Source organism: Enterobacter chinensis, assembly GCF_034008295.1.
GTDB classification, from domain to species: Bacteria; Pseudomonadota; Gammaproteobacteria; order Enterobacterales; family Enterobacteriaceae; genus Enterobacter; species Enterobacter chinensis.
This window is the reverse complement of the sequence record NZ_JARDVI010000003.1, coordinates 115,343-171,802: the sequence shown is the minus strand read 5'-3', so window position 1 is coordinate 171,802 and position 56,460 is coordinate 115,343. Positions and strand designations below refer to the sequence as shown.

Annotated in this window: 58 protein-coding genes and 1 other RNA gene (2 of these 59 only partly in view); 34 read left to right on the top strand and 25 right to left on the bottom strand. The window is 55.9% G+C overall.

Going from position 1 to position 56,460, the window contains the following annotated elements:
* The 3 genes from PYW49_RS10135 to sstT form a co-directional block, all read left to right on the top strand.
* Positions 1-152, top strand: partial view of a Gfo/Idh/MocA family protein gene (locus tag PYW49_RS10135; protein WP_134347484.1) — the 3' portion only. The gene continues 847 nt to the left of window position 1, outside the view; 152 of the gene's 999 nt are visible here — the last part of the coding sequence; its start codon lies beyond the left edge, outside the window; the stop codon is at positions 150-152.
* Between the two features lie 251 nt (positions 153-403).
* Positions 404-1,369, top strand: a complete 966-nt coding sequence (locus PYW49_RS10130; protein WP_134347483.1) for a TerC family protein — start codon at positions 404-406, stop codon at positions 1,367-1,369.
* A gap of 210 nt (positions 1,370-1,579) precedes the next feature.
* Positions 1,580-2,821, top strand: a complete 1,242-nt coding sequence (sstT, locus tag PYW49_RS10125) for a serine/threonine transporter SstT (protein WP_134347461.1) — start codon at positions 1,580-1,582, stop codon at positions 2,819-2,821.
* A gap of 86 nt (positions 2,822-2,907) precedes the next feature.
* On the opposite strand, the gene PYW49_RS10120 is transcribed toward sstT, so the two are convergent.
* Both PYW49_RS10120 and uxaC read right to left on the bottom strand, forming a co-directional pair.
* On the bottom strand, positions 2,908-4,395 hold the full coding sequence (locus tag PYW49_RS10120; RefSeq protein ID WP_320386353.1) for a UxaA family hydrolase: 1,488 nt from the start codon (positions 4,393-4,395) through the stop codon (positions 2,908-2,910).
* A gap of 17 nt (positions 4,396-4,412) precedes the next feature.
* Positions 4,413-5,825, bottom strand: a complete 1,413-nt coding sequence (uxaC, locus tag PYW49_RS10115) for a glucuronate isomerase (protein WP_320386352.1) — start codon at positions 5,823-5,825, stop codon at positions 4,413-4,415.
* A 476-nt stretch (positions 5,826-6,301) separates the two neighbouring features.
* Here uxaC and PYW49_RS10110 point away from each other — a divergent pair, with 476 nt between their 5' ends.
* From PYW49_RS10110 to PYW49_RS10060, 11 genes are all read left to right on the top strand, one after another.
* Entirely contained in the window at positions 6,302-7,600 is a 1,299-nt protein-coding gene (locus PYW49_RS10110) for an MFS transporter (RefSeq protein WP_134347458.1), read from the top strand.
* A gap of 204 nt (positions 7,601-7,804) precedes the next feature.
* Positions 7,805-8,581, top strand: a complete 777-nt coding sequence (gene exuR, locus PYW49_RS10105) for a transcriptional regulator ExuR (RefSeq protein ID WP_134347457.1) — start codon at positions 7,805-7,807, stop codon at positions 8,579-8,581.
* 344 nt (positions 8,582-8,925) lie between these two features.
* Positions 8,926-9,588, top strand: coding sequence for a DedA family general envelope maintenance protein YqjA (yqjA, locus tag PYW49_RS10100; RefSeq protein WP_134347456.1), 663 nt, complete (start codon positions 8,926-8,928; stop codon positions 9,586-9,588).
* Positions 9,589-9,590: 2 nt separating this feature from the next.
* Complete coding sequence (mzrA, locus tag PYW49_RS10095; protein ID WP_134347455.1) at positions 9,591-9,974, top strand: EnvZ/OmpR regulon moderator MzrA; 384 nt, start codon at positions 9,591-9,593, stop codon at positions 9,972-9,974.
* A gap of 143 nt (positions 9,975-10,117) precedes the next feature.
* On the top strand, positions 10,118-10,486 hold the full coding sequence (locus PYW49_RS10090; protein ID WP_134347454.1) for a DUF1090 domain-containing protein: 369 nt from the start codon (positions 10,118-10,120) through the stop codon (positions 10,484-10,486).
* Positions 10,487-10,515: 29 nt separating this feature from the next.
* Complete coding sequence (locus tag PYW49_RS10085; protein WP_008503141.1) at positions 10,516-10,821, top strand: DUF883 family protein; 306 nt, start codon at positions 10,516-10,518, stop codon at positions 10,819-10,821.
* Position 10,822: 1 nt separating this feature from the next.
* The gene (locus PYW49_RS10080; protein ID WP_023333540.1) at positions 10,823-11,215 is read left to right on the top strand and encodes a phage holin family protein; all 393 of its coding nucleotides are present in this window, start codon (positions 10,823-10,825) and stop codon (positions 11,213-11,215) included.
* 2 nt (positions 11,216-11,217) lie between these two features.
* Complete coding sequence (locus PYW49_RS10075; RefSeq protein WP_047347747.1) at positions 11,218-11,514, top strand: YqjK-like family protein; 297 nt, start codon at positions 11,218-11,220, stop codon at positions 11,512-11,514.
* Positions 11,515-11,762: 248 nt separating this feature from the next.
* Positions 11,763-12,155, top strand: coding sequence for a DoxX family protein (locus PYW49_RS10070; RefSeq protein ID WP_023309292.1), 393 nt, complete (start codon positions 11,763-11,765; stop codon positions 12,153-12,155).
* 71 nt (positions 12,156-12,226) lie between these two features.
* Entirely contained in the window at positions 12,227-13,213 is a 987-nt protein-coding gene (locus PYW49_RS10065; RefSeq protein WP_320386351.1) for a glutathione S-transferase family protein, read from the top strand.
* Positions 13,214-13,319: 106 nt separating this feature from the next.
* The gene (locus tag PYW49_RS10060) at positions 13,320-13,685 is read left to right on the top strand and encodes a DUF805 domain-containing protein (protein WP_059312204.1); all 366 of its coding nucleotides are present in this window, start codon (positions 13,320-13,322) and stop codon (positions 13,683-13,685) included.
* A 39-nt stretch (positions 13,686-13,724) separates the two neighbouring features.
* Here PYW49_RS10060 and yhaJ read toward each other — a convergent pair whose 3' ends face one another.
* Positions 13,725-14,627, bottom strand: coding sequence for a DNA-binding transcriptional regulator YhaJ (yhaJ, locus tag PYW49_RS10055; protein WP_008503135.1), 903 nt, complete (start codon positions 14,625-14,627; stop codon positions 13,725-13,727).
* A gap of 104 nt (positions 14,628-14,731) precedes the next feature.
* Between yhaJ and PYW49_RS10050 the strand changes: the two genes are divergently transcribed.
* Positions 14,732-15,433 (top strand): pirin family protein, encoded by a 702-nt coding sequence (locus PYW49_RS10050; RefSeq protein WP_134347451.1) that lies wholly within the window; start codon positions 14,732-14,734, stop codon positions 15,431-15,433.
* Positions 15,434-15,522: 89 nt separating this feature from the next.
* Here the strand turns inward: PYW49_RS10050 and PYW49_RS10045 are convergent, their stop codons facing one another.
* From PYW49_RS10045 to garL, 9 genes are all read right to left on the bottom strand, one after another.
* A complete protein-coding gene (locus PYW49_RS10045) occupies positions 15,523-15,933 on the bottom strand; it encodes a Spy/CpxP family protein refolding chaperone (RefSeq protein ID WP_320386350.1) in 411 nt (136 codons plus the stop codon).
* A gap of 152 nt (positions 15,934-16,085) precedes the next feature.
* Entirely contained in the window at positions 16,086-18,380 is a 2,295-nt protein-coding gene (gene pflB / locus PYW49_RS10040; RefSeq protein ID WP_320386349.1) for a formate C-acetyltransferase, read from the bottom strand.
* Positions 18,381-18,395: 15 nt separating this feature from the next.
* Positions 18,396-19,604, bottom strand: a complete 1,209-nt coding sequence (gene tdcD, locus PYW49_RS10035) for a propionate kinase (RefSeq protein WP_320386594.1) — start codon at positions 19,602-19,604, stop codon at positions 18,396-18,398.
* Positions 19,605-19,633: 29 nt separating this feature from the next.
* Entirely contained in the window at positions 19,634-20,965 is a 1,332-nt protein-coding gene (gene tdcC, locus PYW49_RS10030; protein WP_320386348.1) for a threonine/serine transporter TdcC, read from the bottom strand.
* Between the two features lie 9 nt (positions 20,966-20,974).
* Positions 20,975-21,964, bottom strand: coding sequence for a bifunctional threonine ammonia-lyase/L-serine ammonia-lyase TdcB (gene tdcB / locus PYW49_RS10025; protein ID WP_134347445.1), 990 nt, complete (start codon positions 21,962-21,964; stop codon positions 20,975-20,977).
* A gap of 101 nt (positions 21,965-22,065) precedes the next feature.
* A complete protein-coding gene (gene tdcA, locus PYW49_RS10020) occupies positions 22,066-22,986 on the bottom strand; it encodes a transcriptional regulator TdcA (RefSeq protein ID WP_134347444.1) in 921 nt (306 codons plus the stop codon).
* A gap of 688 nt (positions 22,987-23,674) precedes the next feature.
* Positions 23,675-24,051: RNase P RNA component class A (gene rnpB, locus PYW49_RS10015), an RNA gene on the bottom strand.
* Between the two features lie 59 nt (positions 24,052-24,110).
* A complete protein-coding gene (garR, locus tag PYW49_RS10010; RefSeq protein ID WP_320386347.1) occupies positions 24,111-25,001 on the bottom strand; it encodes a 2-hydroxy-3-oxopropionate reductase in 891 nt (296 codons plus the stop codon).
* A 20-nt stretch (positions 25,002-25,021) separates the two neighbouring features.
* Positions 25,022-25,792: a 2-dehydro-3-deoxyglucarate aldolase gene (gene garL, locus PYW49_RS10005; RefSeq protein WP_320386346.1), complete on the bottom strand. Its 771-nt coding sequence runs from the start codon at positions 25,790-25,792 to the stop codon at positions 25,022-25,024.
* Between the two features lie 374 nt (positions 25,793-26,166).
* On the opposite strand from garL, the gene garD reads away from it, so the two are divergent.
* Positions 26,167-27,738: a galactarate dehydratase gene (gene garD, locus PYW49_RS10000; RefSeq protein WP_320386345.1), complete on the top strand. Its 1,572-nt coding sequence runs from the start codon at positions 26,167-26,169 to the stop codon at positions 27,736-27,738.
* A gap of 72 nt (positions 27,739-27,810) precedes the next feature.
* Here the strand turns inward: garD and PYW49_RS09995 are convergent, their stop codons facing one another.
* Entirely contained in the window at positions 27,811-28,614 is an 804-nt protein-coding gene (locus PYW49_RS09995) for a DeoR family transcriptional regulator (protein WP_134347440.1), read from the bottom strand.
* A gap of 239 nt (positions 28,615-28,853) precedes the next feature.
* Between PYW49_RS09995 and kbaZ the strand changes: the two genes are divergently transcribed.
* The 9 genes from kbaZ (at position 28,854) to PYW49_RS09950 (ending at position 38,082) form a co-directional block, all read left to right on the top strand.
* The gene (kbaZ, locus tag PYW49_RS09990) at positions 28,854-30,161 is read left to right on the top strand and encodes a tagatose-bisphosphate aldolase subunit KbaZ (protein ID WP_134347466.1); all 1,308 of its coding nucleotides are present in this window, start codon (positions 28,854-28,856) and stop codon (positions 30,159-30,161) included.
* Between the two features lie 18 nt (positions 30,162-30,179).
* Complete coding sequence (gene agaV, locus PYW49_RS09985; protein WP_134347439.1) at positions 30,180-30,653, top strand: PTS N-acetylgalactosamine transporter subunit IIB; 474 nt, start codon at positions 30,180-30,182, stop codon at positions 30,651-30,653.
* Positions 30,654-30,663: 10 nt separating this feature from the next.
* Complete coding sequence (gene agaW, locus PYW49_RS09980) at positions 30,664-31,443, top strand: PTS N-acetylgalactosamine transporter subunit IIC (protein ID WP_059312192.1); 780 nt, start codon at positions 30,664-30,666, stop codon at positions 31,441-31,443.
* On the top strand, positions 31,433-32,311 hold the full coding sequence (agaE, locus tag PYW49_RS09975; protein ID WP_134347438.1) for a PTS N-acetylgalactosamine transporter subunit IID: 879 nt from the start codon (positions 31,433-31,435) through the stop codon (positions 32,309-32,311). Before agaW ends, agaE begins: the two co-directional genes overlap by 11 nt.
* A 16-nt stretch (positions 32,312-32,327) precedes the next feature.
* On the top strand, positions 32,328-32,762 hold the full coding sequence (agaF, locus tag PYW49_RS09970; protein ID WP_047347731.1) for a PTS galactosamine/N-acetylgalactosamine transporter subunit IIA: 435 nt from the start codon (positions 32,328-32,330) through the stop codon (positions 32,760-32,762).
* Positions 32,759-33,892 (top strand): N-acetylglucosamine-6-phosphate deacetylase, encoded by a 1,134-nt coding sequence (gene nagA / locus PYW49_RS09965; RefSeq protein ID WP_320386344.1) that lies wholly within the window; start codon positions 32,759-32,761, stop codon positions 33,890-33,892. Before agaF ends, nagA begins: the two co-directional genes overlap by 4 nt.
* 246 nt (positions 33,893-34,138) lie before the next feature.
* Positions 34,139-35,287 carry an SIS domain-containing protein gene (locus PYW49_RS09960; RefSeq protein WP_134347436.1) on the top strand — a complete coding sequence of 383 codons (1,149 nt, stop codon included), beginning with the start codon at positions 34,139-34,141 and terminating at the stop codon, positions 35,285-35,287.
* A gap of 12 nt (positions 35,288-35,299) precedes the next feature.
* Entirely contained in the window at positions 35,300-36,172 is an 873-nt protein-coding gene (gene kbaY, locus PYW49_RS09955; RefSeq protein ID WP_013098894.1) for a tagatose-bisphosphate aldolase subunit KbaY, read from the top strand.
* 20 nt (positions 36,173-36,192) lie between these two features.
* Positions 36,193-38,082 (top strand): alpha-galactosidase, encoded by a 1,890-nt coding sequence (locus tag PYW49_RS09950; protein WP_134347435.1) that lies wholly within the window; start codon positions 36,193-36,195, stop codon positions 38,080-38,082.
* Positions 38,083-38,100: 18 nt separating this feature from the next.
* Here PYW49_RS09950 and PYW49_RS09945 read toward each other — a convergent pair whose 3' ends face one another.
* Positions 38,101-39,081: a Fic family protein gene (locus PYW49_RS09945; protein WP_134347434.1), complete on the bottom strand. Its 981-nt coding sequence runs from the start codon at positions 39,079-39,081 to the stop codon at positions 38,101-38,103.
* Positions 39,082-39,086: 5 nt separating this feature from the next.
* Entirely contained in the window at positions 39,087-39,950 is an 864-nt protein-coding gene (rsmI, locus tag PYW49_RS09940; RefSeq protein ID WP_029739643.1) for a 16S rRNA (cytidine(1402)-2'-O)-methyltransferase, read from the bottom strand.
* Between the two features lie 62 nt (positions 39,951-40,012).
* On the opposite strand from rsmI, the gene PYW49_RS09935 reads away from it, so the two are divergent.
* From PYW49_RS09935 to dolP, 4 genes are read left to right on the top strand one after another with little or no spacing between them, the layout of a single operon-like run.
* Positions 40,013-42,178: a penicillin-binding protein activator gene (locus PYW49_RS09935; RefSeq protein WP_320386343.1), complete on the top strand. Its 2,166-nt coding sequence runs from the start codon at positions 40,013-40,015 to the stop codon at positions 42,176-42,178.
* Positions 42,136-42,531, top strand: a complete 396-nt coding sequence (locus tag PYW49_RS09930; protein ID WP_023333573.1) for a YraN family protein — start codon at positions 42,136-42,138, stop codon at positions 42,529-42,531. The genes PYW49_RS09935 and PYW49_RS09930 overlap by 43 nt, the downstream gene beginning before the upstream one ends.
* A gap of 21 nt (positions 42,532-42,552) precedes the next feature.
* Positions 42,553-43,143, top strand: coding sequence for a DnaA initiator-associating protein DiaA (gene diaA / locus PYW49_RS09925; protein WP_003861754.1), 591 nt, complete (start codon positions 42,553-42,555; stop codon positions 43,141-43,143).
* Positions 43,144-43,152: 9 nt separating this feature from the next.
* Positions 43,153-43,728 carry a division/outer membrane stress-associated lipid-binding lipoprotein gene (gene dolP / locus PYW49_RS09920; RefSeq protein ID WP_008501489.1) on the top strand — a complete coding sequence of 192 codons (576 nt, stop codon included), beginning with the start codon at positions 43,153-43,155 and terminating at the stop codon, positions 43,726-43,728.
* Between the two features lie 50 nt (positions 43,729-43,778).
* On the opposite strand, the gene PYW49_RS09915 is transcribed toward dolP, so the two are convergent.
* Both PYW49_RS09915 and PYW49_RS09910 read right to left on the bottom strand, forming a co-directional pair.
* Positions 43,779-44,816, bottom strand: a complete 1,038-nt coding sequence (locus PYW49_RS09915; protein WP_320386342.1) for a permease — start codon at positions 44,814-44,816, stop codon at positions 43,779-43,781.
* A 40-nt stretch (positions 44,817-44,856) separates the two neighbouring features.
* Positions 44,857-45,501, bottom strand: a complete 645-nt coding sequence (locus PYW49_RS09910) for an NAD(P)H-binding protein (protein ID WP_134347431.1) — start codon at positions 45,499-45,501, stop codon at positions 44,857-44,859.
* 253 nt (positions 45,502-45,754) lie between these two features.
* On the opposite strand from PYW49_RS09910, the gene PYW49_RS09905 reads away from it, so the two are divergent.
* Positions 45,755-46,273 (top strand): type 1 glutamine amidotransferase domain-containing protein, encoded by a 519-nt coding sequence (locus PYW49_RS09905; protein ID WP_008501486.1) that lies wholly within the window; start codon positions 45,755-45,757, stop codon positions 46,271-46,273.
* On the opposite strand, the gene PYW49_RS09900 is transcribed toward PYW49_RS09905, so the two are convergent.
* Positions 46,253-46,687, bottom strand: a complete 435-nt coding sequence (locus tag PYW49_RS09900; RefSeq protein WP_223561660.1) for a YhbP family protein — start codon at positions 46,685-46,687, stop codon at positions 46,253-46,255. The genes PYW49_RS09905 and PYW49_RS09900 overlap by 21 nt on opposite strands.
* 14 nt (positions 46,688-46,701) lie before the next feature.
* Here PYW49_RS09900 and PYW49_RS09895 point away from each other — a divergent pair, with 14 nt between their 5' ends.
* Positions 46,702-47,031 (top strand): GIY-YIG nuclease family protein, encoded by a 330-nt coding sequence (locus PYW49_RS09895; protein ID WP_320386341.1) that lies wholly within the window; start codon positions 46,702-46,704, stop codon positions 47,029-47,031.
* On the opposite strand, the gene PYW49_RS09890 is transcribed toward PYW49_RS09895, so the two are convergent.
* Positions 47,018-47,521 (bottom strand): GNAT family N-acetyltransferase, encoded by a 504-nt coding sequence (locus tag PYW49_RS09890; protein WP_320386340.1) that lies wholly within the window; start codon positions 47,519-47,521, stop codon positions 47,018-47,020. The two genes, PYW49_RS09895 and PYW49_RS09890, sit on opposite strands and share 14 nt — an antisense overlap.
* Positions 47,515-48,039 (bottom strand): ubiquinone anaerobic biosynthesis accessory factor UbiT, encoded by a 525-nt coding sequence (gene ubiT, locus PYW49_RS09885; RefSeq protein WP_029739636.1) that lies wholly within the window; start codon positions 48,037-48,039, stop codon positions 47,515-47,517. Before ubiT ends, PYW49_RS09890 begins: the two co-directional genes overlap by 7 nt.
* A 211-nt stretch (positions 48,040-48,250) precedes the next feature.
* Between ubiT and ubiU the strand changes: the two genes are divergently transcribed.
* The 3 genes from ubiU (at position 48,251) to PYW49_RS09870 (ending at position 51,218) form a co-directional block, all read left to right on the top strand.
* On the top strand, positions 48,251-49,246 hold the full coding sequence (gene ubiU, locus PYW49_RS09880) for a ubiquinone anaerobic biosynthesis protein UbiU (RefSeq protein ID WP_134347429.1): 996 nt from the start codon (positions 48,251-48,253) through the stop codon (positions 49,244-49,246).
* Positions 49,247-49,253: 7 nt separating this feature from the next.
* Positions 49,254-50,132 (top strand): U32 family peptidase, encoded by an 879-nt coding sequence (locus PYW49_RS09875; protein ID WP_320386339.1) that lies wholly within the window; start codon positions 49,254-49,256, stop codon positions 50,130-50,132.
* Between the two features lie 78 nt (positions 50,133-50,210).
* Positions 50,211-51,218, top strand: coding sequence for a luciferase-like monooxygenase (locus PYW49_RS09870; RefSeq protein ID WP_134347427.1), 1,008 nt, complete (start codon positions 50,211-50,213; stop codon positions 51,216-51,218).
* 85 nt (positions 51,219-51,303) lie between these two features.
* On the opposite strand, the gene mtr is transcribed toward PYW49_RS09870, so the two are convergent.
* The 5 genes from mtr to pnp all read right to left on the bottom strand — a co-directional run.
* Positions 51,304-52,548 carry a tryptophan permease gene (gene mtr / locus PYW49_RS09865; RefSeq protein WP_134347426.1) on the bottom strand — a complete coding sequence of 415 codons (1,245 nt, stop codon included), beginning with the start codon at positions 52,546-52,548 and terminating at the stop codon, positions 51,304-51,306.
* A 142-nt stretch (positions 52,549-52,690) separates the two neighbouring features.
* Positions 52,691-54,589: a DEAD/DEAH family ATP-dependent RNA helicase gene (locus PYW49_RS09860; protein WP_134347425.1), complete on the bottom strand. Its 1,899-nt coding sequence runs from the start codon at positions 54,587-54,589 to the stop codon at positions 52,691-52,693.
* Complete coding sequence (yrbN, locus tag PYW49_RS09855; protein WP_097397692.1) at positions 54,582-54,662, bottom strand: protein YrbN; 81 nt, start codon at positions 54,660-54,662, stop codon at positions 54,582-54,584. Before yrbN ends, PYW49_RS09860 begins: the two co-directional genes overlap by 8 nt.
* A 107-nt stretch (positions 54,663-54,769) precedes the next feature.
* Entirely contained in the window at positions 54,770-55,654 is an 885-nt protein-coding gene (gene nlpI / locus PYW49_RS09850) for a lipoprotein NlpI (protein WP_061096959.1), read from the bottom strand.
* Between the two features lie 108 nt (positions 55,655-55,762).
* A protein-coding gene (gene pnp / locus PYW49_RS09845; protein ID WP_134347424.1) for a polyribonucleotide nucleotidyltransferase crosses the window boundary here: on the bottom strand, positions 55,763-56,460 show its 3' portion. 1,441 nt of this gene lie beyond the right edge of the window; only the last 698 of its 2,139 coding nucleotides appear in the window; its start codon lies off the right edge, out of view — the gene reads right to left on this strand; it ends in the stop codon at positions 55,763-55,765.

Below are 56,460 nucleotides of genomic sequence, written 5' to 3'. Positions count from 1 at the left end.
CAGAGGTCTTTGCCCGTCTGGTGGAAGACAACGAAGTGAATCACCCGGGTCTCGCGGTGAGCCGCACCACGGCGAAGCTGCAAACGGAGATCCGCCGTCAGACCGGCGTGGTGTTCCCGGCAGACGGCGTGAACGCGGAAGCCATCGCGTAAAGCTGTGTAATGAAACGGCGCAGACCATTGACGAAACCAATGGTCTGACATATTTTGTTACCTGCAAAGGGGAGTAACTTCTTCGTCGGTGGATCGTCATTACGATGCGTGTAATACCGCATCCGGTCGCCGGGCAACCCTCGTGGTTGTAAGTGAGACCTTGCCGGAAGGCGAGGTCTATGCATAAAAAGCTAACGGCTATCGTCTTCTGACCATGGCCGTTTTTGTTTTTTATGTGTAAGGAAAATAGTATGCATTCTGTCGGCACTCCAATGTTGTGGGGCGGATTCGCGGTTGTCGTGCTCATCATGCTGGCGATCGACCTCTTTTTGCAGGGGCGTCGCGGCGCACACGGCATGACCATGAAGCAGGCCGCCGCCTGGTCTCTGGTGTGGGTTACCCTTTCCCTGCTGTTCTGTGCTGCCTTCTGGTGGTATCTGGCCTCGACCGAAGGCCGGGCGGTGGCCGATCCTCAGGCGCTCGCCTTCCTCACCGGCTATCTGATTGAAAAAGCCCTGGCGGTGGATAACGTCTTCGTCTGGCTGATGCTGTTCAGCTACTTTGCCGTGCCTGCTGCCCTGCAGCGCCGCGTGCTGGTCTACGGCGTGCTGGGTGCCATTGTTCTGCGTACCATTATGATCTTCGCCGGCAGCTGGCTGATCACCCAGTTCGAATGGCTACTGTACGTCTTCGGCGCGTTCCTGCTGTTCACCGGGATCAAAATGGCGCTGGCGAAAGAGGACGGCTCCGCGATTGGCGATCGTCCGCTGGTGAAGTGGATCCGTGGACATCTGCGCATGACCGACAAGATTGAGAGCGAGCACTTCTTCGTGCGCAAGAACGGTCTGCTGTTTGCCACCCCGCTGCTGCTGGTGCTGATTCTGGTTGAGCTGAGCGACGTGATTTTTGCCGTAGACAGCATCCCGGCTATTTTCGCGGTGACCACCGACCCGTTCATCGTCCTGACCTCAAACCTGTTCGCGATACTCGGTCTGCGTGCCATGTACTTCCTGCTGGCTGGCGCGGCAGAGCGCTTCTCGATGCTGAAGTACGGCCTGTCGGTGATTCTGGTGTTTATCGGTATCAAGATGCTGATTGTCGATTTCTACCACATCCCAATCGCCATTTCGCTCGGCGTGGTGTTTGGCATTCTGATCGTGACGCTGATTATCAATACCTGGGTTAACCGCCAGCACGATAAGAAGCAGCAGGTTTAGTGCGTTTTGCCCGGTGGCGCTGCGCTTACCGGGCAATTTCGTTAATCAATGGTTAAAAAACATGACGCAACACGTAAAATCCAGCATTTTACGCTTCCCTCCACAGACACTTTCCCTATACTCGACCAGGCAAACATTTACTTACATCCGGACATAAATGTGACTAAGAGCACATCCGGGATGGAACGCAATTTCACTTAAGGAATTCCCATGACCGCATCCTCGTCTGGTCTGTTTGCGCGTCTGTCGCGCGGCAGCCTTGTTAAGCAAATACTGGTTGGCCTGGTGCTCGGCATCGCGCTGGCACTGATCTCAAAACCTGCCGCAGAAGCAACTGGCCTTCTCGGTACTCTCTTCGTCGGCGCACTGAAAGCGGTCGCGCCGGTTCTGGTTTTGACCCTGGTGATGGCCTCAATCGCCAACCACCAGCAAGGGCAAAAAACCAATATTCGCCCGATTCTCTGGATGTACCTGCTGGGTACGTTCTCCGCCGCGCTGACGGCGGTTATCGTTAGCTTTATCTTCCCTTCCACGCTGCAACTGACCACCGGCGCAACCGACATTACGCCACCTGCAGGTATTGTTGAGGTAATGCACGGCCTGCTGATGAGCATTGTTGCCAACCCGATCCACGCACTGATCAACGCGAACTACATCGGGATCCTGGTATGGGCAGTCGGTTTGGGCTTTGCCCTGCGCCATAGCAATGACACCACCAAAAACCTGATTACCGACGTTTCTAACGCCGTGACCTTTATCGTGACGGTGGTGATCCGCTTCGCACCGATTGGTATTTTTGGTCTTGTCGCCTCAACGCTGGCAACGACCGGTTTTGGCGCATTGTGGGGCTATGCCCAACTGCTGCTGGTACTGATTGGCTGCATGGCCGTAGTGGCACTGGTGATTAACCCGCTGCTGGTGTTTCTGCAGACCCGCCGTAACCCGTACCCGCTGGTGCTGATGTGCCTGCGCGAAAGCGGCGTAACCGCCTTTTTCACCCGCAGCTCGGCGGCGAATATTCCGGTCAACATGTCGCTGTGTGAGAAGCTGAATCTGGACCGCGATACCTATTCCGTCTCAATCCCGCTGGGGGCGACAGTCAATATGGCGGGGGCGGCAATTACCATCACGGTGCTGACGCTGGCGGCGGTCAATACGCTGGGTATACCAGTGGATCTGCCAACGGCGCTGCTGCTAAGCGTAGTTGCTGCGCTCTGTGCCTGTGGCGCATCCGGCGTGGCGGGCGGTTCGCTACTGCTGATCCCGCTGGCGTGTAATATGTTCGGCATCCCGAACGAGATCGCCATGCAGGTGGTCGCGGTAGGCTTTATCATCGGCGTATTGCAGGACTCCTGCGAGACGGCGATTAACTCCTCCACCGACGTGATGTTCACCGCCGCCGTGTGCCAGGCGGAAGACGCGCGTTTAGCGAAGAACGCTCTGCGCAGTTAAAAAGAAAAGCCCGGTGGCGGCTACGCCTTACCGGGCCTACAGGGTTCCGTAGGTCGGGTAAGCGTTAGCGCCACCCGACATCACACTTAAAGCGTCACACCACTCTTAAAGATCGCCAGCTCGCGGAAGTCGTTCTTCTCGTTACAGGTCTGCTTGCCGTTAGCGAATTCCACAATGCTGTCCACAAACTCCGTCAGCAATTCAGGCATCGCTTTGCCGTGAATCAGTTGGCCCGCGTCAAAGTCGATCCAGTGTTTTTTCTTCGCTGCCAGCTCGCTGTTGGTGGCAATTTTCACCGTCGGTACAAAACCGCCGTACGGCGTGCCGCGCCCGGTGCTGAATAGCACCATATGGCAGCCTGCGCCGGCCAGCGCGCTGGTGGCGACCGCATCGTTCCCGGGGGCGCTCAGCAGGTTCAGACCGTGCGTTTTCAGGCGCTCGCCGTAGCGCAGCACATCGACGACCTGGCTCGCGCCCGCTTTCTGGGTGCAGCCGAGGGATTTCTCCTCAAGCGTGGTGATGCCGCCCGCTTTGTTACCCGGAGACGGGTTCTCATAAATCGGCTGGTTGTGGGCAATGAAGTACTGCTTGAAGTCGTTCACCATGGTGACGGTCTTCTCAAACGTCTCTTCGTCGCGGCAGTGGCTCATCAGAATCCGTTCTGCGCCAAACATCTCCGGCACTTCGGTCAGCACCGTCGTGCCGCCGTTGGCAATCACGTAGTCCGAGAAGCGGCCCAGCATCGGGTTAGCGGTAATGCCGGACAGGCCATCAGACCCGCCGCACTCCAGACCAAACTTCAGCTCGCTCAGCTTGCCCGGCTCGCGTTTGTCGTGGCGCATTACCTCGTACAGCTGGTGCAGCTGTTCAATGCCCGCTTCCACCTCATCGTCATGATGCTGACACACCATAAAATGCACCCGCTCAGGGTCAAACTCGCCGAGCGTCTCGCGGAAGGCGTCCACCTGATTGTTCTCGCAGCCGAGACCGATCACCAGCACCGCGCCCGCGTTCGGGTGGCGCACCATGTTTTGCAGCATGGTGCGGGTGTTAATGTGGTCGTCACCGAGCTGGGAGCAGCCATAGGTGTGGCTAAACAGATGCACCCCGTCAGTGCCTTCGGCATTGTTGGTCTCTTTCAGGAAACGCGTCTGGATCTGACGCGCAATCCCGTTCACGCAGCCAACGGTCGGGAGGATCCACAGCTCGTTGCGGATCCCCACGTTGCCGCTGGCGCGACGGTAGATCTGCACCTCACGATCCGCCGCCTGCATCGCTTCCGCGGGTAATTCAGGTTGATAGCTGTACTCGTCCAGATCGCTAAGATTGGTGCGGGTATTGTGGGAATGAATATGTTCACCCGGCTCGATATCCGCCAGCGCATGCCCAATCGGAAGACCGTACTTCACGACGTTATCCCCTTTGGCGAGAGGCTTCACGGCAAATTTGTGTCCGCGAACGATCGCCTGACGCAGGGTGACGCTCTGGTTATCAACGGTCACCACATCGCCTTCACAGAGATCCGTCAGCGCGACGGCCACGTTATCCAGCGAATGGATTTTGATGTATTGCATATCAACCTCAAACGGCCCTAGTTCAGTTCAATGGCGAAGTAGTCACGCGCATTGTTAAAGCAGATGTTTTTCACCATTTCGCCCAGCAGCTGGATATCCGCTGGCGCTTCGCCTGCGTGTACCCAGCGGCCAATCATCTGGCACAGAATGCGGCGGAAATATTCATGACGGGTATAGGACAGGAAGCTGCGGCTGTCGGTCAGCATGCCAACAAAGCGGCTTAACAGGCCAAGCTGCGCCAGCTGCGTCATCTGACGTTCCATACCGTCTTTCTGATCGTTGAACCACCAGCCGGAGCCGAACTGCATCTTGCCCGGCATCCCTTCGCCCTGGAAGTTGCCGACCATGGTGCCCAGCACTTCGTTATCGCGCGGGTTCAGGCAGTAGAGAATGGTTTTTGGCAGCAGGTTTTGTTCGTTCTGTTTGCTCAGCAGCTTAGACAGCTCTTCGGCCAGCGGACGGTCGTTGATGGAGTCGAAGCCCACATCCGCACCGATCAGTTTAAACTGGCGCTGGTTGTTATTACGCAGCGCGCCGATATGGTACTGCTGTACCCAGCCGCGACGGGCATATTCCGCGCCGAGGAACACCAGCACCGCCGTTTTAAACTGCGCCACTTCATGCTCGCTCAGTCCTTCGCCGGAGAGACGACGCGCCAGAATGCTGTCCAGCTCGGCTTCGTTTGATTCCGCAAACAGCACCACGTCCAGCGCGTGGTCAGAGACTTTACAGCCGTGCGCCGCGAAGTGATCCAGACGTTTGGTCAGCGCGGTTTGCAGGTCTGCGAAACGACGAATGTCGGTATCAGAGACTTCCGCCAGCTTCGCCATGTATTCGTTAAACGTGGCCTGTTCGATATTAAAGGCTTTATCCGGACGCCAGCTTGGCAGCACTTTGATATCAAACGCGCCGTCTTTGGCGATCGCCGCATGGTGTTCCAGAGAGTCAACCGGATCGTCGGTGGTGCCCACCATCTTCACGTTCATCTGCTTCATGATGCCGCGCGCGGAGAAGTTATCCTGCGCCAGCAGCGCATTGCAGCGCTCCCAGATTTCATCAGCGGTCGTTGGGGAGAGCAGCGTTCCGGTAATACCAAACGGGCGGCGGAGTTCAAGGTGCGTCCAGTGGTAGAGCGGGTTGCCGATGGTGTGCGGAACGGTCGAAGCCCAGGCGTCAAACTTCTCGCGGTCGGTGGCGTCGCCGGTACACAGGCGTTCAGCCACGCCGTTGGTACGCATGGCACGCCATTTGTAGTGGTCACCCTTCAGCCAGATGTCATACAGGTTTTTGAAACGATAATTTTCGGCAACCTGCTGCGGCGGCAAGTGGCAGTGGTAGTCGAAAATCGGCTGGTCTTTTGCGTAGTCGTGGTACAGGCGGCGAGCAAATTCGGTATCTAACAGAAAATCGTCGGTCATAAACGGCGTCATTATCGTCTTCCTCATTACGGGAGCGTCAGAAAGCGTATGTTCATATGCTGCAAAGTTATCACACCAATTTCCACCAACCGAAGCTTTTTTCGTGAGTGAGATCAATAAACGTCAACAAATAAATTACCCTCTATGGAGTAAACCCTTCTGCATCCCGCGCCATTACTGGCTTTGCCTGCAACGGTGAATGTCCCCACAAAGAATCATACATTTGTGATGTCACTCACCTTTTAAAGTTGTATGACAAGTTATCTTTTCGCCGTCGCAAACACTCAGCCGACGGAATGCATTACCGGTGTGAGAGACATCGGATTTAACGGTACGGATACCGACTTATGCACGCTTACTTATGGCAAGGTTCGGGCCGTTCCGGGACATGCTCCCGGCTACGCCCCTCCCGTTACACAACTGCTCCCGGAAACGGTTGAGAGGTTGCCGTGCTCTGGCGCGGAAATAACATAACGATGAGGTTTTAGATGCGTAAAATTAAAGGGTTACGTTGGTATATGATTGCGCTGGTGACGCTTGGCACCGTGCTGGGCTACCTGACGCGTAACACCGTGGCAGCAGCAGCGCCAACGTTGATGGAAGAGCTGCATATCTCCACGCAGCAATACTCCTACATCATTGCCGCCTATTCCGCGGCTTATACCATCATGCAGCCTGTTGCTGGCTATGTGCTGGATATTCTCGGTACCAAAATCGGCTATGCCTTCTTCGCCATCGCCTGGGCGGTGTTCTGCGGGGCAACCGCGCTGGCCGGCAGCTGGGGTGGTCTGGCACTCGCTCGCGGCGCGGTAGGTGCAGCTGAAGCCGCCATGATCCCCGCAGGGCTGAAAGCCAGCTCCGAGTGGTTCCCGGCAAAAGAGCGTTCCATTGCGGTCGGTTACTTTAACGTGGGCTCATCCATCGGGGCGATGATTGCGCCGCCGCTGGTGGTGTGGGCTATCGTGATGCACAGCTGGCAGATGGCATTTATCATCTCTGGCGTGCTGAGCTTTGCCTGGGCCATGGCGTGGCTGATTTTCTATAAACACCCGCGCGATCAGAAAAAGCTCTCTGAAGAAGAACGCGAATACATCATTGGCGGTCAGGAAGCACAGCATCAGACCAACAACGGCAAAAAGATGACCGTCTGGCAGATCCTCGGCACCCGTCAGTTCTGGGGTATCGCCCTGCCGCGTTTCCTGGCTGAACCGGCCTGGGGTACCTTTAACGCGTGGATCCCCCTGTTCATGTTTAAAGTCTACGGCTTTAACCTGAAAGAGATCGCGATGTTTGCCTGGATGCCAATGCTGTTCGCCGACCTCGGCTGTATCGTTGGCGGCTACCTGCCACCGCTGTTCCAGCGCTGGTTTGGGGTGAACCTGATTGTCTCCCGTAAAATGGTGGTGACCATGGGGGCGGTGCTGATGATTGGCCCGGGTATGATCGGCCTGTTCACCAGCCCGTACGTGGCTATCGCCCTGCTGTGCATCGGTGGTTTTGCGCACCAGTCCCTGTCCGGCGCGCTGATTACGCTCTCCTCTGACGTCTTCGGCCGTAACGAAGTGGCAACCGCTAACGGTCTGACCGGGATGGCCGCCTGGACCGCAAGTACGATGTTTGCATTGGTGGTCGGCGCGCTGGCAGATACCATCGGCTTCAGCCCGCTGTTTGCCGTGCTGGCGATCTTCGACCTGATGGGGGCGGTGGTTATCTGGACGGTGCTGAGAAGCAAGTCGGCAGAGGAGCTGGCGAAAGAGTCCCTCGGGAAACCGGCGACGCAGAGTTAGCGTTGTTGTGCCGGGAGCCGGGTGGCGGCTTCGCCTGACCCGGCCTACAAAACCCATTAAAATCGCAGGCCGGGTAAGCGCAGCGCCACCCGGCAAAATCTTCTCAAAAGCCGCCTCCGGGCGGCTTTTTTAATGGCAAAATCTGGAGAGTGGCACGCAAAAGTGGTATAACAAATCATCTGCCGTACCCTGCCTGGAGCGCATATGGAAATCACCGAACCACGTCGTTTATATCAACAACTTGCTGCCGAGCTGAAAGATCGCATCGAGCAAGGGGTCTATCTTGTCGGTGATAAACTTCCCGCCGAGCGCTTTATCGCGGATGAAAAAAGCGTGAGCCGCACCGTAGTGCGCGAAGCGATTATCATGCTGGAGGTTGAAGGCTACGTTGAGGTACGCAAAGGCTCCGGCATTCACGTGATTTCTAATCTGCCGAAACACTCTCCCGTCACAGACGAAAGTCTGGAGTTCGCCAGCTATGGTCCGTTTGAGCTGCTCCAGGCTCGCCAGCTGATCGAAAGCAATATTGCTGAATTTGCCGCGACGCAGGTGACCAAGCAGGACATCATGAAGCTGATGGAAATTCAGGAGAATGCCCGCAAGGAAAAATGTTTCCGCGATTCAGAGTGGGATCTGCAGTTCCACGTTCAGGTCGCCCTGGCAACCCAAAACACGGCGCTGGCGGCAATCGTTGAGAAAATGTGGACTCAGCGCGTTCACAACCCGTACTGGAAAAAACTGCACGACCACATTGATTCACGTACCGTCGACAACTGGTGTGACGACCACGATCAAATCCTTAAGGCGCTGATTCGCAAAGACCCCCATGCCGCTAAACTGGCAATGTGGCAGCACCTGGAAAACACCAAACAGATGCTGTTCAATGAAACCAGCGATGACTTCGAATTTAACGCTGACCGCTATCTTTTTGCCGATAATCCTGTCGTTCATCTCGATACAGCATCGAGTGCCGCAAAATAGATGACGTTTCTGCTGGCAGGCGCTTCGCTGCGCCTTCTGGCTTAAATGGGTAAGCAAAACATATATAGTGTCAGCCTTTGTAAATCCCCTCGCTCCCCTCCATGGCTTACGCCAAAATCAACTCACCCCTGCAAATTCTGTGACGCAGAACGTTGGGCTTTGTTACAATTGGATTCAATTCCTTATTTTGTAAGTTAGTGCTTGCTAACCAGCCAATTAACAGGGAACAGTGTTGGCCACAACGCAATGTGTCCGCGAGCGACCATAATGAAATCACAACAATGTCGCCGTGCTGTTTGTCCCGGATAACAGGCGTGACGTTAACCGATTTCCAGGAACACTGAATGGAACTTTTGACCCAACTACTGCAGGCCCTCTGGGCGCAGGATTTTGAAACGCTGGCCAACCCTTCCATGATTGGCATGCTCTATTTCGTCTTGTTTATGATCCTGTTCCTTGAGAACGGTTTGCTGCCTGCTGCCTTCCTGCCCGGTGATAGTTTGCTGGTGCTCGTTGGCGTGCTGTGTGCCAAAGGGGCGATGGCGTTTCCACACACCATTTTATTACTGACCGTTGCGGCCAGCCTCGGCTGCTGGGTGAGCTATATCCAGGGAAGATGGCTGGGCAATACCCGGATCGTCCAGAACTGGCTCTCTCATCTTCCTGCGCATTATCATCAGCGTGCGCACCACCTTTTCCATAAGCATGGGCTTTCCGCTCTGCTGATTGGCCGCTTTATCGCCTTTGTACGCACCCTGTTGCCCACCATTGCCGGTCTGTCGGGGTTGAGCAGCACGCGCTTCCAGTTCTTCAACTGGATGAGCGGCCTGTTATGGGTGCTTATTCTGACCACGCTGGGCTATGCGCTGGGTAAAACCCCGGTCTTTATGAAATATGAAGATCAGCTGATGTCCTGCCTGATGCTGCTGCCCGTGGTTCTGCTGGTCTTCGGCCTGATTGGCTCACTGGTTGTCCTGTGGAAAAAGAAATACGGAGCCAGAGGCTGACGATGGTTATCTCACCGCTCGCTCTGCGCCGTTTTGCCTTTGCCGTGATTACACTGGTGGTGCTCAGCGCCATGCTGCTGGCATGGAGCGCGCTTTCACATCAGGAATCGACGCTGGCCATTCGCCCGGTAAACCAGGGTGCCAGCGTGCCTGACGGCTTCTCTGTCTGGCATCATCTGGATGCGAACGGGATCCGCTTTAAGAGCATCACCCCGCAGGACGATGTTTTACTGATCAAGTTTGATTCCCGTGCGCAAAGTGCCGCTGCGAAAGTGGTGCTCGACCGTACGCTGCCGCACGGGTATATCATTGCTCAGCAGGAAGAAGACAGCCAGCCAGCAGCCTGGCTCTCATTGATTCGCGATACGTCGCATCGGTTTGGATAACTTCCAGGATTCCGAATCTTTTCACTCACTTTGGTGAATCCTCCGTTTACTTACTATGCTTAAGTACGCGGAGCATCCCTCGAATGTACTCCGCATAACTTTGGATAGCGGCTTATGCCGCCACACAATGGAAGGTTTCGATAATGAAATTCCGCATTACTCTGGCTCTGGCCCTTTTTTCTTTAAGCACAGCATCCTTCGCAACTTCTCTCTGTCAGGAGAAAGAACAGGATATACAGCGTGAGATCGGTTATGCCGAAAAGCATAACAATCAGCACCGTGTTGATGGTCTTAAAAAAGCGCTGAGCGAAGTGAAAGCGAACTGCTCAGACAGCAAGCTTCGTGCCGATCACCAGAAAAAAATCGCTGAACAGAAGGACGAGATAGCCGAGCGCCGTCGCGACCTGCAGGAAGCGAAAGAGAAAGGGGATGCGGAAAAAATTTCTAAGCGCGAGAAGAAGTTGAAAGAAGCGCAGGACGACCTGAAAGCGCTGGAAGCTCGCGATTATTGAGTTAACGGAAATCTCAACAGGAGAAAATCATGTCAAAAGATACGACGTCTGAACATCTGCGCGCTGAACTGAAATCCCTGGCCGATACCCTTGAAGAGGTGCTGAACTCCTCTGCTGACAAGTCAAAAGAAGAGGTTAGCAAACTGCGCAGCAAGGCGGAGCAGGCGCTGAAAGAGAGCCGCTATCGTCTGGGTGAAACCGGCGATGCACTAGCGAAACAGACCCGCGAAGCGGCTGCCCGTGCGGACGAATACGTACGTGATAATCCATGGACGGGTGTGGGGATTGGTGCCGCAGTCGGTGTGGTACTGGGTGTCCTTCTGACGCGTCGTTGATATGGAAGATCCTCGTCACGCACAAGGGCCTGCTAACAACGTCCTCGGCATCGGCCAGCGTATTTTAACGACGCTGGTCGGGATTGCCGAAACGCGCGTCCGGCTGGCAGTGGTCGAGCTGGAAGAGGAGAAAGCGAACCTCTTCCAGATGCTGCTGATGCTCGGGCTGACCATGCTCTTCGCCGCGTTTGGTCTGATGAGCCTGATGGTGTTAATCATCTGGGCCATTGATCCGCAGTATCGTCTTAACGCGATGATTGCCACCACCGTTGTTCTGCTGGTCGCGGCATTGATTGGCGGTATCTGGACGCTGCGCAAAGCGCGTAAATCCACTTTCTTGCGCCATACGCGCCAGGAGCTGGCTAACGATCGCGCCCTGCTGGAGGATGACTAGCCGTGAGCGGTAAAGCCGAACGTCAGAAGCGGAAAGCGTACCTGTTAAGTGAGATCCAGCAGCAACGGCTGGACCTGTCTGCCAGCCGTCGCGACTGGATTGATGCGACGCGGCGCTTTGACCGTGGCTGGAATACCGTCCTGAGCCTGCGTTCATGGGCGCTGGTCGGCAGCAGCGTGATGGCTATCTGGACGGTTCGTCATCCAAATATGCTGATCCGCTGGGCCCGGCGCGGCTTTGGTGCCTGGAGCGCCTGGCGTCTGGTGAAAGCGACGATTCGTCAACAGCAGTTGCGGTAGCCTTCTCGCCGGGTGGCGGCTACGCCTTATCCGGCCTACTTGCAAACGTAGGCCGGGTAAGCGCAGCGTCACCCGGCAAAATCCCCCTCCCTTACTCAATATCTTTGAAATAGATTGACAGTTTTCCTTGCTAACAATTGCTACCCGCCCCGTTTATGATGCTCTCCATCGACAGCAATGACGCGGTATCTACCCGGAATTGCAGACAAATAAAGTTCAGCCGCTGATGTGGTTTCCTGGAGAGTAAAATGAAAAAATTAGAAGATGTTGGTGTACTGGTAGCACGTATTCTGATGCCAATTCTGTTCATCGTTGCAGGTTGGGGAAAAATCACCGGCTATGCGGGTACCCAGCAATACATGGAAGCCATGGGCGTTCCGGGGTTCCTGTTGCCACTGACCATTCTTCTTGAATTCGGCGGCGGCCTGGCGGTACTGTTCGGCTTCCTGACCCGTACCACCGCGTTGTTTACCGCAGGCTTCACCGTGCTGACAGCGTTTATCTTCCACAGCAACTTTGCGGAAGGCGTGAACTCTCTGATGTTCATGAAAAACCTGACCATCGCGGGTGGCTTCCTGCTGCTGGCCGTCACTGGCCCGGGTGCATACAGCATCGACCGCGTTCTGAATAAGAAGTGGTAAGCACGCTATACTGAATGAACAAAAAGCGAGGAGACTTCTCCTCGCTTTTGCTATCTGACGGAGGAGAAAAAATGGGACAACTCGTAGACGGCGTCTGGCAGGATGTCTGGTATGACACCAAATCCACCGGTGGTCGCTTCAAGCGCTCAGCTTCGGCCTTCCGTAACTGGCTCACCGCTGACGGTGCGCCTGGCCCGAGCGGCGAAGGCGGCTTCGCGGCTGAGAAAGACCGTTATCATCTTTATGTTTCCCTTGCCTGCCCGTGGGCGCACCGCACGCTGATTGTGCGCAAACTCAAAGGTCTCGAATCCCTCATTCCGGTTTCCGTAGTGAACCCGCTGATGCTGGAAAACGGCTGGACGTTTGACAGTGATTTCCCTGCGGCGACCGGCGACGATCTTTACCACCACGATTTCCTTTACCAGCTCTATCTGCGCGCCGATCCGCACTACACCGGGCGCGTTACCGTGCCGGTGCTGTGGGACAAGAAAAACCAGACGATTGTCAGCAATGAGTCTGCGGAAATCATCCGCATGTTCAATACTGCGTTTGACGCGCACGGCGCCCGCGCCGGAGATTACTATCCGCTTGAACTGCGCGAAAAGATTGATGAGCTGAACAGCTGGATTTACGACAACGTCAACAACGGTGTCTACAAAGCCGGCTTTGCCACCAGCCAGGAAGCGTATGACGAAGCGGTCGGGAAGGTGTTTGAATCGCTGGAGCGTCTGGAACAGATCCTCGGCCAGCACCGCTACCTGACGGGTGACCGCCTGACGGAAGCGGACATTCGCCTGTGGACCACGCTGGTTCGCTTTGATCCGGTGTATGTCACCCACTTTAAGTGCGATAAACACCGCATCAGCGACTACCTGAACCTGTATGGTTTCCTGCGTGACATCTACCAGATGCCGGGCATCGCCGACACGGTCGATTTCGACCATATCCGCACCCACTATTTCCGCAGCCACAAGACCATTAACCCAACGGGCATTATCTCCATTGGGCCGTGGCAGGACCTGGATGAACCGCACGGGCGCGACGTTCGTTTTGGATAAATATTAAGGGCATCAATAGATGCCCTTTTTAAATTCACAATCTCCATCTATCCTTACCTCGATCGCTTAGAAAACAAGTGATTGACTGACTAATGAGGCAAGGAAAATGGACTGGTATTTAAAAGTACTGCGTAACTATATTGGATTTGGTGGCCGTGCCCGCCGTAAAGAGTACTGGATGTTTGTTCTGGTGAACTTCGTCCTCATTATGGTGCTGGGTATTATTGATAAAATTCTTGGCTGGGAGCGGGCTGGCGGAGAAGGCGTGCTGACTACTATCTATGGCCTGTTAGTCCTGCTGCCATCATGGGCGGTGCTATTCCGTCGGCTGCACGATACCGATCGTTCGGCGTGGTGGTTATTGCTGCTGTTGATCCCGATCGTGGGCTGGATCGTGATTCTGATCTTCAACTGTCAGAGCGGCACCCCGGGTGAAAACCGCTTTGGTCCGGATCCGAAAGCTGGCGTGTAAATCAGAGCCCGGTGGCGCTTACGCTTACCGGGCACAATTTTATTTATTGTGGTGGGCAAAGAGCTTTGGAATTTCGCGCAAGCACCACGATTTGGCTTCGCCCATGCTGTCGCGACGCCACGCCATAATGATATCCACTTCGCTGGTGTACTCCGGGCTCACTACCCGCAGCCGTCCTTCCGCAATATCTTTTTCCACAAACGGATAAGGCATCGTCGCCACGCCCAGACCGGCCAGCAGCGCCTGCCGTTTGTCTTCCAGTGAGGTCACCGTCAGACGAGGCTGTTTATCCAGCAGCTGTACCGTCAGTACCGGGCGCTCACGCGCGGTATCCGCGACCGCCACGCCACGATACTTCACGCGCGTGACTTCAGAGAGCGGTTCCGGCTCCTGGTGAATCGGGTGATTGGGTGCAGCAACGTAGACGTTCATCACGCTGTAAAGCTTGCGCGAGTTGATTTCCGATGAGGAACGGAAGTGCATGTCCGGCGCAATGACGATGTCCGCCCTGCCCGTCTCCAGACGCTCCCACGCGCCTGCCAGCACCTCGGTGATAATTGACAGCTGGGTATTGGCCTTCGCCGCCAGGCGGTCCACCAGCGGGAACAGCGCTTCAGTCGGCACCAGCGCTTCCGTCACCAGCGTCAGGTGGGTTTCCCAGCCGCGCGCCAGCGCTTCGGCGTCTGTCGTGAGCTTATCCGCCGCTTCCAGCAGCACGCGGCCGCGCTCCAGCAGCATCCGCCCGACGTTGGTGAATTTTGTTCGATGACCGGAGCGGTCAAAAAGCACCACGTCCAGCTCTTCCTCCAGCTTCTGCATGGTGTAGCTCAGCGCAGACGGAACACGCCCCAGTTCATCTGCCGCCGCCGCAAAACTGCCACGCCGGTCAATCGCGTCCATCACGCGAAGCGCCTCAAGCGTCAATGCTCTTTCTTTAGCCATCTCGTTCTCATTCAGGAAATTTGAACATACCAGGCAGAATATCTGGCTAACAATGCAGCGTCCATACCTTTACCATTGTTTTAGTGTAAAGAGAGGTCAAGTTTATGATTACGACAAGAACAGCTAAACAGTGCGGACAAGCCGATTTCGGTTGGCTGCAGGCCCGCTACACCTTTTCCTTTGGACACTACTTTGACCCTAAACTCCTCGGTTACGCTTCATTGCGCGTGTTGAACCAGGAAGTGCTCGCCCCGGGTGCCTCCTTCCAGCCGCGTACGTACCCGAAAGTCGATATCCTGAACCTGATCCTGGAAGGCGAGGCAGAATACCGCGATAGCGAGGGCAATCATGTCCAGGCAAAGGCTGGCGAAGCGTTGTTAATTTCCACGCAGCCGGGCATCAGCTACAGCGAGCATAACCTCAGCAAAGACAAAACGCTGACCCGCATGCAGCTGTGGCTCGATGCCTGCCCTGAGCGGGAAAATCCGCTGGTACAAAAGTTAGACCTGGCAGGCGATAAGCAGCAGCTGATTGCATCGCCAGATGGCAGCAAAGGTAGCCTGCAGCTGCGTCAGCAGGTGTGGCTGCATCATATCGAGCTGAAGAAAGGTGAACAGGCGAGCTTCCAGCTTCATGGCCCACGCGCCTATCTGCAGTCGATTCACGGCACGGTGCATGCGGTAACGCACGCGGAAGAGAAAGAAGCGCTCACCTGCGGTGACGGGGCGTTTATTCGTGATGAAGCGAATATCACGCTGGTGGCGGATACGCCGCTGCGCGCGCTGCTGATTGATTTGCCGGTTTAGAGAACGCCCTCACCCTAACCCTCTCCCAATGGGAGAGGGAACCGATCGAGCCACGGCAGAATCATCCAGCGCCGTACGCGACGACGAAATTACTCTGCCAGCGCGTTAGCCATATCGGTTCTGATCTGCTTGCGCTGCTCCGGCGTCAATACCTGGCTGACGTCGAAGTAATATTTCACGCGGTAGTAACGGGTCTGCTCTTCAATTTTGCTGAACGCGGTAAGCTGGCTTTTCACCGTACTTTCGTCCCATTTACCCGCCTGGAACATGTCGATCAGCGCGCCGTCCTTTACGCCCGTCATCGGGATCTTGCTGACATTCTGTTCCAGCTGCTCATGCAGACCTTCAATTTTCTTCACCTGCTCATTGCTGAGCTTCAGGTGCTGAACCAGCGGATCCTGCGAGGGAGACGGGGCAGCCTCAACGTTAGCGGCCTGTGCCGTAAAACTGCACACCGTCAGTGAAGCCGCTACCAACGCAATACGGGTCATTTTCATCATCTTACTGTCCTTACATTCTGTTATAGGGAAAAGCAGGCGTATTGTTTTTCAAGAGCGGATGAATATGTGTGAGTAATTATATAAACAATTTTGTATGTTTAGCGGGCAAAAAAATGCCCCCTGCGCTGAGGGGGCATGAGGCATCATTTGCGTCAGATGGATTGCGTAAACGTCCTTGAAATCACATCCTGCTGCTGCTCGCGCGTCAGGGCATTAAACCGCACCGCATAACCCGAAACGCGGATGGTCAGGTTCGGGTAATTTTCCGGGTGCGCAATGGCGTCCAGCAGCATTTCCCGGTTCATGACGTTGACGTTCAGATGCTGCCCGCCCTCGATGGCCGCTTCGTGATGGAAATACCCGTCCAGCAGCCCGACAAGATTGGTTTTGCGCACCAGTTCATCTTTGCCCAGCGCCTGCGGCACGATGGAGAAGGTGTAGGAGATCCCGTCTTTCGCATAGGTGAACGGCAGCTTGGCGACTGAGGTTAACGAGGCCACGGCCCCTTTTCTGTCGCGACCGTGCATCGGGTTCGCGCCAGGCGCAAACGGCGTGCCGCCGCGGCGTCCGTCCGGCGTGTTGCCGGTCTTCTGGCCGTAAACCACGTTGGAGGTGATAGTCAGGATCGACTGGGTCGGCACCGCGTTGCGGTAGGTTGGCAGCGCCTGAATTTTCTTCATAAAGCGCTCTACCAGATCGCAGGCGATGCTGTCCACGCGGTCGTCGTTGTTGCCGTACTGCGGGTAGTCCCCTTCTATCACAAAGTCGACCGCCAGACCGGTATGGTCGCGCACCGGTTTCACTGTGGCGTATTTAATGGCTGAAAGGGAATCCGCCGCCACCGACAGGCCAGCAATGCCGCAGGCCATGGTGCGATAGACGTCGCGGTCGTGCAGCGCCATGAGAGAGGCTTCGTAGCTGTACTTATCATGCATGTAGTGAATAAGATTCAGCGCGCTGATGTACTGCACCGCCAGCCAGTCCATAAAGTGATCGAGGCTCGCCATCACGGTGTCGTAATCCAGCACGTCATCCAGCAGCGGCTCAGTTTTCGGGCCGACCTGGATCTTCAGCTTCTCATCCACCCCGCCGTTGATCGCGTACAGCAGCGTTTTAGCGAGGTTGGCGCGGGCGCCAAAGAACTGCATCTGCTTGCCGATCACCATCGGGCTGACGCAGCAGGCAATGGCGTAATCATCGCTGTCGAAGTCGGCACGCATCAGATCGTCGTTCTCGTATTGCAGAGACGAGGTGACGATCGATACCTGCGCGGCGTATTTCTTAAACGCGATCGGCAATTGTTCAGACCAGAGGATCGTCAGGTTCGGCTCCGGCGCAGGCCCCATGGTATGCAGCGTGTGCAGATAGCGGAAGCTGTTTTTGGTCACCAGCGTGCGGCCGTCCAGCCCCATGCCGCCGATCACTTCCGTCGCCCAGATCGGATCGCCGGAGAAGAGCGTGTCGAACTCCGGCGTGCGCAGGAAGCGCACCATGCGGATCTTCATAATGAAGTGGTCGATCAGCTCCTGCGCCTGAACTTCATTCAGCCGCCCGGCCTGCATGTCGCGCTCGATGTAAATATCGAGGAACGACGCCGTGCGCCCCAGCGACATCGCCCCGCCGTTCTGGGATTTTACCGCCGCCAGGTAGGCAAAATAGACCCACTGCACCGCTTCCTGAGCGTTCATCGCCGGACGTGAAATATCAAAGCCATAGCTCGCCGCCATCTGCTGGATCTGCAGCAGCGCGCGTTTGTGCTCCGCCAGCTCCTCACGCAGGCGGATCGTCGCCTCGAGATCTTCACCGCGCTCGAGTTTCCCCTGCAGATCCGCAAACTGAAGTTCACGCTCGCGCACCAGATAAGCGATCCCGTACAGCGCCACGCGGCGATAGTCGCCAATGATGCGCCCGCGCCCGTAACCGTCCGGCAGGCCGGTCAGCACGCCGGATTTACGGCAGCGCATCATCTCTGGCGAATACACATCAAAAACGCCCTGGTTGTGGGTTTTACGCAGATCGGTAAACAGGTATTCGAAATGCGGATCCATCTCGCGGCCGTAGGCTTCAAACGAGCTGCGGATCATGTTGATCCCACCATACGGGTGCAGGGCGCGCTTGAGCGGTTTATCGGTTTGCAGGCCGACGATCGTCTCCAGATCCTGGTCAATATAGCCAGGTCCGTGAGCCGTAATAGTGGTGGCAATATTGGTGTCAAAATCCACCGGGGCGTGGGTGGCATTCTCCTGACGAATGCCGACCATTACCTTCTGCCACAGCGCCGTCGTTGCTGGCGTCGCCTGCGCGAGGAAAGCCTCATCGCCTTCATAAGGGGTGTAGTTATGCTGAATAAAATCGCGCACGTTGACGGTGTCTTTCCATTCTTCACCGCGAAACCCGGCCCATGCGTCGCTGTAGGGCGCGACGCGCGTATCGATTGTTACTTTCATGTGTTTCTCGCTTTATCAGGCGTAAGCCGCAGCCGGGGTAACCTTCCCAAGACGGAGGGCGTCCAGCGCGATCATTTTTTCTTCGTTGGTAGGGATAACCGCGCAGGCCACGCGGGACGACTCGGTGCTGATGAGGCGCTCACCCGCGCTGCCCGGCAGGGCGTTTTTGGCGTTGTCGAGGCTGATACCAAACACCTTCAGGTGTTCCGCCACCAGCGCGCGGATCAGCATTGAGTTTTCGCCAATGCCACCGGTAAAGACCACCCCATCCAGGCGGTGCAGCGACGCGGCGTGACCTGCGATATGCCGTGCGATACGGTGCACAAAGGTCTTGATCGCCAGCTGCGCCCGTTCATTGCCCGCGTGCCAGGCTTTCTCCAGCGCCCGCAGATCCGAAGAGATGCCGGAGATCCCAAGCAGCCCGGACTCTTTGTTGACCACGCGCTCCAGGTCCTCGAACGACTGGCCGGTCTGCTGGGCAATCCACGCCATCGCGCCGAAGTCCACGTCACCGCAGCGCGTGCCCATCACCAGCCCTTCCAGCGGCGTCATCCCCATGGAGGTATCCACGCTTTCGCCATTGCGCACCGCACAGATGGATGCGCCGTTGCCGAGATGGGCAATCACCAGGCCGCTGTCATCGGGGGACAGCCCGAGAAGCGCCTGCGCCTGCCCGGCCACGTAGCGGTGAGAGGTACCGTGGAAGCCGTAGCGACGCACGCCCAGCTCTTCAAAATAGCGGTACGGTAATCCGTACAGATACGCCTGCGGCGGCAGCGTTTGGTGGAAGCTGGTATCGAACACCGCAACCTGCTGAACGCCCGGGAACAGGCGCTCTGCGGCTTCCACGCCGCTTAAGTTGGCGTAGTTATGCAGCGGTGCCAGCGGTGAAACCTGGCGGATCTGCTCAATCACCTCTTCCGTAATCAGGGTCGACTCGCTGAAGAGGTCACCGCCGTGAGCAATGCGGTGGCCAATTAAGGCCACGCTGCTCATCAGGTTACGCTTCTCCAGCTCCAGGGCGATGGCAGCCAGCGCCCCTTCGTAGTCGTGGTGAGCCAGACTGACCGGCTCACTCCCGTTCACGGAAATAAAGGCTTTCTCAGTGTTGATACCGTCCGCAATGCCCGTCATCAGGGCATCGCAGCTGCTGGCATCGAGCACCGAAAACTTAACAGAGGACGAACCGCAGTTAATAACCAGTACAACCGGAAACTCAATCATCATGTGACTCCGCTCTTCCTGAGCTTTGGTTAGAACAGTTTGTAAACGATATTCAGAATGGTCAGCAGGCCCACAACCATGACGAAGATGTTCTCCGGTCTGCCTTTATATTTCGCCATGGCCGGCGCTTTGCGGATGGCATACATCGGCAGCAGGCACAGCAGAGAGGCGATGATTGGCGCACCCATCGCTTCGATAAGGTCAAGAATGTTCGGGTTGGCGTACGCAACAACCCAGGTGGAGCCCATGATGAACACCATGCTGATGGTGTTCAGTTTGCCAACAGAGACTTTCTTCTTGTCGCCCTTGTAGCCGAACTTAAGGATCAGGCCATTCAGCCCTTCCAGCGTGCCCAGGTAGTGCCCGAAGAAGGATTTGAAGATAGCCACCAGCGCGATGATGGAGGCACCGTATTCCAGTACCGTCGCGAACGTTGATTTAGTTCCTGACATCGACGCAAAGTGGTTCGCCAGGTATGAGAGCACCGGAATGTTCTGCGCTTTGGCTTCCGCCATGTTCTGCGGAGAGAGCGTAAACAGGCAGCTAAAGGCGAAGAACATCACCACCGCGACCATCAACAGGCTGGCGCGACCGATGATTTTGGAACATTTCTGCTCGGTAAATTCTTTACCGAACTCTGGCTCGTACTCTTCACGCTTGGAGACCACAAACGAGGAGACGATGGGCGAGAAGTTAAAGGAGAAGACCATGATGGAGATCCCCAGCCATACCGTGACCAGGATGCCGTCATGACCGGTGAAGGAGATAGCGCTCAGGTTGACCTGGTCGATCACCGCCGAGTTCCAGTAAGGGATCAGCGACAGGGAAATCAGTACCAGGCTGGCAATAAACGGGAACACCAGGAAACTCATTACCTTCACCATCAGGTCTTTACCGAACCAGATAACAAAGGCCATCAGCAGCAGCAGGAACAGCGCCACCACGCCGCGGTTCAGCGCAGGCAGCTGGAGCTGGTTTTCCCAGAAGGTCATAAAGGTGTTGGTAATGGTGACGCCGTAAATCCACAGCAGCGGGCAAATGGCGAAGAAGTAGAGGAACGTGATGACCACCCCACCGGTCTTACCAAAGTGCTCTTCTACCGTTTCGGTGATGTTGCCGGAGACGTTGCTGCCGGACAGGCACAGACGCGCCAGCGCGCGGTGGCAGTAAAACGCGATCGGGAACGCGAGAACCAGCATCAGCAGGATCGGGATCAAGCCACCAAAGCCTGCGCGAATGGGGAAGAACAGCACGCCTGCGCCAATCGCGGTTCCGAACAGGCCAAGCGTCCAGGTGGTATCAGACTTACGCCAGGAGGACGTTTTTGTCTGGCCAACGATAATGCTTTCTGTGTTGCTCATAGGTCACCTTTATGCGTCAACGAAGCCGGTAATTTGGGAAACGCGGGAGAGATCGATATTGCCGCCGGAAATAATGCAGACGGTTTTACGCCCCTGAATATAGTGGTCTAGCTTGCCGCTTAATAACGCGGCACAGGCCAGCGCGCCGGCGCCTTCCGTCACCACTTTATTTCGCTGAATGAGTGCAATCATGCTGTCGCGAATGTTATCTTCGCTGACCAGCACAATGTCATCGACTAATTCACGAACAATTTCGAACGGTAAATTACCGGGACGAGAAACGTCACAGCCGTCGGCCAGCGTGCCGGTAACGCGATGGCTTGTTATTTCTCCAGCCTGATACGATGCCGCCATGCCGTGAACATTTTCTGACTGCACGCCGATAATATTAATGGTGGGGTTGATGGATTTAATTGCCGTCGCAATCCCGGCAATTAAACCGCCGCCGCCGATAGGCACAATAACGTTATCCACATCGTATAAATCTTCGAGAATCTCCAGCCCGATGGTGCCCTGCCCGGCGATCACTTTGGCATCATCGTAAGGTGGAATAAAAATACGCCCTTCCATCTCGACGATCTCGCTGACTTTGGCGATGGTGTCGTTGAAGTTCTCGCCGTGCAGCACCACCTCCGCCGAGTAGTCGCGCGTCGCGGCCACTTTAGACTTCGGTGCGCCCATCGGCATCACGACTTTGCCGTCAATGCCCAGCATGGCGCAGGAAAGGGATACCCCCTGAGCGTGGTTTCCCGCGGAGCAAGCGACAACGCCTTTGCGTTTTTCGGCGTCGGTCAGCGAGCTTAATTTGTTAAACGCACCGCGGATCTTAAACGAACCGGTACGCTGCATGTTCTCAAACTTCAGGAATATTTCGCCCTTACAGCGTTCGCTGAGATAATTCGAGCGTGGCATACCGGTTTTATAAATCTTTCCTGCCAGTCGCTTTCTGGCATCCTGAATATCTTCAATCGTTACCGGGAGATCGTAGGTAATATGCATAATATCCTCGTTATAATAATTCATTATTTTCGGGCAAAGTCAGGGTATCAGCGCGTTAACATGTTAACGCTCTGGGTGTTTTTAAAATGGATACTAATTATTCATCGTCGTCTTTCGATATTCATCGACGAATATTGTTTTGCCAGTTCAACTAATACTGACGCTGATTTTTTAATTCTGTAATTTTTCGACCACACGGCGGCATAACGCGCCACGGGTAATTCATCTTCCACTGGCAGGACAATAAACTGGTCAGAACCGAACGGGGCAATCATGTCGCGGGGAATGACCGTCAGATAATCGGCATTCAGCACAAGGTTATAAATGGTGACGACGGAATCGGTCTGGACGATGTTTTCAATGCTGATGTGGTTGTCTTGCAGGGTGGTCAGAAGTTCTTTGTAGTAGCCCATATCGGTTTGCGGCATCACCCACTGCTCCTGCGTGAGCGATGCCAGTGTCGTCGGGCCGGTGCACGTTCGTGATTTGCTGGCAACCAGCACAAACTCGGACTCAAACAGCGGCTCGACGTGCAGATCCTGCAGCAGCATTTCATCGCTCAGCGTGCCGATGGCGAAATCCAGACGACCATCGCGAATGGCCGGCAGGAAAGATGACAGCTGCGCTTCATACATGGAGACGCGTGCTTTCGGAAACACTTCCTTAAATTTTTTGATCATCTCAGACAGGAAGGTAAAGCCGATCAGCGACGGGTAGCCAAAGGATACGTCCATGACGGTGCTGAAGCTCAGGCTGTTGATTTCGCTCACCATGTTTTTCATTTCACGCGTGATCGACTCCGAGTAGGAGAGCAGTACCTGGCCCGCGGCAGTGAGTTTTACGCCGGTGTTTTTACGCACCATCACTTCCACGCCAAAGTAGGATTCGATATCGCTGATGATTTTGCTGACGGCGGGCTGCGTCAGGCCCAGCTGTCTTGCTGCAGAACCTATGGAGCCACTTTTAATGACTTCCTGAAATACCACGAGGTGCTGTGTTTTCGGTAGAATAATAGTGTTCATAATATTCTGCGCTTATTTCCCTATGACGGGGTGAATTCTACTCAATAATGTTTAAAGGGGTATGTGCTGTTACTCACAATTTCCCTTTCAGTGCCTTTAACCTGCATATCAATAAATCATTAAAAACTTTATTTATCAATCAATTAGAAGACAATAAATACGCTACAACGCTGATATTGATCAACAAAAATAGCGGTAATAAATTTATTTTATGGCGATAACCCGAGCAAATTTAACTGTGGCAAAAAAATCAATAAAGACGATCTTTCAGGCAATTAAAGGACAATAAATAACCGTTATTTGTTTGAAATATTCTTTCAATTTATCAAATTTTTCTGGCGCGAATTTTTAAGCTTCAGGAAAAGAGTGGAATACGTCACACATTCACGGGGCGAATGTTTTTAATTTCAATATATACATATCAAACGAGAAAAGTTTCACGATCATTAAGGCAACGTTCGCAACAAATTATCAACACTAAAGATTGATGATTTTCTAGCGTGAAATTTCGTGATGTCGATCGTCTATAGATGCCGGATAGACATTGAAGGGATAAAAACAGTGAAATGTGCTTAATGTCGCAAATATGAGAATTGATGTCGCTTATGCGATTGCCGGGTGACGCTGCGCTTACCCGCCCTGCAATCCTCTGAAAGCAAAAACCCCGCCGAAGCGGGGTTTTTTAAGAAGTTGAAGCTGACCGATAAGCCGGGTTCTGTCGTGGACAGTCATTCATCTAGGCCAGCAATCGCTCACTGGCTCAAGCAGCCTACCCGGGTTCAGTACGGGCCGTACCATGTGAACCCCTATTTGGCCTTGCTCCGGGTGGAGTTTACCGTGCCACGGACTGTTACCAGCCGCGCGGTGCGCTCTTACCGCACCCTTTCACCCTTACCTGATCCCGCTTGCGCGGGCCATCGGCGGTTTGCTCTCTGTTGCACTGGTCGTGGGTTTCCCCCCCAGGCGTTACCTGGCACCCTGCCCTATGGAGCCCGGACTTTCCTCCCCTCCGCCCGTCTCCCCCGAAGGGGACGACGACGAAGCGGCGACTGTCTGGTCAGCTTCGGCGCGCAGTATAGAGGGTTTGCGCGCCGCTGTCACCCTCAGGTGTGGGCAAGACGCGATTAACGCGCGACTTCCACCTTCGCCAGCTTTTCGTAGTAGCACGCAAGCGCGCTGTGGTCGGCCGTGCCCAGGCCATCCGCGCGCAGCGCCTGCATCATCTCCATGACCGCAGCGGTCAGCGGCAGCTGTGCCCCCACGCCGTGAGAGGTATCCAGCGCGTTGGCCAGGTCTTTAATATGCAGGTCAATGCGAAAGCCGGGTTTGAAATTTCTGTCCATGACCATCGGCGCTTTGGCATCCAGCACGGTGCTGCCCGCCAGCCCACCGCGAATCGCCTGATAGACCAGGTCCGGGTTGACGCCCGCTTTGGTAGCCAGCGTCAGCGCTTCCGACATGGCGGCAATGTTTAGCGCCACAATCACCTGGTTTGCCAGCTTGGTCACGTTACCGGCGCCGATGTCCCCGGTATGCACCACGGAGCCCGCCATCGCTTTCATCAGGTCGTAGTATTGGTCGAAAACGGCCTTGTCGCCGCCGACCATGACCGACAGCGTGCCGTCGATCGCTTTCGGCTCACCGCCGCTGACCGGCGCGTCCAGCATTTCAACGCCCTTCGCTTTTAACGCCTCGCTGATTTCACGGCTTGCGAGCGGTGCGATAGAGCTCATATCGATCAGCACCAGGCCAGGCTTCGCTCCGTCGATAATGCCGTTCTCACCCAGCGCAACCTCTTTAACATGCGGTGAGTTTGGCAGCATGGTGATGATGACATCGCACTGCTCAGCAATGGCTTTCGCGGTAGTGGCCGCTTCTGCGCCAGCCGCTATCACCTCAGCCACGGCCTGCGGATTGTGATCGGATACCACCAGTGAGTAACCTGCTTTGATGAGGTTCTTACTCATTGGTTTCCCCATGATCCCCAGGCCAATAAAACCCACTTTCAGCGTCATAGTTTTTTCCTCAATGATGGTTATTTTTTAAAAGCGTCCGCTAATTTCTGCGTGGCCGAGCGAAATACGCCGAGATCGCTGCCGACGGCAACAAACGTGGCACCCCACTCCAGATAGCGGCGGGCATCCGCCTCAACCGGTGCCAGAATGCCGCACGGTTTGCCGTGCGCTTTGGCGCGGGCAAAGATGTGCTGAATGGCACGCTGTACTTCCGGATGACCGGCATTCCCCAGGTGTCCGAACGCGGCAGCCAGATCGCTTGGGCCAACGAAGATACCGTCTACGCCGTCGGTGGCGGCAATCGCATCGACGTTATCGACGCCCTGCTGGCTCTCGATCTGGACCAGGATGGTGATGTTGCTGTTGGACTGGGCGAAGTAGTCCGGTACGGTGCCAAACATGTTGGCGCGGTGTGAAACGGAGACGCCGCGGATCCCTTCCGGGGGATAGCGCGTGGAGGCCACGGCCAGCGCCGCCTGCTCTGCCGTTTCCACAAACGGGATCAGGAAATTGTAGAAACCGATATCCAGAAGACGTTTAACGATCACCGGCTCGTTGGTCGGCACGCGCACAACCGGCGCGCTGTGGCTGCCTTTGAGCGCCATCAGCTGCGGAATAAAGGTGCTGATATCATTCGGCGCATGCTCGCCGTCCAGCACCAGCCAGTCGAAGCCGGCCAGACCCAGCACTTCCGTGCTGATGGGGTTGGCCAGCGCGGACCAGCAGCCAATCTGAATCTGATGCGCCGCAAGGGCCGCTTTAAACTTATTCGGGAAGATATCGTTATTCATCGCGTTTACCTTTTTAATTCCGCAGCCTTGTTCAATATCATTTTATTTATTCAGACGCAGCGACAGGGTTATATTTATTATTCTGAGCTGGTTTGGCGTTATAAAATCGTCATTCAGTATAAGACGCAATCCACCACTGCACATTGTTTTAATGCTCAAGCATTCCGGTGCATTTTGATAATATTTTGAGCATATGCACAAAGCACTGGGCGCTAATGCACAGAATCAGGCATTACTGGTTCGGGAGCGATCGGGATCACATTTTCATATCCTATCTGCTGACATGCTTTATTTCTGAAAGCCGCGTATTTATTTCTACCATTAGAAAATGGACTGAATTTATTATCAGACACTTTGCTGGAGAATAGTGAACAATGGCCGACATTGAAATTCGACACGCATCGCCGACGGCGTTCTATATAAAAGTACACGACACCGATAACGTGGCGATTATTGTCAACGACAATGGCTTAAAAGCAGGAACCCGATTCCCGGACGGGCTGGAGCTGACTGAGCATATTCCGCAGGGACATAAAGTTGCGCTGGTGGATATCCCGGCTCACGGCGAAATCGTGCGTTACGGCGAAGTCATCGGCTATGCCGTCCGCTTCATTCCGCAGGGTAGCTGGATTGAGGAGTCGCTGGTTGAGCTGCCAAAAGCACCGCCGCTCAATACGCTGCCCCTGGCAACCCGCGTGCCGGAGCCGCTTCCTCCGCTGGAAGGCTATACCTTTGAAGGCTATCGCAATGCGGACGGCAGCGTCGGCACTAAAAACCTGCTCGGCATTACCACCAGCGTGCACTGCGTGGCGGGCGTAGTGGATTACGTGGTGAAAATCATCGAGCGCGATCTGCTGCCGAAATACCTGAACGTGGACGGCGTGGTCGGCCTTAACCACCTTTACGGCTGCGGCGTGGCGATTAACGCACCGGCAGCGGTCGTGCCCATCCGGACCATCCACAACATCGCCCTCAACCCGAACTTTGGCGGCGAGGTGATGGTGATTGGTCTGGGTTGCGAAAAGCTCCAGCCCGAGCGCCTGCTGCAGGGCACGGAAGATGTCAAAGCCATCCCGGCAGACGAGGCCAGCATTGTGCGCCTGCAGGACGAACGCCACGTTGGATTCCGTTCAATGGTCGACGATATTCTGCAGGTCGCAGAGCGCCATCTGGACAAACTCAACCGGCGCCAGCGCGAAACGTGTCCGGCGTCGGAACTGGTGGTGGGCACCCAGTGCGGCGGCAGCGATGCATTCTCCGGCGTGACGGCTAACCCGGCGGTGGGCTATGCGTCCGATCTGCTTGTTCGCTGCGGCGCCACGGTAATGTTCTCCGAAGTGACCGAAGTCCGTGACGCCATCCATTTGCTTACGCCACGCGCCGTCAATGAAGAGGTCGGCAAACGCCTGCTTGAGGAGATGGCCTGGTACGATAACTATCTGGATATGGGTAAAACCGACCGCAGCGCCAACCCCTCTCCCGGGAATAAAAAGGGCGGTCTGGCAAACGTGGTGGAAAAAGCCCTCGGCTCCATTGCCAAATCCGGTCAGAGTGCCATTGCCGAAGTGCTCTCTCCCGGCCAGCGTCCGACGAAGCACGGCCTGATCTACGCGGCAACGCCAGCCAGCGATTTTGTCTGCGGCACGCAGCAGGTGGCATCCGGTATTACGGTGCAGGTCTTCACCACCGGGCGTGGTACGCCGTACGGTCTGATGGCGGTGCCGGTGATTAAAATGGCGACGCGCACCGAGCTGGCAAACCGCTGGTACGACTTAATGGATATCAATGCAGGTACCATCGCCACCGGGGAAGAGAGCATTGAGGAGGTGGGCTGGAAGCTGTTCCACTTCATTCTGGACGTGGCGAGCGGGCGGAAGAAAACTTTCTCGGATCAATGGGGGCTGCATAACCAGCTGGCGGTATTTAACCCGGCACCGGTGACGTGATCGTCACTAACGGCACCATTCCGTTCCCTCTCCCCTGTGGGGAGAGGGTTAGTGTGAGGGGAAAAACCTTCTTTAAACCAACACCACGTCGATCCCGCTTTTACGCAACCCGTCCAGGCTCTCCGCCGGAATGCCTTCGTCGACAATAATCATATCAATCCTTTGCGTATCAATGATTTTATGCAGGCTTGAGCGGTTAAATTTGCTGGAGTCAGTCACCACAATAATACGCTCTGCCACCTCGCACATTTTGCGGTTCAGACGGGCCTCGTCTTCGTTATGCGTACTCACGCCGCGATCGAGATCGATGGCGTCAACGCCCAGGAATAGCAGATCAAAGTGATAATTCTGTAAGGACTGCTCCGCCTGGTCGCCGTAGAAGGATTGCGACTGGCGGCGCAAGTGCCCGCCGGTCATCAGCAGTTCCACGCCTTCCGCCTCCAGCAACGCATTCGCCACGTTCATCCCATTGGTCATGGCAATCACATCCGTGTGCTGACGCAGCATGCGGGCAATTTCAAACGTCGTGGTACCGGAGTCCAGAATAATGCGGTGTCCGGGTTTCACCAGCGCGGCAGCGGCCTGCGCGATACTGCGCTTCACCGCCGTGTTGAGCGAGCTTTTGTCTTCTACAGAAGGCTCAGCGCCCGGCGAATTGCCCTCACAGATGAGCGCGCCACCGTAAGCGCGCACGGCGATACCCTGTTTTTCAAGGAATGCCAGATCGTTGCGGATCGTTACCGTTGATACGCCATATAAATGAGAAAGATCGTTAACCTGTACGCTTCCCTGCGCCCGCAGCCGCTGAATGATTTGCTCTCGCCTTTCACTGGTGCCGGTGATGCGCTTTTCTGCGGATGGATCGGTGCTGCTCATGCGAGCTCCTTAGTAAAAACACTTTCGTTTTATTTCGTTTTGCCTATTAACGCCTTTCTTTTGGGGGAATGCAAGCCCTGAAAACCCGCCTGGCATTCACCTTACCCGCGCTGAAACCTTTCATTCCGTTTCTTTTGTGAAACAGATCGGAAAACTATTATCTTTCGTTTTATTTTTATATCACCATGATGCAGGATTAAATGAAACAAAACGAAAGATAAGTGTCATCACCATCCGACATGGAGAGGAAAGTGAAACATCTGACAGAAATGGTGGAGCAGCATAAACGGGGGAAGACAAACGGAATTTATGCCGTCTGCTCCGCGCATCCGCTGGTACTTGAAGCCGCAATTCGTTACGCCTATTCGCAACAGACACCGCTGCTGATTGAGGCCACCTCAAACCAGGTCGATCAGTTTGGCGGTTACACCGGCATGACGCCTGCCGATTTTCACGGGTTCGTCTGCAAGCTGGCAGGCTCTCTTGGCTTCCCGGCGTCACAGCTGATCCTCGGCGGCGATCACTTAGGGCCAAACCGCTGGCAACATCTGCCCGCACGGGAAGCCATGGCCAATGCCGACGATCTCATTAAAAGCTATGTCGCTGCCGGGTTCAAAAAAATCCACCTCGACTGCAGCATGTCCTGTAAGGGCGACCCGGTTCCCCTGACCGACGCGATTGTCGCCGAACGCGCCGCACGTCTGGCAAACATTGCCGAAGCGACCTGTCGGGAACAGTTTGGTGAATCCGATCTGGTCTACGTTATCGGCACGGAGGTTCCGGTACCGGGTGGAGCGCACGACACGCTCACCGAGCTTGAGGTCACCACGCCAGACGCGGCGCGCGCGACGCTTGAAGCACATCGTCACGCGTTCGAAAAGGAAGGATTAAGCGACATCTGGCCACGCATTATCGGACTGGTGGTACAGCCCGGCGTGGAGTTCGACCACGCACACGTCTGCGACTATCGGCCGGAAAAAGCCATCGCCCTGAGCGAAATGGTGGAAGCCTACGATACGCTGGTTTTTGAAGCGCACTCCACTGACTACCAGACGCCGCAGGCGCTGCGCCAGCTGGTAAAAGATCACTTCGCCATCTTAAAAGTCGGCCCGGCATTGACCTTCGCCCTGCGCGAAGCCCTCTTCTCACTGGCCGCCATTGAAGAGGAGCTGCTGCCAGCGAAGGCCAGCTCTGGCCTGCGCCACGTGCTGGAAAACGTGATGCTCGACCGACCGAAGTACTGGCAAAGCCATTACCACGGTGACGGCAACGCGCGTCGCCTGGCGCGCGGCTACAGCTACTCTGACCGCGTGCGTTATTATTGGCCGGACAACCAGATTGACGAGGCCTTCGCGCGGCTGGTACGCAACCTGGCAAACGACCCTATCCCATTGCCGCTGATCAGCCAGTACCTGCCGCTGCAGTACAGCAAAGTTCGCGAAGGCGCTCTCAAGTCGACGCCTCGGGAACTCATCATCGACCACATTCAGGACATACTCCAGCAATACCACGCCGCCTGCGAAGGCGTAACGACGCAAAACGCATAATAAAAAGAGGAAAGCACTATGCCAAACATTGTCTTATGCCGCATTGATGAACGCCTGATCCACGGTCAGGTGGGCGTGCAGTGGGTAGGGTTTGCGGGGGCAAACCTGGTTCTGGTCGCCAACGATGAGGTGGCTGAGGATCCTGTTCAACAGAACCTGATGGAAATGGTGCTCGCGGAAGGGATAGCCGTGCGTTTCTGGTCATTACAAAAAGTGATCGACAACATTCATCGCGCCGCGGACCGCCAGAAAATTCTGCTGGTCTGTAAATCTCCCGCCGATTTTCTGCAGCTGGTCAAGGGCGGCGTGCCCATCACCCGTATCAACGTAGGAAACATGCACTACGCCAGTGGCAAACAACAAATTGCCAAAACGGTCTCCGTCGACGCGAACGATATTGCCGCGTTCAATGGCCTGAAAACGGCCGGGGTGGAATGCTTTGTTCAGGGCGTTCCGACAGAAACTGCTTTGGATCTCTTTAAACTGCTCTGAGGGATTCACAATGGAAATCAGTCTGTTGCAGGCATTCGCGCTGGGGCTTCTCGCCTTTATCGCGGGTCTGGATATGTTTAACGGGTTAACCCACATGCACCGGCCGGTCGTTCTCGGGCCGCTGGTTGGCCTGATTCTTGGCGATCTGCACACCGGGATTTTGACCGGCGGGACGTTAGAACTGGTCTGGATGGGCCTGGCGCCGCTCGCGGGCGCACAACCGCCAAACGTCATTATCGGCACGATTGTGGGTACCGCATTTGCCATTAGCACAGGCGTGAAGCCAGAAGTTGCCGTCGGGGTCGCCGTGCCGTTTGCTGTCGCGGTACAGATGGGGATTACGTTCCTCTTCTCCGTGATGTCCGGCGTGATGTCCCGCTGCGATCGCATGGCGGCCAATGCTGATACCAACGGCATTGAACGGGTTAACTATCTGGCCCTGCTGGCGCTCGGCATCTTCTATTTCTTGTGCGCGTTTCTGCCCATCTATTTCGGTGCGGAGCACGCGAAAACCGCCATTGACGTTCTACCGGCGCGTCTGATTGACGGCCTCGGCGTCGCGGGCGGCATCATGCCCGCTATCGGCTTCGCCGTGCTGCTGAAGATCATGATGAAAAACGTCTACATCCCTTACTTCATTATCGGTTTTGTCGCCGCAGCCTGGCTCAAGCTTCCAGTCCTGGCGATTGCGGCCGCCGCGCTGGCCATGGCGCTGATCGACCTGATGCGTAAATCACCTGAACCGACGGCTCCAGCGGCCCAGAAAGAGGAATTCGAAGATGGCATCTAATCAAACAACGTTACCGGGCGTGTCTGAAACTGAAGAGACCCTGCTGACCGGCGTCAACGAAAACGTCTACGAAGACCAAAACATAGGTGCCGAGCTGACGAAAAAGGATATTAACCGCGTCGCCTGGCGTTCAATGCTGCTGCAGGCCTCGTTCAACTATGAACGTATGCAGGCCTCCGGCTGGCTGTACGGGTTGCTGCCTGCGCTGAAAAAGATCCACACCAACAAGCGGGACCTGGCGCGGGCGATGAAAGGCCATATGGGCTTCTTTAATACCCACCCGTTCCTCGTGACCTTTGTTATCGGCATTATTCTGGCGATGGAGCGCTCCAAACAGGATGTGAACAGCATCCAGAGCACCAAAATTGCCGTCGGTGCGCCGCTCGGCGGCATTGGTGACGCCATGTTCTGGCTTACCCTTCTGCCGATCTGCGGCGGTATTGGTGCCAGCCTGGCGCTGCAAGGATCAATTCTGGGCGCGGTGGTCTTTATCGTGCTGTTTAACGTTGTGCACCTCGGCCTGCGTTTTGGTCTGGCGCACTACGCTTACCGGATGGGCGTTGCGGCCATTCCTCTGATCAAAGCCAACACCAAAAAGGTCGGCCATGCGGCCTCCATCGTCGGGATGACGGTGATCGGCGCGCTGGTGGCAACCTATGTCCGTCTCAATACCACGCTCGAAATCAAAGCCGGGGATGCGGTCGTCAAACTGCAGGCCGACGTTATCGACAAGCTGATGCCCGCGTTTCTGCCGCTGGTTTACACCCTGACCATGTTCTGGCTGGTGCGCCGTGGCTGGAGCCCGCTGCGGCTGATTGGTATCACCGTGGTGCTGGGCGTTGTCGGCAAATTCTGTCACTTCCTGTAAAAGCAAAGAGGTTGCGATGTTAGGCATTATTTTGACGGGTCACGGCGGTTTTGCCAGTGGGCTTGAGCAGGCAATGAAGCAGATCCTCGGCGAGCAGCCGCAGTTTATCGCCATCGATTTTCCTGAAACGTCCACCACGGCGCGGCTGACCGCTCAGCTTGAGCAGGCGGTGAGCGAACTCGACGCCCGGCACGATATTGTGTTTCTCACCGATTTGCTGGGCGGCACGCCGTTTCGCGTGGCCTCAACGCTCGCGATGCAAAGACCGGGCAGCGAAGTGATCACCGGCACCAACCTGCAGCTCCTGCTGGAGATGGTGCTGGAGCGCGACGGATTAACCAGCGAAGCGTTTCGTCTGCAGGCGCTGGAGTGCGGCCACCGCGGCCTGACGAGCCTGGTGGATGAGCTTGGCCGCTGCCGCGAGGAAGCGCCCGCTGAGGAAGGGATATGAGCCAGCTGCTGCGCGCACGACGGGTGCTCACCGAACAGGGCTGGCTGGATGACCACCAGCTTCGTATTGAAAACGGCGTTATCGCGGCGATTGAGCCTATCCCCACGGGCGTTCACGCCCGCGATGCCGATAAGCTCTGTCCGGCATACATAGATATTCACGTGCATGGTGGCATGGGCGTGGATGTGATGGATGACGCACCCGATACGCTGGACGTTTTAGCCATCCATAAAGCGCGTGAAGGGGTGGGGGCATTTTTGCCCACCACCGTCACCGCACCGCTGGAGCTCATTCACGGCGCCCTCACGCGCATCGCCCGACGCTGTCGGTCGGGCGGCCCCGGCGCGCAGATTCTGGGCAGCTACCTGGAAGGCCCGTACTTCACCCCGCAGAACAAAGGGGCACACCCGTCGGCGCTGTTTCGGGAGCTGGATATTGCCGAGCTGGACGAGCTGATTACGCTCTCGAACAACACGCTCAAGGTAGTGGCGCTGGCACCGGAAAAACCCGGCGCGTTACAGGCTATCCGCCACCTTAAGCAGCGGGGTTTACGTGTGATGCTTGGCCACAGTGCCGCCACGTATGAGCAAACCCTCGCCGCCTTTGACGCCGGCGCTGACGGGCTGGTGCACTGCTATAACGGCATGACGGGGCTGCATCACAGAGGGCCCGGCATGGTCGGCGCGGGGCTGACGGACAAACGGGCATGGCTGGAGCTTATCGCCGACGGCCACCATGTTCATCCTGGAGCCCTGCGTTTATGCAGTTGCTGTGCGAAAGAGAGGGTGGTGCTGATTACCGATGCCATGCAGGCGGCAGGTATGCCGGATGGGCGGTATACGCTCTGTGGCGAAGAGGTCACGATGCACCACAGCGTGGTGAAAACCGCCTCCGGCGGACTCGCGGGCAGCACGCTGTCGCTGGATGCCGCAGTCAGGAATATGGTGGAGCACGCGGGCGTCACCGCTGAAGACGCTATTCATATGGCCTCGCTGCACCCTGCCCGCCTGCTGGGCATCGATCGTCAGCTCGGATCCTTAACGCCAGGGAAACGCGCCAATATGATTGCGCTGGACGGTGGTTTACACCTTCAGCAGATCTGGATTCAGGGCCAGGCTCTCCCCCTTTAGCCCTTTCATTGTGTCTCCTTTTGGCTTTACGGCCTGAAACCGTAAGGCCTTTCTTTTCCTTTCCTTAAATTTTCCCTTTCCTTTCACGATCACACTTTTCGTTTTATTTCTTTTCTTTCATTGAACTTTCGATTTCTTTTCTATAGATTTTATTTAACTGCTTAAGTGAACAAGTGAAACGAAACGAAAGATAGCGACACGTTTGCCAGCGTCTGATGTGGAATTCACACGACTAAGGACTGAGTTATGCCACAAATCACCCCCGCCGCCACAACCGGCACCTGGACCGAAGAAGAGATCCGCCAGCAGCCTGCCAGCTGGATCCGCTCGCTCAACAACATCGATAATCTGCGTTCCTCGATTGACGGTTTCCTGACGCCGCTGCTGCGCAAGCGCGATCTGCGGATCGTGCTGACCGGCGCGGGCACGTCCGCGTTTATTGGCGATATCATTGCGCCATGGCTTGCGAGCCACACCGGGAAAAACATCTCCGCCGTACCGACAACCGATCTGGTCACGAACCCGATGGATTACTTCAGCCCGACGCATCCGCTGCTGCTGGTTTCGTTTGCCCGCTCCGGTAACAGCCCGGAGAGCGTGGCTGCGGTAGAGCTGGCCAATCAGTTCGTGCCGGAGTGCTACCACCTGTCGATCACCTGTAACGAGGCGGGCAGCCTGTATCAGAATGCTGTCGACAGCGATAACGCTTATGCCCTGCTGATGCCTGCCGAAACGCACGATCGCGGCTTCGCGATGACCAGCAGTATCACCACCATGATGGCGAGCTGCCTGGCGGTATTCGCGCCAGAGACGATCGGCAGCCACACCTTCCGCGACGTGGCCGATCGCTGTCAGGCGATCCTCAACTCACTCGGTGATTTCCGCCACGGCGTCTTTGGCAACGAACCGTGGAAAAGGATCGTCTACCTGGGAAGCGGTGGCCTGCAGGGCGCGGCGCGCGAATCGGCGCTGAAGGTGCTGGAACTGACGGCGGGCAAGCTGGCGGCGTTCTACGAGTCCCCAACAGGCTTCCGCCACGGACCTAAATCGCTGGTGGATAGCGAAACGCTGGTGGTGGTGTTTGTCTCCAGCCATCCGTATACGCGTCAGTACGATCTCGATCTGCTGGCCGAACTGCGCCGCGAACGTCAGGCCCTGCGCGTCGTCGCCATCGCTGCAGAAAACGATCCGGTTATTGAAGCGGGTCCGCACATCCTGCTGCCGCCTTCCCGCCCGTTTATCGATATGGAACAGGCGTTCTGCTTCCTGATGTACGCCCAGGTCTTTGCGCTGTCCCAGTCCCTCAGCGTGGGCAATACGCCCGATACACCATCTGCCAGCGGCACGGTCAACCGTGTGGTGCAGGGCGTTGTTATTCATCCGTGGCAGGCTTAAGAGGATCGCACTATGAGCATTATCTCAACGAAATATCTTCTGCAGGATGCGCAGGCAAAAGGCTACGCGGTGCCGGCGTTCAACATCCACAACGCCGAGACGATCCAGGCGATCCTCGAAGTGTGTAGCGAAATGCGATCGCCGGTGATCCTCGCGGGCACGCCGGGCACGTTTAAGCACATTGCGCTGGAAGAGATCTACGCTCTGTGCAGCGCGTACTCGCTAACCTACGACATGCCGCTGGCGCTGCATCTCGATCACCACGAATCCCTCGACGATATTCGTCGCAAGGTCAACGCTGGCGTGCGTAGCGCGATGATCGACGGCAGCCACTACCCGTTCGAACAAAACGTGAAGCTGGTGAAATCGGTCGTCGATTTTTGCCACCTCAACGACTGCAGCGTCGAGGCCGAGCTGGGGCGTCTTGGCGGCGTGGAAGATGACATGAGCGTCGACGCCGAAAGCGCGTTTCTCACCGACCCGCAGGAAGCGAAACGCTTTGTCGAGCTGACCGGCGTCGATAGCCTCGCCGTCGCCATCGGCACCGCACATGGTCTGTACACCAAACGCCCGAAAATCGACTTCCAGCGGCTGGCCGAGATCCGCGAAGTGGTCACCGTGCCGCTGGTGCTGCACGGCGCGAGCGATGTGCCGGATGAGGATGTTCGCCGCACCATCGCGCTGGGCGTGTGCAAAGTCAACGTGGCTACCGAGCTGAAAATCGCCTTCTCTGACGCGGTTAAAGCCTGGTTTGCCGAAAACCCGCAGGGTAACGATCCGCGCTTCTATATGCGGGTCGGTATGGACGCCATGAAAGAGGTGGTCAGAAGCAAAATTACCGTTTGCGGCTCGGCAAACCGCTTGCTGCTTCCGGCAGAAGCCTGATTAAAAAGGAGCTTACCCTGATGAAAAAAATCCTCGCACTCTCAGTGCTGGCCCTGTGCGTTTCTCATAGTGCGGTGGCCGCGAACTACACGCTCAGTAACGACAATATTGCCCTGTCATTTGATGATGCAAACTCAACGGTAGTGGTTAAGGACAGCAAAGCTAACCATCCGCTCACGCCGCAGGAGCTGTTCTTTCTGACGCTGCCGGACGAGACTAAAATCCACACGGCGGATTTTAAAATCAAGCATGTCGAAAAGCAGGACAGCGGGATTGTCATTGATTTCACCCATCCGGAATTTAACGTGACGGTGAAGCTGAACCTGGTGAAGGGCAAATACGCCAGCATCGACTACACCATAGCCGCCGTTGGGCAGCCCCGGGATGTGGCTAAAATCACCTTCTTCCCGACCAAAAAGCAGGCTCAGGCTCCTTACGTCGACGGGGCAATTAACAGTTCGCCGATCGTCGCAGACTCGTTCTTTATTCTGCCGGATAAACCCATCGTTAACACTTACGCCTATGAAGCGACGACCAACCTCAACGTTGAGCTGAAAACCCCTATTCAACCGGCAACCCCGGTCAGCTACACCACATACTTTGGTACCTTCCCGGAGACCAGCCAGCTGCGACGTAGCGTAAACCAGTTTATTGATGCCGTCCGTCCGCGTCCGTATAAGCCTTATTTACACTACAACAGCTGGATGGATATCGGCTTCTTTACCCCGTACTCCGAGCAGGACGTGCTGGGGCGGATGGATGAATGGAATAAGGAGTTCATCACCGGGCGCGGCGTGGCGCTGGATGCGTTCCTGCTTGACGATGGCTGGGATGACCTGACCGGGCGCTGGCTGTTTGGCCCGGCTTTCAGCAAGGGTTTTGGCAAGGTACGGGAGAAAGCTGACAGCCTGCACAGCTCCGTCGGCCTGTGGCTCTCGCCGTGGGGCGGATATAACAAACCGCGCGATACTCGCGTCTCGCATGCAAAAGAGTACGGTTTCGAAACGGTAGACGGGAAGCTGGCGCTGTCAGGCCCGAACTATTTTAAAAACTTTAACGAGCAGATCGTTAAGCTTATCAAAAACGAGCACATCACCTCGTTCAAGCTCGACGGGATGGGTAATGCCAATTCGCATATTAAGGGCAGCCCGTTCGCCTCGGATTTTGACGCCTCTATCGCTCTGCTGCATAACATGCGCAGCGCCAATCCGAATCTGTTTATTAACCTGACGACCGGTACCAACGCCAGCCCATCCTGGCTGTTCTACGCCGATTCCATCTGGCGTCAGGGAGATGATATCAACCTGTACGGCCCCGGCACGCCGGTGCAGCAGTGGATGACCTACCGCGATGCGGAAACGTATCGCTCCATAGTGCGTAAAGGTCCGCTGTTCCCGCTGAACTCCCTGATGTATCACGGGATCGTCAGCGCGGAGAATGCGTATTACGGTCTGGAGAAGGTGCAAACGGACAGCGATTTTGCCGACCAGGTCTGGAGCTACTTCGCCACAGGCACCCAGTTGCAGGAGCTGTATATCACCCCATCCATGCTCAACAAGGCGAAGTGGGATACCCTGGCACAGGCCGCGAAGTGGTCCCGGGATAACGCCAGCGTGCTGGTGGATACCCACTGGATTGGCGGTGACCCGACGGCATTGCAGGTTTACGGCTGGGCATCCTGGAGCAAGGACAAAGCGATTATCGGCTTGCGTAACCCGTCGGATAAGCCACAAAGCTACTATCTGGATCTGGCAAGAGACTTTGAGATCCCGACAGACGGCACGACACAATTTGGTTTGAAGGCGGTGTACGGCAATAACGATAGCGTACCGGAGGCGTATAAAAACGCGGTGGTGATTACCCTGAAGCCCCTGGAAACGCTGGTGTTTGAGGCATTACCAGGAAAATAAAAGTGTTCAGCTGGCAGGTTAAGCCATGACCTGCCAGCTTCCTCCTTTCCTTGCCCCCAGGCGTTTTAATTTACCTTTTGTTTGCAAAGAACGGAGATATCGTTCCGCGGTGCGGGAAGTCACGCCCAATACAGATGCTAGCATTACCGCAGTCATTTGTGGTTGAACGGTAAGAAGCTCAAGAATAGCATTTTCCTTTTCCGACATTTCTTCCGACATTTTTTCCGACATTACGGACGACATCCCTATGCCTTCCCGCAAAGCTTCGGCCATATTTTGCAGCATAAACTCCACGAATGCCGTGCAATCACTGGCCCGATCGCATTGTCCTAAAATCTGGTAATAGCGCGTTTGCTGGAAGTGAATGAGAGTCTCAACGGGCAGCCATGCAAGTTCTGCACGCCATTGGCTTAAGATCAACGTTTGCCACAGCCGCCCCATGCGGCCATTTCCATCTGAAAAAGGATGGATGAATTCAAACTCGTAATGAAATACCGAGCTGGCAATCAGAGGGTGAAGATCGGTTTGCTTAAGCCAGGCAAGAAGATCGTCGATAAGACGGTTCATCTGCGAGGCTGGCGGAGCCATGTGGACTAACTGGTTCCCACGGTATATCCCTACATCCCCATGCCGAAGCTTGCCAGGATTATTGACCAGACCAGTCATGAGTAACCGGTGTGCACTGAGTAAGTCTTTAAGCTTCCAGGGCTTCCATTCGGGCAATTTTTCATAAGCAAGAATCGCGTTACGTACTTCCTGAATATCTTTTTCAGGTGCGAGCACGCGCTTACCCTCCATGATTGCCGTCACTTGCCCGGTCGTCAGAGAGTTATGCTCGATGGCCAGAGAAGCCTGGATTGTGCGGATTCGGTTCTCTTTGCGCAGTAGCGGAGAGGTTCTTCCTGAATGTGCCGCCCAGTGCCCTAATAGCTCACCAATCTCAACAACCTGATTGAGAATCGATGGTGTGATGGTAAAAGGGGGCTGATAGCGGCTCATCTGGATTATTCTCCCTGCTGCTCCAGCGCATATTTATACAACGCATTTTTCTTCACGCCGTGAATTTCCGCCGCCAGTGCAGCCGCTTTCTTCAGCGGCAGCTCTGCCTGCAGCAGCGCCAGCGTACGCAGCGCATCGGCAGGGAGCGCGTCTTCTTGCGCTTTATGCCCTTCGACGATCAGCACCATTTCGCCCTTGCGGCGATTTTCGTCTTCCTTCACCCACGCCAGCAGTTCGCCCACCGGCGCGCCGTGAATGGTCTCCCAGGTTTTAGTCAGCTCGCGCGCCAGCACCACGTAGCGGGCTTCTCCCCAGACGGTGACCATGTCTTCCAGGCTCTCCAGCAGGCGATGCGTGGATTCGTAGAAAATCAGGGTGCGCGGTTCCGCTTCCAGATCCTTCAACACGTCACGGCGGCCTTTGGATTTGGCCGGGAGGAAGCCTTCATAGCAGAAACGGTCGGACGGCAGACCCGCGGCGCTCAGCGCAGCAATGGCGGCGCACGGTCCAGGCAGCGGCACAACGCGAATACCGGCTTCGCGACAGGTACGCACCAGATGGTAGCCAGGATCGTTAATCAGCGGCGTACCGGCGTCGGAGACCAGCGCAATGTTCTGCCCTTCCTTCAGCTTCGCCACCAGCGTTTCGGCTTTTTGTTGCTCATTGTGATCGTGCAGAGCAAACAAACGGGCGTTAATCGCAAAATGTTGAAGCAGTAACCCGGTGTGCCGGGTATCTTCAGCGGCAATTAAATCAACAGCTTGCAATACGGTGAGCGCACGTTGGGTAATATCAGATAAATTCCCGATAGGAGTAGGTACAATATAAAGCTGGCCTTGAGAATTATCTGCCGTTTCGTGTTGTTTCATTGTTTCGTCCGTATTGCCGATTTAATATTGAGCATTGCGTAAAAAATATCACTGGATACAGTATGGTACCGTTAACGTTTCTTCGAAAAAAAGCCACGCGCAGCGTGCCGCTTCTGCTGGCAGCCCTGATCTTTGCAGGCTGTGGCACCCAGGCACCTGACCAGAGCACAGCCCATCTTCAGGGTTCCGCTCAGGCTGACTCTGGCTTTTATCTGCAACAAATGTCGCAGAGTTCAAATGATACCAAGACCAACTGGCAATTACTCGCCATTCGTGCACTGCTGAAAGAGGGTAAAACCCAGAAGGCTGCCGAGCTGTTTAACCAGTTGCCGAAAGATCTTAACGACACCCAGCGTCGTGAGCAGGGCCTGCTCTCTGCCGAACTGAAAGTCGCACTGAAAGATTACGCCGCCGCGAAGAAGATCCTCGGTGACATCGACGTGAGCGCGCTGGATAAAAATCAGCAGGCCCGCTTCTGGCAGGCGGGCATTACCGCTGAACAGGGGCGTCCTTCGCTGACGCTGCTCCGTGCGCTTGTTGCACAAGAGCCACTGCTCGGTGGTGCGGATAAGCAGAAAAATATTGATGCCACCTGGCAAGTGCTTGCCTCTATGACCCAGGAACAGGCGCAGGCGCTGGTCATCAACGCGGATGAAAACGTCCTTCAGGGCTGGCTGGATCTGCAGCAGATGTGGTTCAACAACCGCAGCGATCCAAAAATGTTGAAAGCCGGTATTACAGACTGGCAGACGCGATACCCGCAAAACCCGGGCGCAAAAATGTTGCCAACCCAGCTGGTAAACGTGCAGAACTTTAAGCCCGCATCGACCAGCAAAATCGCCCTGCTTCTGCCGCTAAACGGCCAGGCGGCAGTGTTTGGACGTACCATACAGCAGGGTTTTGAAGCGGCGAAAAACGGCACCACGTCGGTAACGGGCAGCGCGGTTCCCGCACAGGCGGCCCAGGCGGCCAATGTGAATGACGTTGTCAGTCCTTCCGCCGCGGAGACCAGCGACCTGACCACAGCGCAAACCCCGGCGCAGGGCACGATGCAAAACCCGGTGACGGCCCCGACAACGCCTGCGGCTACTCCAGCACCCGCGACGCAGGCTCCGGCTGAGACACAGGCAGCGCCTGCACCTGACGCCGCAGCAGCACAGCCCCAACAGACTCAACAGACTCAACAGCAGCCTGCCCAACCCGCAGCTCAACCTGCCGCGCAGCCGCAGGTCATAGCAGCCACCAGCGCCAACCCGGGCGCTGAGTTGAAAATCTACGACACCAGCTCGCAGCCGCTTGACCAGGTGCTGGCGCAGGTTCAACAGGACGGTGCAAGCATCGTTGTCGGCCCGCTGCTGAAAAATAACGTGGAAGAGCTGATGAAGAGCAATACCACGCTGAACGTGCTGGCGCTCAACCAGCCTGAGCAGGTTCAGAACCGGGCGAATATTTGCTACTTCGCGCTTTCTCCTGAAGATGAAGCCCGCGATGCGGCCCGTCATATTCACGAACAGGGTAAGCAGGCTCCGCTGCTGCTCATCCCACGCAGCACGCTGGGCGATCGCGTGGCCAATGCCTTTGCCGATGAGTGGCAGAAGCTGGGCGGTGGCGTGGTGCTGCAGCAGAAATTCGGTTCCGTCTCTGAACTGCGCGCGGGCGTAAACGGCGGAGCGGGTATCGCGCTTAACGGTAGCCCGGTGACCGCGAGCCTGCCGCAGCAGCAGGGCGTGACGATTGGCGGCCTGACGATCCCAGCCCCACCTACCGACGCGCAGATTAGCGGTGGCGGTAAAGTGGATGCGGCCTATATCGTTGCCACACCGCAGGAGATCGCCTTTATCAAACCGATGATTGCGATGCGTAACGGCAGCCAGAGCGGCGCAACGCTCTACGCCAGCTCACGCAGCGCGCAGGGCACCGCAGGCCCTGATTTCCGGCTGGAAATGGACGGCCTGCAGTACAGTGAAATCCCTATGCTGGCAGGCAGCAACCCGGCGCTGATGCAGCAGGCGCTCAGCACGGTACGTAACGATTACTCTCTGGCGCGTCTGTATGCGATGGGTGTCGATGCGTGGGCGCTGGCGAACCACTTTACCCAGATGCGTCAGGTGCCGGGCTTTGAGCTTAACGGCAACACCGGCGATCTGACCGCGACTCAGGACTGTGTGATCAACAGGAAGTTATCATGGCTCAAATACCAGCAGGGGCAAATCGTCCCGGCCAGTTAAGCCGTAAAGAGACCGGCGACGCGTGGGAGTTAAAAGCGCGTCGCTGGCTTGAAGGCAATGGACTGCGCTTTATCGCCGCTAACGTCCGCGGGCGCGGCGGCGAAATTGATCTGATCATGAAAGACGGTCAGGTCATTGTGTTTGTAGAAGTCCGCTTTCGACAGTCCTCCCGTTTTGGCGGTGCTGCCGCCAGCGTGACGCTCGCCAAACAACATAAATTATTACAGACTGCCCACTTGTGGCTTGCCCGCCATAATGGGAGCTTTGATACTGTGGATTGCCGGTTCGATGTGATAGCCTTCACCGGAAATGAGATCGAATGGCTTAAAAACGCTTTTGGCGAAGATGCATAATTAAGATTTAAAAGGGATAACGTGCTCGAAAGAATTAAAGTGTGCTTCACAGAAAGCATCCAGACTCAGATTGCCGCGGCGGAAGCCCTTCCGGATGCTATCTCGCGTGCCGCAATGACGCTGGTGCAATCCCTGCTTAATGGCAACAAAATCCTCTGTTGTGGCAACGGCACGTCAGCCGCCAACGCACAGCATTTTGCTGCCAGCATGATCAATCGCTTTGAAACAGAACGCCCGAGTTTACCTGCCATTGCACTTAATACCGATAATGTGGTCTTAACAGCGATTGCTAACGATCGTCTGCATGACGAAATTTACGCGAAGCAGGTGCGAGCCCTGGGTCATGCCGGAGATGTGCTGCTGGCAATCTCCACTCGCGGCAACAGCCGGGATATTGTCAAAGCCGTTGAAGCCGCCGTCACCCGTGACATGACTATCGTGGCCTTAACCGGCTATGACGGTGGTGAGCTGGCGGGTCTGCTTGGGCCACAGGATGTGGAAATCCGCATTCCGTCTCACCGGAGCGCACGTATTCAGGAGATGCATATGCTCACGGTGAACTGCTTATGTGATTTGATCGATAACACGCTTTTCCCTCACCAGGATGATTAAGGAGTTCTTATGAAGGCTTTATCGACCCTCGCAGTCCTTATGTCTGCATTACTGCTTCAGGGATGTATCGCTGCGGCCGTTGTGGGTACCGCCGCGGTAGGCACCAAAGCGGCAACCGATCCACGCACTGTGGGTACACAGGTAGATGACGGTACGCTGGAGCTGCGCGTTAACAGTGCGCTGTCGAAAGACGAACAAATCAAGAAAGAAGCGCGTATCAACGTGACGGCTTATCAGGGCAAAGTGCTGCTGGCAGGCCAGGCGCCGAATATGGAACTTGCCTCTCGTGCGAAGCAAATTGCGATGGGTGTTGAAGGTACCACAGAGGTGTTTAACGAAGTGCGCCAGGGCAAGCCAATTGGTTTAGGTGATGCCTCTTCCGATACCTGGATCACCACCAAAGTGCGTTCCCAGCTGCTGGGCTCAGACCAGGTCAAATCTTCCAACGTGAAAGTGACGACTGAAAACGGCGAAGTGTTCCTGCTGGGTCTGGTGACCGAACGTGAAGGAAAAGCGGCGGCCGATATCGCCAGCCGGGTGAGCGGCGTGAAGCACGTCACCACCGCGTTTACTTACATCAAGTAAGCCACACCAGACTGTAGGCCCGGTAAGCGCTAGCGCCACCGGGCTTTTTTTTACAGCAAAGCAATACTCCCCACAATCACCCCACTCAACGCCACCAGCCCTGTGGTGAGCCACAGCGCTTTCGCCGGGAATGACTTACGCAGCATGATGAGCGACGGCAGGCTGATTGCCGGCAGGGTGATAAGCAGCGCCAACGCAGGCGCGGTTCCCATCCCGGCAAGCATCATGGTCTGAACAATGGGAATTTCAGCGGCCGTCGGGATAACGAACAGGCAGCCTGCAACGGCCATCGCAATGACCCACATTAGCGTGTTATCGATAGCACCATCCGCATGCGGGAACAGCCAGACGCGCGCCGCCCCCAGCACCAGTACCGCAAGGATATAGACCGGGATGGTGTTCCAGAAAAGCTGCCATAGCGCCCTGCCCCAGCGTGCAAAGAAACCACCCTGCGGCTCGCTGACGTCCAGCTCAACTGACGCCGGCTCGACGGCAGTATCCTTCACCCATTTTTGCACCAGCGTCGCCACCACCAGCACGGTCAGCAACCCGGCCACCAGACGGATGAACGCGAAATGCCAGCCAAGCACAAAGCCCATAAACACCAGCGTTGCCGGGTTGAGCAGCGGGTTACCCATCCAGAAAGCCAGCGCGCCGCCCATCGACACGCGCTGGCGACGCATCCCTGCCGCCACCGGCGCGGCACAGCAGGAGCACATCATGCCCGGCAGGGAGAAAATCGTCCCCAGCAGCGTGCCCTGAAAGCGCGGCTGCCCGAGGGTTTTCACCAGCCAGTTACGGGGGATCAGCACCTGAATCAATGAGCCCAGAATGACGCCTAAGACGGCGGCTTTCCAGACGGCAAGGAAGTAGACCATGGCGTAATCCCACGCCGCCTGCAGCGGGCTGGATTCAGCCTGAGCGAGAATAGATTTACCGATACTGTGCGTTTCGGCGGCGGTGAAGGCTTTGCCGTAGTACGGCTGCCATTTCACGTACCAGAGGCCAACAATGACCACGAGAAAGAAGAGTGCGGGCTTCCACCATTGAACAGGTGTTGCCGCCTGAGATGAAGACTGACCAGTCATAGCATTCCCCGGAGAGTATTAGGTAATTAGCCGGGGGAGTTTACGCCTCGCCCTGCGCGATTTCACGCAGTTTTGCCGAAGGGATAATGTTCACCCCTTCCTTCGATGGTGAAAGCGCCTCTTTCAACATGGCACGCGCCACGTCCCGCGCCTCAACGGATTTCCAGTTTCCGGGAAGGATGCGGAACAGCGGTGCGAAGATTGACTCATTGAAACGTCGTTCGTCCCGGTGTCCCAGCAGCATGGAAGGGCGAACAATCGTCAGGTGCTCCCACTTCTGGGCAATCAGCGCCTCTTCCATTTTGCCCTTCACTTTGTTGTAGAAAAAGGGCGATCCGACACTGGCGCCCAGCGAGCTGACCACGAGGAAATGTTTGGCCCCCAGCCTTTTGGCCGTGAGTGCCGTGTCCACCACCAGCGTGTAGTCCGCATGCACAAATGCCTCTTTACTGCCCGCCTCGCGCCGGGTCGTACCAAGACAACAAAAGGCGATATCAATCGGATCCTGCACCTGCGCCAGCGCGTCAGTCAGCTGCGGGTCGTGCGGGTTAAAGACGCCGGAAACGTCCGCGAGTGGCCGTCGCGTCGGGGCAGCGATATAGTTCACGCGACGATCCTGAATCAGCAGCCGCAGCAAATGCCCACCCACCAGTCCGGTTGCGCCTGTTATCAGTACCTGACTCATCTTATCTCCTTTACAGAATTGTCCGTTTGCGAACTCAGCGTGGTCGACCACACTTATACCCTAAATAATTCGAGTTGCAGGAAGGCGGCAAGGGAGTGAATCCCCAGGAGCTTACATAAGTAAGTGACTGGGGTGAACGAGTGCAGCCAACGCACATGCAACTTGAAGTATGACGGGTATAGAAGTCTGTTACAGGTAAGTATTTACCACAAGCGGAGAAAAATCTGTCTGAAGCCAAAACAACGGAGGAAGCATGGGCAAGAAAATCGCAGTCTTGATTACCGACGAGTTTGAAGATTCAGAATTTACCTCTCCCGCAGAGGCGTTCCGCAAGGCGGGACATGAGGTCATCACCATTGAGAAAGAAGCAGGCAAAACGGTGAAAGGCCATAAGGGCGAGGCCAGCGTGACCATCGACGAGACTATCGATAACGTTAGTCCCTCAGATTTTGACGCCCTGCTGTTACCCGGCGGCCATTCCCCGGATTCCCTACGCGGGGACGAGCGTTTTGTGACCTTTACACGGGACTTTGTCTCGACCGGCAAACCGGTCTTTGCCATCTGTCACGGCCCGCAGCTGCTCATCAGCGCGGAGGTTGTACGCGGGCGTAAGCTCACGGCCGTGAAACCGATCGTTATCGATCTGAAAAATGCGGGGGCCGAGTTTTACGATCAGGAAGTGGTCAACGACAAAGACCAGCTGATCACCAGCCGCACCCCGGACGATCTCCCGGCGTTCAACCGCGAAGCGCTACGCCTGCTCGGCGCGTAACCAGTGCAGCTTCTTGCCAAAGCCCAGGGTGTTGTCGGTAAATTTCAGCTCATCGAGGCGGATTTCCCACACCGGGGCTTTTAGCGCAGCGGCAACGGGAAAGCGGCGCGTGTAGAGCTTACGACGCGCGTCGCTCTCTTCTCCGTCCAGACGCCGAATTTCACCTTTGAACTGCACACCACGGATCAGCGCGACCGTTTTAGGCTGGCCGTTCACCGTACCCGCCACCTTTGCCTGCTGGCCAGTCATCTGCGCATGACGCGTTTTGTCTTCGCTCATGACGTAAAAAGCAACGCGCTCTGGATCGTAGTAGTAAAACGCGTTTGCGCACCACATCTCCCCCTCGCTGTACACGCACCAGGTGACAACATGCTGCTTCGCCAGCCAGCGGTTAATGGCGGCCAGTGTTTCCATTTTCATTCTCTCTCATGCTATGGTGCGTTCACCTTAACATACTGAATCCGTTTACCGTGTGCTGGTTTCTCTATCTTGTCCGAACCACTGATAACGCTCTCTACACCGGGATCACTACCGATGTGGCGCGGCGTTTTTTACAACATCAAACGGGGAAAGGTGCGAAGGCGCTGCGGGGAAAAGGGGAATTGCAGTTGGCATTTTCAGCCGCCGTGGGCGACAGATCGCTGGCGCTCAGGCTGGAATACCGAATTAAGCAGCTGACGAAGCGCCAGAAAGAGCGCCTCGTGACCGGAGATGGCTCATTTGAGGCGCTACGCGAGAGCCTGATTAAAAGCGATTGAAATGGTCGTGGTACTCTACCAGGCCATTCACGCCGTTGAACGCATCGTCCGCCAGACGATGTACCTGGAAGGCGGATTCCGTACCCGGCCAGCGGCAACGGAGATCGTAATGTGCGGCCTGCTCAAAGCCTAAACGGCCATAGAACGCCGGATCGCCCAGCGTGACAACGGCCGCATAACCGAACTCATTGAGCGAATCCAGCCCTTCATAGACCAGCTGGCGCGCCAGACCGTGCCCGCGATAGCTTTCATCCACCGCCAGCGGCGCCATTCCTACCCACTGGAGCTCTTCGCCCTGAACGGTTACCGGACTGAAGGCAACATAGCCCACCACCTGACCTTCGTCATCGGTGGCTACCAGCCCCAGCGTAATCAGGCCGTCTTCGCGAAGATCGTGGACCAGTTGGGCTTCGGCATCGCTCGCAAAAGAGCGGCGCAGCAACGCATCGATCCCCGGCGCATCAATCCCAATTTCGACTCGAATCAGCATGGCTCACCTACTGAAGTGTGTTTACCGTCCGGCGGGGTTTTCAGCCCGGCCTCAACGAAATCTGCCATTTGCATTAACATCACGCGCAGCGCTTTCGGCATCTGCTCCAGCTCAATGGCATCCATTAAATTCTTAACGTACAGGCCAAGCTCCGTATCGCCTTCAATCACCAGACGGCGCTGGAAGAAGAGCGTATCCGGATCTTGCTTGCGCGCGGCGATCATCAGCAGATCGCTGGCGTTGGCGCTAAAGCTCACGTCCGCGTCGGCGGATTCGCGTACGATCAGCTGGTCATTCTCAACAGAGGTAAACCAGCGCAGTCCGATGTCGCGCACCTCAATGCTTAACCAGCGGCCTTCCAGGAATTCCAGCTCGCCATCCTGCAGCGCCTGACGGAACTGCCAGCTCAGGACCTGCTCCAGCACCTGGCGTTTAAGCGCGAACGGCGCCAGTTTTACCGGCACGCTCAGCATTGATGGACCAAATTGTACGAGACGTGAACGCAGTTTATCCAGCACGAGCTTTACTCCCTGATATCTATAGTCCCGCTATTTTGCCATATCCGAAGGACAACATAGCGGCGTAAATCAACAAACCATCGTCCGGCGCACCTCATTATTGGTGTCATCAATACGCCATTAGCTGCCTTAAATCAAAAATTGTCGCGTATGGGTTAATTAAAATCCCAGCTCGTTAACAATTTTGCGATCGACTACATCAGGATAAATTATGGAGCTGCTCTGCCCTGCCGGAAACCTTCCGGCGCTTAAGGCGGCCATCGAAAATGGGGCCGATGCGGTCTATATCGGGCTGAAAGATGATACCAATGCCCGCCATTTTGCTGGCCTCAACTTTACGGAGAAAAAGCTTCAGGAAGCCGTTAACTTCGTTCACCAGCACCGCCGCAAACTGCATATCGCCATTAATACCTTTGCCCATCCTGACGGCTACGCCCGCTGGCAGCGCGCGGTGGATATGGCAGCACAGCTGGGAGCCGATGCGCTGATCCTGGCCGACCTCGCCATGCTTGAGTATGCGGCAGAACGCTATCCCCATATTGAGCGCCACGTCTCTGTTCAGGCATCTGCCACTAATGAAGAGGCCGTACGTTTTTACCATCAACACTTTGATGTGGCCCGCGTGGTGCTGCCGCGCGTGCTCTCTATTCATCAGGTTAAGCAACTCGCGCGCGTCACGCCAGTACCGCTGGAAGTTTTTGCCTTCGGCAGCCTGTGTATTATGGCCGAAGGCCGTTGCTATCTTTCCTCTTATTTAACAGGGGAATCGCCTAATACCGTCGGGGCCTGCTCCCCTGCCCGCTTTGTCCGCTGGCAGCAAACGCCGCAGGGGCTGGAATCTCGCCTGAATGAGGTGCTGATCGACCGCTATCAGGACGGTGAAAACGCCGGTTATCCAACCCTGTGTAAAGGCCGCTATCTGGTCGACGGCGAGCGCTACCACGCGCTGGAGGAGCCCACCAGCCTTAACACGCTGGAGCTGCTGCCGGAACTGCTGGCGGCCAATATTGCCTCGGTGAAAATCGAAGGTCGTCAGCGCAGCCCGGCCTATGTGAGCCAGGTGGCGAAAGTGTGGCGTCAGGCCATCGACCGCTGCATGGCGGACCCGCAGAATTACGCCGCGCAACCGGCGTGGATGGAGACGCTCGGATCGATGTCCGAAGGCACGCAAACCACGCTGGGCGCGTATCACCGTAAATGGCAGTGAGATCATCATGAAATATTCATTAGGACCCGTTCTCTACTACTGGCCAAAAGAGACGCTGGAAGATTTTTACCAACAGGCCGCCAGCAGCAGCGCCGATGTGATTTACCTGGGCGAAGCGGTGTGCAGCAAACGTCGGGCGACCAAAGTGGGCGACTGGCTGGATATGGCGAAAACCCTCGCCGGAAGTGGCAAACAGGTGGTGCTTTCGACGCTTGCGCTGGTGCAGGCGTCTTCCGAACTGGGCGAGCTGAAGCGCTATGTCGAAAACGGCGAATTCCTGCTGGAAGCGAGCGACCTCGGCGTGGTGAACATGTGCGCTGAACGCAAGCTGCCGTTTGTCGCGGGCCATGCCCTGAACTGCTATAACGCCGTGACCCTGCGCCTGCTGCTTAAGCAGGGGATGACGCGCTGGTGCATGCCGGTTGAACTCTCCCGCGACTGGCTGGCAAACCTGCTGAATCAGTGCGACGAGCTGGGCATTCGCAATAAGTTTGAAGTGGAAGTGCTGAGCTACGGTCATCTGCCGCTGGCTTACTCTGCGCGCTGCTTTACCGCACGCTCGGAAGACCGACCGAAAGACGAGTGTGAAACCTGCTGCATTAAGTACCCGAACGGACGCAGCATGCTGTCGCAGGAGAATCAGCAGGTGTTTGTTCTGAACGGCATTCAGACCATGAGTGGCTATGTCTATAACCTGGGTAATGAGCTGGCATCAATGAACGGGCTGGTGGACATGGTTCGGCTGTCGCCGCTCGATACTCGCGTATTCGCGATGCTGGACGCCTTCCGCGCGAATGAAAACGGTGCCTCTCCGCTGCCGCTGCAGGCTAACAGCGACTGCAACGGTTACTGGAGACGTCTCGCCGGGCTGGAACTGCAGTCCTAAAAAAGGCTCACTTTGTTAACAACGGTTATGATTTTTTAATGCAGTATTAAAGAATGACCGTCGACAAAGTGAGCTGTTATGACTGACAAAACCATTCCGTTTTCGGTGCTGGATCTGGCGCCGATCCCACAAGGCTCCTCGGCAAGAGAGGCCTTTTCACACTCTCTCGATCTCGCTCAGTTAGCAGAAAAACGTGGCTATCACCGCTACTGGCTGGCCGAGCACCACAACATGGTCGGCATCGCCAGTGCGGCAACCTCGGTTCTGATCGGCTATCTGGCGGCCAATACCACTACCCTGCACCTGGGCTCCGGCGGCGTGATGCTGCCGAACCACGCCCCGCTGGTGATTGCCGAGCAGTTTGGCACGCTGAATACGCTCTATCCGGGCCGTATAGATTTAGGGCTTGGCCGGGCGCCGGGCAGTGACCAGCCGACCATGCGCGCCCTGCGCCGCCATATGAGCGGCGATATCGACAATTTCCCACGCGACGTGGCTGAACTGGTTGACTGGTTCGACGCGCGTGACCCGAACCCACACGTGCGCCCGGTGCCGGGCTATGGTGAGAAGATCCCGGTGTGGCTGCTAGGCTCAAGTCTTTACAGCGCGCAGCTTGCCGCACAGCTGGGGCTGCCGTTTGCGTTTGCCTCGCACTTCGCACCGGATATGCTGCATCAGGCGCTGCATCTCTACCGCACGAACTTCAAACCGTCTGAACGTCTGGAGAAACCGTACGCGATGGTGTGTATCAATATCATTGCCGCCGACAGCAATCGCGACGCGGAATTCCTGTTTACCTCCATGCAGCAGGCGTTTGTGAAGCTGCGTCGCGGTGAGACGGGCCAGCTTCCGCCGCCAGTGGAAAATATGCATCAGCTGTGGTCAGCCTCCGAGCAGTATGGCGTTCAACAGGCGCTGAGCATGTCGCTGGTGGGTGATAAAGCGAAGGTGCGTCACGGGCTTGAAGCGGTGCTGCGTGAGACGCAGGCCGATGAGATTATGGTTAACGGCCAGATTTTCGATCACCAGGCGCGTTTGCATTCGTTTGAGCTGGCGATGCAGGTGAAAGAGGAGTTGGTGGGGTAGCCTTTTTGCCGGATGGCGGCTTCGCCTTATCCGGCCTACGCGATCCATGTAGGCCCGGTAAGCGTAGCGCCACCGGGCTTTCTGTTTACTGATACACAGGCAACAGATTGAAGCTCGACAGCACGTGGACCAGCGCGTTGCCAACACCAAACACCAGAATCAGCGCAATCATCGGCTTGCCGCCCCAGACGCGGAATTTAGGGCTGCCGAAGCGGTTACGTGATTTACGTGCCAGCAGCGCGGGCACAATTGCCGCCCAGATAGTTGCCGCCAGCCCTGCATAGCCGATGGCGTACAGGAAACCGTTCGGCCACAGCAGGCCACCCACGATAGGCGGCAGGAAGGTCAGCAGCGCAGTTTTGAAGCGCCCCATCGCAGAATCATCAAAGCCAAACAGATCCGCCAGGTAGTCAAACAAGCCCAGCGTCACGCCGAGGAACGAGCTCGCCACCGCAAAGTTGGAGAATACCACCAGCAGCAGATCCAGACTGCGGCTATTCAACACGCCGCTCAACGCCTGCACCAGCACATCAATGTTACCGCCCTTCTGCGCAATGCCGATGAATTCCGGGCGCGGGATGTTGCCCATCGTCCCAAGCAGCCAGATGACGTACAGCCCCAGCGCCAGCAGCGTACCGTAGACCAGACACTTCACGATGGTACGCGGATCCTTGCCGTAGTATTTCATCAGGCTCGGCACGTTACCGTGGTAGCCGAACGACGCCAGGCAGAACGGCAGCGTCATCAGCAGATACGGCGTGTAGGAAGTATTCACTTCGGCGACGTTAAACAGCGTTGCCGGCGTCACGTGCCCCAGCAGGCTGCCGAACGTCAGGAAGAAGGTGATGACCTTTGCACCCAGTACGATGGCCGTCATCCGGCTCACCGCTTTGGTACTCATCCAGACGATAAACGCCACGCCCAGTGCAAAGCACAATCCTGCCAGACGCGCCGGAACGTTCAGCGACATCTCCGAGAAGGTGTGATGCAGAATCGAGCCGCTCGCCGAAATATACGCATAGGTCAGGATATAGAGTACAAACGCGATGGACAGTCCATTCACCAGGTTCCAGCCTTTGCCCAGCAGATCTTTGGTGATGGTGTCGAAGCTGGAGCCAATGCGGTAGTTCAGGTTCGCTTCAAGGATCATCAGCCCGGAATGGAGCATGCAGAACCAGGTAAAGACCAGCGCGGCCAGCGACCAGAAGAACCACGCACCGGACATGACCACGGGCAGGGAGAACATCCCGGCACCAATAATGGTTCCGCCGATGATCACCACGCCGCCAAGCAGCGAAGGTGACGTTTGGGTGGTGGTTAGTGTCGCCATACAGCCTATTCTCCAGTCAATAATGCGGTTCTGCATTTTAATGTGACGCACTGTACCAGTACAAGAGTACAAAAGGAATAAAAAAAGCCCCGATAGCATGTATCGGGGCTGTATATTTTACTTTACGTCAGTTGCGTAAGGCTTACGCGTCACGGCGACGGCTGGTGCCTTCGTCACGACGTGGGCCACGGCTTTCACGGCGCTCGCCAGAGAAACGACGAGGTTCACCACCGCGACCTTCGCTGCGACCGCCTTCACGACGTTCGCCACCGAAGCTGCGACCACCGCCACGACGTTCACCGCCGCGGTCAGGGCGTGGCTGTGCATCGCCCATCAGCTGCATGTTCATCGGCTTGTTCAGGATGCGGGTACGCGTAAAGTGCTGCAGTACTTCACCCGGCATGCCTTTTGGCAGTTCGATGGTAGAGTGCGTACCGAACAGCTTGATGTTACCAATGTAACGGCTGCTGATGTCGCCTTCGTTAGCGATCGCGCCAACGATGTGACGAACTTCAACACCATCATCACGGCCCACTTCAATGCGGTACAGTTCCATGTCACCAGCGTCACGGCGTTCACGACGTGGACGGTCTTCACCACCACGCTCTGGACGGTCAGCACGCGGACCACGGTCGTTACGATCGTTACGGTCACCACGACGTTCGAAGCGATCGTCACGGTCACGGAATTCACGCTTAGGACGCATCGGTGCATCTGGTGGCACGATCAGGCTACGTTCGCCCTGAGCCATTTTCAGCAGCGCTGCAGCCAGGGTTTCCATGTCCAGCTCTTCGCCTTCAGCGGTAGGCTGAATCTGCGACAGCAGCGCACGGTACTGATCCAGATCGCTGCTTTCCAGCTGCTGCTGTACTTTCGCGGCAAATTTTTCCAGACGACGTTTGCCCAGCAGATCTGCGTTTGGCAGGTCAGCTTCTGGAATGGTCAGCTTCATGGTGCGTTCGATGTTACGCAGCAGACGACGCTCGCGGTTCTCAACGAACAGCAGCGCACGGCCAGCACGACCCGCACGACCGGTACGACCGATACGGTGAACGTAAGACTCTGAATCCATTGGGATGTCGTAGTTTACAACCAGGCTGATACGCTCAACGTCCAGACCACGTGCTGCCACGTCGGTTGCAATCAGGATATCCAGACGACCGTCTTTCAGACGCTCCAGAGTCTGCTCACGCAGGGCCTGGTTCATGTCGCCGTTCAGCGCTGCGCTGTTGTAGCCGCTACGTTCCAGGGCTTCAGCCACTTCCAGGGTCGCGTTTTTAGTACGAACGAAGATAATCGCCGCATCAAAATCTTCCGCTTCCAGGAAACGTACCAGCGCTTCGTTTTTGCGCATGCCGTACACAGACCAGTAGCTCTGGCTGATGTCCGGGCGAGTGGTTACGCTGGACTGAATACGCACTTCCTGAGGATCTTTCATGAAGCGTTTGGTGATACGACGAATCGCTTCTGGCATGGTGGCAGAGAACAGCGCGGTCTGATGACCGTCCGGGATCTGCGCCATGATGGTTTCGACGTCTTCGATGAAGCCCATACGCAGCATTTCATCTGCTTCATCCAGTACCAGGCCGCTCAGTTTTGAGAGGTCCAGAGTACCGCGCTTCAGGTGATCCAGCAGACGGCCCGGCGTACCGACAACAATCTGTGGACCCTGGCGCAGGGCGCGTAACTGCACGTCATAACGCTGGCCGCCGTACAGGGCTACCACGTTTACGCCGCGCATATGTTTAGAGAATTCCGTCATTGCTTCAGCAACCTGAACAGCCAGTTCACGGGTTGGAGCCAGGACGAGGATCTGCGGTGCACGCAGGTCCGGATCAATGTTGTTCAGCAGCGGCAGCGAGAACGCTGCAGTTTTACCGCTACCAGTCTGGGCCATGCCCAGCACGTCACGACCAGAAAGCAGGTGTGGGATACACTCAGCCTGGATCGGAGATGGTTTTTCGTAACCCAGATCGTTAAGGGCTTCAAGGATAGGAGCCTTCAGGCCCAGATCTGCAAAAGTGGTTTCGAATTCAGCCATGTAGTACAAGTGCCTCGATATTAATGGCGGCCAGTCTACTTAGCTCATCGTGAAAATGATTAGCAATTTTCATTGAAAAGTGTGAACCGGCTCAAAGTAGGTGTATTGACGAACAACAACGCCCTCACCAGTTAAGGTGATGACAATCAAAAGATTACGGGCTGATGTTTATGTCGTCAGCTATTGCTGGTCCGATTCTGCCAGGTCGTCTTGCTCCTGGCCCAAGAGCGATAATTCCAACAATGCATAACGGTGCTCAACGAAGTTGTGTACGTTGTTAGCAACCGCTAATTTGAACAGTGCCGTAGCGCTGTCCATATCCCCCAGACTTAGGTAGTACTTACCTAAATAGAAGTTGGTTTCACTGAGATGCTCAGCGAGCGAGGTGTTATCCGTTGCGTCCGCCTTGAGGCGTTCCATCAGCGTTGCTTCGCTAATGTTGCCCAGGTAGAACTCGACAATGTTCCATCCCCACTGTTCCTTGTCCGATTTATCGAAGCGCTGTTTCAGTGCCTCTTTTGCCTGCTTCTCATCGAGCTTCCGCTCAACGATGTAAAGCCACAGGCTACGGAAAGGATCATTAGGATCGTCTTGATAAAACGCCAGCAGATCATCTTGCGCTAACTTATCACGACCGCCGTAATACAATGCGATACCGCGATTCAAGTGCGCGTAGTTGTAAGTTGGATCAAGCTCAAGTACAGAATCAAACGCTTCATAGGCAGCATCAAAATTGCCTGCCTGCGTTAAATAAATGCCTAAGTAATTGAATACTTCAGGCATATCAGGTCGGATAGCCAGCGCTTGTGAAAAATCATTTCGCGCTAATGCCCTCAGACCGAGACTATCATACAACACTCCGCGCTCATATAAAAGCTGTGCGCGTTCGTCATCGGTTAAAGCCCGACTGGCAAGTATTTGTTCCATGCGTGCCAGGATCACTTCCTGCTGCAAAGTCGGTTGCAATGGCACTGCGAGGACTTCGCTCTTACGCCAGGCAGAGTTGCTGCATCCTGCCAGCGTTAAAGCTGTCGCAACGAAACACCAGCGCAAAAAAGGCTTCATTTCCCACTCCCGAAGACAACAATTGGATGAACGTCCTGTCCCCCGGCGGCTTAACAAGGCGTCCTGCCTGATAATAGGCCCTCCGCAAAGCGGAGGGCAAATTGCAACTTACTCGCCTTGCTGTTCTGCTGCCTGTGCTTCTGGCGCAGCAGCTGGCTGAGACTGCTCGGTTGCTTCTTTAATGCTCAGACGGATACGGCCCTGGCGATCAACTTCCAGAACTTTAACCGGTACTTCCTGACCCATCTGCAGGTAATCGGTCACTTTCTCTACACGCTTGTCAGCGATCTGAGAGATGTGAACCAGACCTTCTTTACCGCCACCAATGGCAACGAACGCGCCAAAGTCAACGATACGGGTCACTTTACCTGCGTAGACGCGGCCCACTTCGATTTCTGCAGTGATTTCTTCGATACGACGAATCGCGAATTTCGCTTTCTCGCCGTCGGTTGCTGCGATTTTCACAGTACCGTCATCTTCGATTTCGATCGTGGTGCCAGTCTCTTCGGTCAGCGCACGGATTACGGAACCGCCCTTACCGATAACATCTTTGATCTTGTCTGGATTGATCTTGATGGTGTGGATACGCGGCGCAAACTGAGAAATGTCGCCACGTGGCGCGTTAATCGCCTGTTCCATCACGCCCAGGATGTGCAGACGTGCACCCTTAGCCTGGTTCAGAGCAACCTGCATGATCTCTTTGGTGATGCCTTCAATTTTGATATCCATCTGCAGAGCAGAGATACCGTCGCGGGAACCCGCCACTTTGAAGTCCATATCACCCAGGTGATCTTCGTCGCCCAGAA

Bases quoted from the DNA above. Each gene is read 5' to 3' on its own strand.
- PYW49_RS10130 (WP_134347483.1), top strand. From the start codon at position 404: ATGCATTCTGTCGGCACTCCAATGTTGTGGGGCGGATTCGCGGTTGTC.
- sstT (WP_134347461.1), top strand. From the start codon at position 1,580: ATGACCGCATCCTCGTCTGGTCTGTTTGCGCGTCTGTCGCGCGGCAGC.
- PYW49_RS10120 (WP_320386353.1), bottom strand. From the start codon at position 4,395: ATGCAATACATCAAAATCCATTCGCTGGATAACGTGGCCGTCGCGCTG.
- uxaC (WP_320386352.1), bottom strand. From the start codon at position 5,825: ATGACGCCGTTTATGACCGACGATTTTCTGTTAGATACCGAATTTGCT.
- PYW49_RS10110 (WP_134347458.1), top strand. From the start codon at position 6,302: ATGCGTAAAATTAAAGGGTTACGTTGGTATATGATTGCGCTGGTGACG.
- exuR (WP_134347457.1), top strand. From the start codon at position 7,805: ATGGAAATCACCGAACCACGTCGTTTATATCAACAACTTGCTGCCGAG.
- yqjA (WP_134347456.1), top strand. From the start codon at position 8,926: ATGGAACTTTTGACCCAACTACTGCAGGCCCTCTGGGCGCAGGATTTT.
- mzrA (WP_134347455.1), top strand. From the start codon at position 9,591: ATGGTTATCTCACCGCTCGCTCTGCGCCGTTTTGCCTTTGCCGTGATT.
- PYW49_RS10090 (WP_134347454.1), top strand. From the start codon at position 10,118: ATGAAATTCCGCATTACTCTGGCTCTGGCCCTTTTTTCTTTAAGCACA.
- PYW49_RS10085 (WP_008503141.1), top strand. From the start codon at position 10,516: ATGTCAAAAGATACGACGTCTGAACATCTGCGCGCTGAACTGAAATCC.
- PYW49_RS10080 (WP_023333540.1), top strand. From the start codon at position 10,823: ATGGAAGATCCTCGTCACGCACAAGGGCCTGCTAACAACGTCCTCGGC.
- PYW49_RS10070 (WP_023309292.1), top strand. From the start codon at position 11,763: ATGAAAAAATTAGAAGATGTTGGTGTACTGGTAGCACGTATTCTGATG.
- PYW49_RS10065 (WP_320386351.1), top strand. From the start codon at position 12,227: ATGGGACAACTCGTAGACGGCGTCTGGCAGGATGTCTGGTATGACACC.
- PYW49_RS10060 (WP_059312204.1), top strand. From the start codon at position 13,320: ATGGACTGGTATTTAAAAGTACTGCGTAACTATATTGGATTTGGTGGC.
- yhaJ (WP_008503135.1), bottom strand. From the start codon at position 14,627: ATGGCTAAAGAAAGAGCATTGACGCTTGAGGCGCTTCGCGTGATGGAC.
- PYW49_RS10050 (WP_134347451.1), top strand. From the start codon at position 14,732: ATGATTACGACAAGAACAGCTAAACAGTGCGGACAAGCCGATTTCGGT.
- PYW49_RS10045 (WP_320386350.1), bottom strand. From the start codon at position 15,933: ATGATGAAAATGACCCGTATTGCGTTGGTAGCGGCTTCACTGACGGTG.
- pflB (WP_320386349.1), bottom strand. From the start codon at position 18,380: ATGAAAGTAACAATCGATACGCGCGTCGCGCCCTACAGCGACGCATGG.
- tdcD (WP_320386594.1), bottom strand. From the start codon at position 19,604: ATGATTGAGTTTCCGGTTGTACTGGTTATTAACTGCGGTTCGTCCTCT.
- tdcC (WP_320386348.1), bottom strand. From the start codon at position 20,965: ATGAGCAACACAGAAAGCATTATCGTTGGCCAGACAAAAACGTCCTCC.
- tdcB (WP_134347445.1), bottom strand. From the start codon at position 21,964: ATGCATATTACCTACGATCTCCCGGTAACGATTGAAGATATTCAGGAT.
- tdcA (WP_134347444.1), bottom strand. From the start codon at position 22,986: ATGAACACTATTATTCTACCGAAAACACAGCACCTCGTGGTATTTCAG.
- garR (WP_320386347.1), bottom strand. From the start codon at position 25,001: ATGACGCTGAAAGTGGGTTTTATTGGCCTGGGGATCATGGGGAAACCA.
- garL (WP_320386346.1), bottom strand. From the start codon at position 25,792: ATGAATAACGATATCTTCCCGAATAAGTTTAAAGCGGCCCTTGCGGCG.
- garD (WP_320386345.1), top strand. From the start codon at position 26,167: ATGGCCGACATTGAAATTCGACACGCATCGCCGACGGCGTTCTATATA.
- PYW49_RS09995 (WP_134347440.1), bottom strand. From the start codon at position 28,614: ATGAGCAGCACCGATCCATCCGCAGAAAAGCGCATCACCGGCACCAGT.
- kbaZ (WP_134347466.1), top strand. From the start codon at position 28,854: ATGGAGAGGAAAGTGAAACATCTGACAGAAATGGTGGAGCAGCATAAA.
- agaV (WP_134347439.1), top strand. From the start codon at position 30,180: ATGCCAAACATTGTCTTATGCCGCATTGATGAACGCCTGATCCACGGT.
- agaW (WP_059312192.1), top strand. From the start codon at position 30,664: ATGGAAATCAGTCTGTTGCAGGCATTCGCGCTGGGGCTTCTCGCCTTT.
- agaE (WP_134347438.1), top strand. From the start codon at position 31,433: ATGGCATCTAATCAAACAACGTTACCGGGCGTGTCTGAAACTGAAGAG.
- agaF (WP_047347731.1), top strand. From the start codon at position 32,328: ATGTTAGGCATTATTTTGACGGGTCACGGCGGTTTTGCCAGTGGGCTT.
- nagA (WP_320386344.1), top strand. From the start codon at position 32,759: ATGAGCCAGCTGCTGCGCGCACGACGGGTGCTCACCGAACAGGGCTGG.
- PYW49_RS09960 (WP_134347436.1), top strand. From the start codon at position 34,139: ATGCCACAAATCACCCCCGCCGCCACAACCGGCACCTGGACCGAAGAA.
- kbaY (WP_013098894.1), top strand. From the start codon at position 35,300: ATGAGCATTATCTCAACGAAATATCTTCTGCAGGATGCGCAGGCAAAA.
- PYW49_RS09950 (WP_134347435.1), top strand. From the start codon at position 36,193: ATGAAAAAAATCCTCGCACTCTCAGTGCTGGCCCTGTGCGTTTCTCAT.
- PYW49_RS09945 (WP_134347434.1), bottom strand. From the start codon at position 39,081: ATGAGCCGCTATCAGCCCCCTTTTACCATCACACCATCGATTCTCAAT.
- rsmI (WP_029739643.1), bottom strand. From the start codon at position 39,950: ATGAAACAACACGAAACGGCAGATAATTCTCAAGGCCAGCTTTATATT.
- PYW49_RS09935 (WP_320386343.1), top strand. From the start codon at position 40,013: ATGGTACCGTTAACGTTTCTTCGAAAAAAAGCCACGCGCAGCGTGCCG.
- PYW49_RS09930 (WP_023333573.1), top strand. From the start codon at position 42,136: ATGGCTCAAATACCAGCAGGGGCAAATCGTCCCGGCCAGTTAAGCCGT.
- dolP (WP_008501489.1), top strand. From the start codon at position 43,153: ATGAAGGCTTTATCGACCCTCGCAGTCCTTATGTCTGCATTACTGCTT.
- PYW49_RS09915 (WP_320386342.1), bottom strand. From the start codon at position 44,816: ATGACTGGTCAGTCTTCATCTCAGGCGGCAACACCTGTTCAATGGTGG.
- PYW49_RS09910 (WP_134347431.1), bottom strand. From the start codon at position 45,501: ATGAGTCAGGTACTGATAACAGGCGCAACCGGACTGGTGGGTGGGCAT.
- PYW49_RS09905 (WP_008501486.1), top strand. From the start codon at position 45,755: ATGGGCAAGAAAATCGCAGTCTTGATTACCGACGAGTTTGAAGATTCA.
- PYW49_RS09900 (WP_223561660.1), bottom strand. From the start codon at position 46,687: ATGGAAACACTGGCCGCCATTAACCGCTGGCTGGCGAAGCAGCATGTT.
- PYW49_RS09895 (WP_320386341.1), top strand. From the start codon at position 46,702: ATGCTATGGTGCGTTCACCTTAACATACTGAATCCGTTTACCGTGTGC.
- PYW49_RS09890 (WP_320386340.1), bottom strand. From the start codon at position 47,521: ATGCTGATTCGAGTCGAAATTGGGATTGATGCGCCGGGGATCGATGCG.
- ubiU (WP_134347429.1), top strand. From the start codon at position 48,251: ATGGAGCTGCTCTGCCCTGCCGGAAACCTTCCGGCGCTTAAGGCGGCC.
- PYW49_RS09875 (WP_320386339.1), top strand. From the start codon at position 49,254: ATGAAATATTCATTAGGACCCGTTCTCTACTACTGGCCAAAAGAGACG.
- PYW49_RS09870 (WP_134347427.1), top strand. From the start codon at position 50,211: ATGACTGACAAAACCATTCCGTTTTCGGTGCTGGATCTGGCGCCGATC.
- mtr (WP_134347426.1), bottom strand. From the start codon at position 52,548: ATGGCGACACTAACCACCACCCAAACGTCACCTTCGCTGCTTGGCGGC.
- PYW49_RS09860 (WP_134347425.1), bottom strand. From the start codon at position 54,589: ATGGCTGAATTCGAAACCACTTTTGCAGATCTGGGCCTGAAGGCTCCT.
- yrbN (WP_097397692.1), bottom strand. From the start codon at position 54,662: ATGAAAATTGCTAATCATTTTCACGATGAGCTAAGTAGACTGGCCGCC.
- nlpI (WP_061096959.1), bottom strand. From the start codon at position 55,654: ATGAAGCCTTTTTTGCGCTGGTGTTTCGTTGCGACAGCTTTAACGCTG.